Annotated in this window: 52 protein-coding genes and 1 tRNA gene; 9 read left to right on the forward strand and 44 right to left on the reverse strand. The window is 66.8% G+C overall.

What is annotated here, in order from left to right; all coding sequences use genetic code 11:
• Positions 1 to 9: 9 nt before the first annotated feature.
• The 5 genes from BLP96_RS20600 (at position 10) to BLP96_RS16195 (ending at position 2,701) form a co-directional block, all read left to right on the forward strand.
• Positions 10 to 168, forward strand: a complete 159-nt coding sequence (locus BLP96_RS20600) for a hypothetical protein (protein WP_422666827.1) — start codon at positions 10 to 12, stop codon at positions 166 to 168.
• A gap of 279 nt (positions 169 to 447) precedes the next feature.
• Complete coding sequence (locus BLP96_RS16180; protein WP_089688242.1) at positions 448 to 1,479, forward strand: reverse transcriptase/maturase family protein; 1,032 nt, start codon at positions 448 to 450, stop codon at positions 1,477 to 1,479.
• A 350-nt stretch (positions 1,480 to 1,829) separates the two neighbouring features.
• Positions 1,830 to 1,906 (forward strand) — tRNA-Arg (locus BLP96_RS16185).
• A 108-nt stretch (positions 1,907 to 2,014) separates the two neighbouring features.
• Positions 2,015 to 2,317 carry a type II toxin-antitoxin system HigB family toxin gene (locus tag BLP96_RS16190; RefSeq protein WP_089688243.1) on the forward strand — a complete coding sequence of 101 codons (303 nt, stop codon included), beginning with the start codon at positions 2,015 to 2,017 and terminating at the stop codon, positions 2,315 to 2,317.
• 3 nt (positions 2,318 to 2,320) lie between these two features.
• Positions 2,321 to 2,701, forward strand: a complete 381-nt coding sequence (locus tag BLP96_RS16195; RefSeq protein ID WP_089688245.1) for a helix-turn-helix domain-containing protein — start codon at positions 2,321 to 2,323, stop codon at positions 2,699 to 2,701.
• A 24-nt stretch (positions 2,702 to 2,725) separates the two neighbouring features.
• Here the strand turns inward: BLP96_RS16195 and fnr are convergent, their stop codons facing one another.
• The 11 genes from fnr to BLP96_RS16250 all read right to left on the reverse strand — a co-directional run bounded on the left by fnr (position 2,726) and on the right by BLP96_RS16250 (position 14,680).
• Positions 2,726 to 3,505 (reverse strand): fumarate/nitrate reduction transcriptional regulator Fnr, encoded by a 780-nt coding sequence (gene fnr, locus BLP96_RS16200; protein ID WP_340147979.1) that lies wholly within the window; start codon positions 3,503 to 3,505, stop codon positions 2,726 to 2,728.
• Between the two features lie 176 nt (positions 3,506 to 3,681).
• Entirely contained in the window at positions 3,682 to 4,779 is a 1,098-nt protein-coding gene (locus BLP96_RS16205) for a porin (RefSeq protein WP_089688249.1), read from the reverse strand.
• 662 nt (positions 4,780 to 5,441) lie between these two features.
• Positions 5,442 to 6,395: a ProQ/FINO family protein gene (locus BLP96_RS16210; RefSeq protein WP_245682290.1), complete on the reverse strand. Its 954-nt coding sequence runs from the start codon at positions 6,393 to 6,395 to the stop codon at positions 5,442 to 5,444.
• A 95-nt stretch (positions 6,396 to 6,490) separates the two neighbouring features.
• Positions 6,491 to 7,009, reverse strand: a complete 519-nt coding sequence (locus tag BLP96_RS16215) for a dihydrofolate reductase (RefSeq protein ID WP_089688253.1) — start codon at positions 7,007 to 7,009, stop codon at positions 6,491 to 6,493.
• Entirely contained in the window at positions 7,006 to 7,833 is an 828-nt protein-coding gene (locus BLP96_RS16220) for a thymidylate synthase (protein ID WP_089688255.1), read from the reverse strand. The genes BLP96_RS16215 and BLP96_RS16220 overlap by 4 nt, the downstream gene beginning before the upstream one ends.
• 181 nt (positions 7,834 to 8,014) lie before the next feature.
• Positions 8,015 to 8,794 carry a prolipoprotein diacylglyceryl transferase gene (gene lgt, locus BLP96_RS16225; RefSeq protein ID WP_089688257.1) on the reverse strand — a complete coding sequence of 260 codons (780 nt, stop codon included), beginning with the start codon at positions 8,792 to 8,794 and terminating at the stop codon, positions 8,015 to 8,017.
• A gap of 10 nt (positions 8,795 to 8,804) precedes the next feature.
• Positions 8,805 to 9,599: a sulfite exporter TauE/SafE family protein gene (locus tag BLP96_RS16230; RefSeq protein WP_089688259.1), complete on the reverse strand. Its 795-nt coding sequence runs from the start codon at positions 9,597 to 9,599 to the stop codon at positions 8,805 to 8,807.
• Positions 9,596 to 10,975 carry a response regulator gene (locus tag BLP96_RS16235; protein ID WP_176761547.1) on the reverse strand — a complete coding sequence of 460 codons (1,380 nt, stop codon included), beginning with the start codon at positions 10,973 to 10,975 and terminating at the stop codon, positions 9,596 to 9,598. Before BLP96_RS16235 ends, BLP96_RS16230 begins: the two co-directional genes overlap by 4 nt.
• A 57-nt stretch (positions 10,976 to 11,032) precedes the next feature.
• A complete protein-coding gene (locus BLP96_RS16240) occupies positions 11,033 to 11,818 on the reverse strand; it encodes an NRDE family protein (protein ID WP_089688263.1) in 786 nt (261 codons plus the stop codon).
• Between the two features lie 4 nt (positions 11,819 to 11,822).
• A complete protein-coding gene (gene ptsP / locus BLP96_RS16245) occupies positions 11,823 to 14,084 on the reverse strand; it encodes a phosphoenolpyruvate--protein phosphotransferase (RefSeq protein ID WP_089688409.1) in 2,262 nt (753 codons plus the stop codon).
• 104 nt (positions 14,085 to 14,188) lie between these two features.
• Complete coding sequence (locus BLP96_RS16250) at positions 14,189 to 14,680, reverse strand: RNA pyrophosphohydrolase (RefSeq protein ID WP_089688265.1); 492 nt, start codon at positions 14,678 to 14,680, stop codon at positions 14,189 to 14,191.
• 195 nt (positions 14,681 to 14,875) lie between these two features.
• Here BLP96_RS16250 and BLP96_RS16255 point away from each other — a divergent pair, with 195 nt between their 5' ends.
• Entirely contained in the window at positions 14,876 to 15,532 is a 657-nt protein-coding gene (locus BLP96_RS16255; protein ID WP_089688266.1) for a histidinol-phosphatase, read from the forward strand.
• Positions 15,533 to 15,693: 161 nt separating this feature from the next.
• Here the strand turns inward: BLP96_RS16255 and BLP96_RS16260 are convergent, their stop codons facing one another.
• The 6 genes from BLP96_RS16260 to BLP96_RS16285 all read right to left on the reverse strand — a co-directional run bounded on the left by BLP96_RS16260 (position 15,694) and on the right by BLP96_RS16285 (position 22,405).
• Positions 15,694 to 16,671, reverse strand: coding sequence for a malate dehydrogenase (locus tag BLP96_RS16260; RefSeq protein ID WP_089688269.1), 978 nt, complete (start codon positions 16,669 to 16,671; stop codon positions 15,694 to 15,696).
• A gap of 169 nt (positions 16,672 to 16,840) precedes the next feature.
• A complete protein-coding gene (rsd, locus tag BLP96_RS16265) occupies positions 16,841 to 17,335 on the reverse strand; it encodes a sigma D regulator (protein WP_089688271.1) in 495 nt (164 codons plus the stop codon).
• Between the two features lie 124 nt (positions 17,336 to 17,459).
• Complete coding sequence (locus BLP96_RS16270) at positions 17,460 to 17,978, reverse strand: disulfide bond formation protein B (RefSeq protein WP_089688273.1); 519 nt, start codon at positions 17,976 to 17,978, stop codon at positions 17,460 to 17,462.
• Positions 17,978 to 19,618 (reverse strand): glutamate--cysteine ligase, encoded by a 1,641-nt coding sequence (gshA, locus tag BLP96_RS16275; RefSeq protein ID WP_245682291.1) that lies wholly within the window; start codon positions 19,616 to 19,618, stop codon positions 17,978 to 17,980. The genes BLP96_RS16270 and gshA overlap by 1 nt, the downstream gene beginning before the upstream one ends.
• Before the next feature lie 106 nt (positions 19,619 to 19,724).
• Entirely contained in the window at positions 19,725 to 22,082 is a 2,358-nt protein-coding gene (locus tag BLP96_RS16280) for a Tex family protein (RefSeq protein ID WP_089688276.1), read from the reverse strand.
• 71 nt (positions 22,083 to 22,153) lie between these two features.
• Entirely contained in the window at positions 22,154 to 22,405 is a 252-nt protein-coding gene (locus tag BLP96_RS16285; protein WP_089688278.1) for a DUF1127 domain-containing protein, read from the reverse strand.
• A gap of 114 nt (positions 22,406 to 22,519) precedes the next feature.
• On the opposite strand from BLP96_RS16285, the gene BLP96_RS16290 reads away from it, so the two are divergent.
• Positions 22,520 to 23,371, forward strand: a complete 852-nt coding sequence (locus BLP96_RS16290) for a LysR substrate-binding domain-containing protein (protein ID WP_089688281.1) — start codon at positions 22,520 to 22,522, stop codon at positions 23,369 to 23,371.
• Here BLP96_RS16290 and msrB read toward each other — a convergent pair.
• The 5 genes from msrB to yrfG all read right to left on the reverse strand — a co-directional run bounded on the left by msrB (position 23,364) and on the right by yrfG (position 27,944).
• Positions 23,364 to 23,867: a peptide-methionine (R)-S-oxide reductase MsrB gene (gene msrB / locus BLP96_RS16295; RefSeq protein WP_089688283.1), complete on the reverse strand. Its 504-nt coding sequence runs from the start codon at positions 23,865 to 23,867 to the stop codon at positions 23,364 to 23,366. The genes BLP96_RS16290 and msrB overlap by 8 nt on opposite strands.
• Positions 23,868 to 23,990: 123 nt before the next feature.
• Positions 23,991 to 25,547, reverse strand: coding sequence for a phosphoenolpyruvate carboxykinase (locus tag BLP96_RS16300; protein ID WP_089688285.1), 1,557 nt, complete (start codon positions 25,545 to 25,547; stop codon positions 23,991 to 23,993).
• Between the two features lie 419 nt (positions 25,548 to 25,966).
• Positions 25,967 to 26,842, reverse strand: coding sequence for an Hsp33 family molecular chaperone HslO (gene hslO, locus BLP96_RS16305; protein WP_089688287.1), 876 nt, complete (start codon positions 26,840 to 26,842; stop codon positions 25,967 to 25,969).
• Between the two features lie 20 nt (positions 26,843 to 26,862).
• On the reverse strand, positions 26,863 to 27,255 hold the full coding sequence (gene hslR / locus BLP96_RS16310) for a ribosome-associated heat shock protein Hsp15 (protein WP_089688289.1): 393 nt from the start codon (positions 27,253 to 27,255) through the stop codon (positions 26,863 to 26,865).
• Entirely contained in the window at positions 27,252 to 27,944 is a 693-nt protein-coding gene (yrfG, locus tag BLP96_RS16315) for a GMP/IMP nucleotidase (RefSeq protein WP_089688291.1), read from the reverse strand. The genes hslR and yrfG overlap by 4 nt, the downstream gene beginning before the upstream one ends.
• A 78-nt stretch (positions 27,945 to 28,022) precedes the next feature.
• On the opposite strand from yrfG, the gene nudE reads away from it, so the two are divergent.
• Entirely contained in the window at positions 28,023 to 28,610 is a 588-nt protein-coding gene (gene nudE / locus BLP96_RS16320) for an ADP compounds hydrolase NudE (protein WP_089688293.1), read from the forward strand.
• 1 nt (position 28,611) lies between these two features.
• Here nudE and BLP96_RS16325 read toward each other — a convergent pair whose 3' ends face one another.
• The 11 genes from BLP96_RS16325 to nrdR all read right to left on the reverse strand — a co-directional run bounded on the left by BLP96_RS16325 (position 28,612) and on the right by nrdR (position 41,196).
• Positions 28,612 to 29,703 carry an oxidoreductase gene (locus tag BLP96_RS16325; RefSeq protein WP_089688295.1) on the reverse strand — a complete coding sequence of 364 codons (1,092 nt, stop codon included), beginning with the start codon at positions 29,701 to 29,703 and terminating at the stop codon, positions 28,612 to 28,614.
• 25 nt (positions 29,704 to 29,728) lie between these two features.
• Positions 29,729 to 31,573 carry a dihydroxy-acid dehydratase gene (gene ilvD / locus BLP96_RS16330; RefSeq protein ID WP_089688297.1) on the reverse strand — a complete coding sequence of 615 codons (1,845 nt, stop codon included), beginning with the start codon at positions 31,571 to 31,573 and terminating at the stop codon, positions 29,729 to 29,731.
• A 302-nt stretch (positions 31,574 to 31,875) separates the two neighbouring features.
• On the reverse strand, positions 31,876 to 34,314 hold the full coding sequence (lon, locus tag BLP96_RS16335) for an endopeptidase La (protein WP_089688299.1): 2,439 nt from the start codon (positions 34,312 to 34,314) through the stop codon (positions 31,876 to 31,878).
• Positions 34,315 to 34,393: 79 nt separating this feature from the next.
• Positions 34,394 to 35,632 (reverse strand): DUF945 family protein, encoded by a 1,239-nt coding sequence (locus tag BLP96_RS16340; RefSeq protein ID WP_089688302.1) that lies wholly within the window; start codon positions 35,630 to 35,632, stop codon positions 34,394 to 34,396.
• Between the two features lie 84 nt (positions 35,633 to 35,716).
• Positions 35,717 to 36,190: a phosphatidylglycerophosphatase A family protein gene (locus BLP96_RS16345; protein ID WP_089688304.1), complete on the reverse strand. Its 474-nt coding sequence runs from the start codon at positions 36,188 to 36,190 to the stop codon at positions 35,717 to 35,719.
• Positions 36,187 to 37,152, reverse strand: a complete 966-nt coding sequence (gene thiL, locus BLP96_RS16350; protein ID WP_089688306.1) for a thiamine-phosphate kinase — start codon at positions 37,150 to 37,152, stop codon at positions 36,187 to 36,189. The genes BLP96_RS16345 and thiL overlap by 4 nt, the downstream gene beginning before the upstream one ends.
• 10 nt (positions 37,153 to 37,162) lie before the next feature.
• Positions 37,163 to 37,669, reverse strand: coding sequence for a transcription antitermination factor NusB (gene nusB / locus BLP96_RS16355; RefSeq protein ID WP_089688308.1), 507 nt, complete (start codon positions 37,667 to 37,669; stop codon positions 37,163 to 37,165).
• Entirely contained in the window at positions 37,666 to 38,169 is a 504-nt protein-coding gene (ribH, locus tag BLP96_RS16360; RefSeq protein ID WP_089688310.1) for a 6,7-dimethyl-8-ribityllumazine synthase, read from the reverse strand. Before ribH ends, nusB begins: the two co-directional genes overlap by 4 nt.
• 79 nt (positions 38,170 to 38,248) lie before the next feature.
• On the reverse strand, positions 38,249 to 39,418 hold the full coding sequence (ribBA, locus tag BLP96_RS16365; RefSeq protein ID WP_089688312.1) for a bifunctional 3,4-dihydroxy-2-butanone-4-phosphate synthase/GTP cyclohydrolase II: 1,170 nt from the start codon (positions 39,416 to 39,418) through the stop codon (positions 38,249 to 38,251).
• A gap of 88 nt (positions 39,419 to 39,506) precedes the next feature.
• On the reverse strand, positions 39,507 to 40,664 hold the full coding sequence (gene ribD, locus BLP96_RS16370) for a bifunctional diaminohydroxyphosphoribosylaminopyrimidine deaminase/5-amino-6-(5-phosphoribosylamino)uracil reductase RibD (protein WP_089688314.1): 1,158 nt from the start codon (positions 40,662 to 40,664) through the stop codon (positions 39,507 to 39,509).
• 43 nt (positions 40,665 to 40,707) lie between these two features.
• Complete coding sequence (gene nrdR, locus BLP96_RS16375; protein ID WP_089688411.1) at positions 40,708 to 41,196, reverse strand: transcriptional regulator NrdR; 489 nt, start codon at positions 41,194 to 41,196, stop codon at positions 40,708 to 40,710.
• A gap of 94 nt (positions 41,197 to 41,290) precedes the next feature.
• Here nrdR and dsbG point away from each other — a divergent pair, with 94 nt between their 5' ends.
• Positions 41,291 to 42,049: a thiol:disulfide interchange protein DsbG gene (gene dsbG, locus BLP96_RS16380; RefSeq protein ID WP_089688316.1), complete on the forward strand. Its 759-nt coding sequence runs from the start codon at positions 41,291 to 41,293 to the stop codon at positions 42,047 to 42,049.
• 9 nt (positions 42,050 to 42,058) lie between these two features.
• Here the strand turns inward: dsbG and BLP96_RS16385 are convergent, their stop codons facing one another.
• The 11 genes from BLP96_RS16385 to BLP96_RS16435 form a co-directional block, all read right to left on the reverse strand.
• The gene (locus tag BLP96_RS16385) at positions 42,059 to 43,384 is read right to left on the reverse strand and encodes an ATP-binding protein (RefSeq protein ID WP_089688318.1); all 1,326 of its coding nucleotides are present in this window, start codon (positions 43,382 to 43,384) and stop codon (positions 42,059 to 42,061) included.
• The gene (locus tag BLP96_RS16390) at positions 43,381 to 44,079 is read right to left on the reverse strand and encodes a response regulator (RefSeq protein WP_089688321.1); all 699 of its coding nucleotides are present in this window, start codon (positions 44,077 to 44,079) and stop codon (positions 43,381 to 43,383) included. Before BLP96_RS16390 ends, BLP96_RS16385 begins: the two co-directional genes overlap by 4 nt.
• A 53-nt stretch (positions 44,080 to 44,132) precedes the next feature.
• The gene (locus tag BLP96_RS16395; RefSeq protein WP_089688323.1) at positions 44,133 to 47,237 is read right to left on the reverse strand and encodes a molybdopterin dinucleotide binding domain-containing protein; all 3,105 of its coding nucleotides are present in this window, start codon (positions 47,235 to 47,237) and stop codon (positions 44,133 to 44,135) included.
• Positions 47,230 to 48,411: an NrfD/PsrC family molybdoenzyme membrane anchor subunit gene (gene nrfD / locus BLP96_RS16400; RefSeq protein WP_089688325.1), complete on the reverse strand. Its 1,182-nt coding sequence runs from the start codon at positions 48,409 to 48,411 to the stop codon at positions 47,230 to 47,232. Before nrfD ends, BLP96_RS16395 begins: the two co-directional genes overlap by 8 nt.
• Complete coding sequence (gene dsrO, locus BLP96_RS16405) at positions 48,395 to 49,171, reverse strand: sulfate reduction electron transfer complex DsrMKJOP subunit DsrO (RefSeq protein WP_089688327.1); 777 nt, start codon at positions 49,169 to 49,171, stop codon at positions 48,395 to 48,397. The genes nrfD and dsrO overlap by 17 nt, the downstream gene beginning before the upstream one ends.
• A gap of 248 nt (positions 49,172 to 49,419) precedes the next feature.
• On the reverse strand, positions 49,420 to 49,614 hold the full coding sequence (locus BLP96_RS16410; RefSeq protein ID WP_089688329.1) for a YgaP family membrane protein: 195 nt from the start codon (positions 49,612 to 49,614) through the stop codon (positions 49,420 to 49,422).
• A 270-nt stretch (positions 49,615 to 49,884) separates the two neighbouring features.
• The gene (locus tag BLP96_RS16415; RefSeq protein ID WP_218118624.1) at positions 49,885 to 51,207 is read right to left on the reverse strand and encodes a DUF1302 family protein; all 1,323 of its coding nucleotides are present in this window, start codon (positions 51,205 to 51,207) and stop codon (positions 49,885 to 49,887) included.
• On the reverse strand, positions 51,207 to 52,016 hold the full coding sequence (locus tag BLP96_RS16420; RefSeq protein WP_089688333.1) for an outer membrane lipoprotein-sorting protein: 810 nt from the start codon (positions 52,014 to 52,016) through the stop codon (positions 51,207 to 51,209). The genes BLP96_RS16415 and BLP96_RS16420 overlap by 1 nt, the downstream gene beginning before the upstream one ends.
• A 1-nt stretch (position 52,017) precedes the next feature.
• Complete coding sequence (locus BLP96_RS16425) at positions 52,018 to 54,633, reverse strand: efflux RND transporter permease subunit (RefSeq protein WP_089688336.1); 2,616 nt, start codon at positions 54,631 to 54,633, stop codon at positions 52,018 to 52,020.
• A 32-nt stretch (positions 54,634 to 54,665) separates the two neighbouring features.
• Positions 54,666 to 55,034, reverse strand: a complete 369-nt coding sequence (locus BLP96_RS16430) for an ArsR/SmtB family transcription factor (RefSeq protein ID WP_089688338.1) — start codon at positions 55,032 to 55,034, stop codon at positions 54,666 to 54,668.
• A gap of 140 nt (positions 55,035 to 55,174) precedes the next feature.
• A complete protein-coding gene (locus tag BLP96_RS16435; protein ID WP_089688340.1) occupies positions 55,175 to 56,041 on the reverse strand; it encodes an MBL fold metallo-hydrolase in 867 nt (288 codons plus the stop codon).
• Positions 56,042 to 56,101 lie beyond the last annotated feature (60 nt).

Genomic DNA, 56,101 nt, shown 5'->3' on the forward strand with positions numbered 1-56,101 from the left:
CTCTTCGAGGTGGACGTCGAGCTCGAAGTGCTCAGGCACTTCGTGCGCCACGCCCATGCGCGGCGCTTCATCAGCGCCAAGCGCCTCAAGGTGGCCACCGAACACATCGCGGAGATCGGCCGCATCATCGGCGGGCTGATCAAGCGATTCAAAGGGTCAAGACCGTAGGCGGCAACTGGACGAACGGCGCCGAGGCCGGCGCCCGTTGCGTGAACCTGAACAACAATCCGTGGAATGTGAATAGCAACAATGGCGTCCGGGCCGTCTGCGACCCCTGGGGTTGGCACCGACAGCCGCTGATCAAGGTCACGGCTGCACGCGATCCATCAAGGAATCGGGGTCTTGATCCGCGTCAGGGAAGGCGAAAGATCCACCGCGCGGCGCGGCGAGTAGGCCAACGGCTGAAAGTGGCGCCGCCTCTCATTCAGCACCAGGCAGGGAGCCATCATGCCGAAAACGGCCAAGCACCTCTGGGAGGAGGTCATCAGCTGGGAGAACCTCATCGCGGCCTACCACGAGGCGCGCAAACGCAAGCGTTACAAGATCGACGTCATGCGCTTCCACCGCCGCTGGGAAGAGGAGCTCCTCAACATCCACAACCACCTGGTGTGGCAGAGCTGGCAACCCAGCCCCTTCTCCGCCTTCACCGTCTACGAGCCCAAGGTCCGGCTCATCGAGGCGCCCGCCTTCCGCGACCGCGTCGTCCACCACGCCCTGCATCGCGTCGTCGAACCCTACTTCGAAGCTCGCTTCATCCATCACAGCTACGCCTGCCGCCGCGGCTTTGGCGCACATCGCGCCTCGCAGCACGTGCAGCGTTGCCTAGCCCGCGCTCAGCAGCGTTGGGGCAAGGTATACGTTCTGCAGGGTGATATCTCCAAGTACTTCCCCAGCATCCACCGTGAGCGCCTCCTCGAGCAGCTCGATCGCACCATCCGCGATCCCAAGGTGATGGCGCTATGGTCGCGCATTGTCCATACAGACGATGCCGATCACGGCTTGCCGATCGGCGCGCTCACCAGCCAGCTGGCCGGAAATGCCTATCTCGATGTGCTTGACCACTGGGTACAGGATGACATGGGCTACACCGAGTACGCGCGCTATATGGATGATTGGGTTGTTCTCGGCCCCTGCAAGGAGCAGATGAAGCGCCTGCTAAGCACCCTCGAGCAGCGCCTCGGCGACGATCTCGATCTTCGTTTGTCCAAGGGCTTGGTCTACCCTGCGAGCCAAGGCGTGGACTTTGCCGGCTACCGCACCTGGGCGACCCATAAGCTGCCCAGGCGCAAGAATGTCGTCGCTGCCCGCCGGCGCCTAAAGGCTCTCGCGGCACGCTACGCGGCAGGCAATGCCAGCTACTACGAGCTGCGCCAATCCCTCTCATCTTTTCTGGGGCATATCCAGCACGCTGACGCCCACCGAGTGGCGGTCAGCGTGGTGGAGGAAGTGGCGGTTAAGGCCCGTCTAAATGCCCGTTAGGTGTGTCGCAAACCGCGTGGCGCCGCGTCGCAATCGTCGCGACGCGCTACACTCAGGGACTATTGATTGAGCCACAAGTCAGCGGATATGCCAAAGAAGCCGCAAGGCGATGAGGGGGAGGGGTCAGGCCGCCAGTGCCAAAGTAAGCGCGAGGCTGTGCCAAGTGCGGCGCGCGGTTACAGCATCCTGGCACGAGCAAAGAACGAAAGGCTATAAAGCAGCGCCAGTATACCGACCGCCCCCGCCTGCGCGAGAGGTCGAGTTAGCGGTGTGACAACGTTTCGCAGCAGTGCCAGCGGTTTCGCTCATCGCCCGCTTTCCTTATAATGCGCGTCGTTTCACGCCCGTTTGCCCTCTTAGCTCAGTCGGATAGAGCAGCCGCCTCCTAAGCGGCAGGTCGCAGGTTCAAATCCTGCAGAGGGCGCCACCGCTTTGCTCTTCCCTGCCGAGCCCCGGTTCGTATTCTTACTAGCGACCACGCTCGGATGAAACTTGTTGGCTTGCCATATGTCCCATTTTGGGACATGCTAAGCTTATGAGGATCATCGCTGTCAAGAATCTGAGAGACTTCTGGGAGCAATACCCCGATTCCCGAGCGCCGCTGGAAGCCTGGGTCGATGAGGTGAAGCACGCCACTTGGAAAGCGCCGCATGACATCAAGGCCAAGTACCGACACGCCAGCCTGGTCGGCAACAAGCGAGTCGTTTTCAACATCAAAGGCAATGACTATCGGCTGATCGTTTCGGTCGCCTATCGCTTCGGAGCGGTATACATCAAATTCATCGGCACGCATCGTCAGTATGACGCAATCGATGCCGAGACGGTGGAAATGGAGTGACCCATGCATATCCGACCCATTCGAACCCATGACGACTACAAGGCAGCCCTGCAGGAAGTGTCCGCCTACTTCGACGACGAGCCGGAGCCCAATAGCGAGGAAGGGGATCGCTTCGAGGTGCTGCTGACCCTGATCGAAGCCTACGAAGCGAAACACCACCCGATGGATCTTCCCGATCCCATCGAGGCCATCAAGTTCCGCATGGAACAGGAAGGGTTGAGCGCCAAGGATCTCGAGCCGGCCATCGGCCGTCGCAATCGCGTCTACGAAATCCTCAACGGCAAGCGACAGTTGACTCTGTCAATGGTCTGGAAACTCAACCGGATGTTCGGGATCCCGGCGGAAAGCCTGATCAAGCCACCCAAACCCCTCGACCCCGCCTGACGCGCCGAAAGCGGCACACCCTCTTCACGGCCCCGAATGGCGCCCCGCGCCCTCTTCGGCCAGGGCGACCAGGGAGACGTGGTCTTCGATGCACAGTTCGCGGCCGTCGACGCTGACCAGCCTCTGCTCCTGAAAGCGGGCCAGCACCCGGCTGACGGTTTCCAGCGCCAGGCCGAGATAACTGCCGATGTCCGAGCGCGACATGGAGAGATGAAAGCAGTAGGGCGAGCAGCCGCGGGAGCGGAAGCGCTCGGAAAGACCCAGCATGAAGCTGGCCAGGCGCTGGTCGGCGGTGCGACCGGAAAGCAGGCACATCATGCGCTGGTCGTTGCACAGCTCGCGACTCATGCAGCGGAAGAGCTCGCCGCGCAGCTCGGGCACCTGCTCGGCCAGATCGTCCAGCCGATGGAACGGCAGCTCGCAGACGAAGGTCGATTCCAGCGCCACCACGCTGCCGTAGCAGCGCGATTCGGCGATGCCGTCGAACCCGACCACTTCGCCGGGCAGATAGAAGTGGGTGACCTGGTCGCGCTGACCGGGCTGCTCCACCACCTGCTTGAGGCTGCCCGAACGCACCACGAAGAGGCTTTCGAAGGTCTGGCTCTGGTGCATCAAGCGCTGGCCGCGCTTGAGGGGGTGGGGATGTTCGATGATGGCATCGAAACTCGACAGCGCCTCGACTTCCAGCCCCAACGGCAGACAGCGCGCATACAGCGCACAGCGCTCGCAGCGCGTCTCGCGGGCTGGCCGCGACCGACTACCCGGCCCCGACCTGTCGCTTTTTCCCCTGACGATGGCAGTCACCGCTCTCCTCCTCGGCTCGCACTTCCAAGCCATTGCATAGCCCACGAGCGTACGCCTTCACCCTGGTCGGCGAGTTGATGCCGGTCAAGGCTTTTCGGGAGAACGTACCATGCACATGAAAAAAACCGGCCCCCGAAGGAGCCGGTTTCGTAGCGCTTTCCTGCTAAGCCAGGGGCTTAGAAGAAGTAGCGAGAACCGACGATGGCGTAGGTTTCGTCTTCGCCGTCAACTTCCTTGCGATCCTTGTCGTGGAATTCGGTGAAGATATCAAAGTTGTCGGCCACGCGGTAGTAGGCGCCGAAGGCCAGCTCGTCGCTGTCGTAGTCGAGCTCGTGGTCGCTGCCGCGATCCTTGCGGTAGTAGTCGGCGCTAAGGGTCAGCTGATCGCTGACGCTCAGCAGACCACCGATACCGTAGACCTTCTGTTCGTTGTCGTAGGTAGCTTGCTCGGTCGGATTCTGATCTTCGAAACCGACGCGCAGGGTGAACATGTCGTTGAAGGCGTAGATACCGCTGAGACCGGCATTGTAGCCCGCATCGAATTCGCCGTTGTTGGGGTCAACGACTTCTTCGTCGGACTCGGTCAGACCGGCAGCGAGACGCAGGCCGCCCACTTCGTAGCTGACAGTACCGGCGAACAGCACCTCGGAGCTGAGGTCGTTTGTAACACCATCCGATACATCAACTGTACCGGTAACTGGAGTACCGTCCGCGAGGCCATCGATATCGAAGTCGACTGAACGCTGCGGCTCGAGGTCAGACTGGCTGTAGTGCTTGGCCTGCAGGGCCGCCTGAAAACCGGAGAGGTTCGGCGTGATGTAGGCGATGGCGTCGCCGCGACCGTTGTCGCCCGGGGCATGGAAGCCGTAGCCGGCAGACATGGCGTAGTAGTCGAACGCCTGGAACACCTGAAGCTTGTAGATGTTGTCGAAGTTACCGGCCTGCAGGGTACCCCAGTTGGCGCTCTCGGCACCGATCCAGGCGTGACGCACTTCGTCGAAGCCGCTGTCAGTGTCGCGCTCGTCAGCATTGAAGCGCCACTCGACGTGACCGAAGAAACGCAGATCGTCGCTGACCTGGTTGGCCACATCCAGCTTCAGGCGCGAGCCGGCACTGACGAAGTCGCTGTTGCCTTCGTAGTCGGACTCAACGCCGACGCCAATACGACCGCTGATGTCGATGCTCTTGCCATCCTGATCGTACAGGGTAGCGGCCTGAGCGGCGGAGGCGACCATGGCGCCGGCAATGGCAGTCGCTAACAGTGTCTTTTTCATCGCGATGGTTCCTTTTTGACTAGCTTACTGTTTCGATCGTTGTGGCACCGCTGAACGGTACCGCCGGCTTGCCGGGCATGCGTCCCGCCTCTGGCGGCCTCGCTCCTTCTCAGGAGGCAGGCCGGGCCGGGCATGGCCGCAGCGAAGCCTTGTTATAGTCCAATGCTCGCAGGTAGAACTCTATACCGGGATTAGCAGGAACGCAACAAGAAAAAAACACTGTTTTCCTTCGCCGCGAACACTGTTCCTCGATATGTCTCTCTGAAACGGCGGAACGCGCCCGTTGCCCCGCGTGCCGCCGCCCCAGCCCGCCGCAGCGAGTACCTGGCAACGATGAGCAGGCACATGATGCCCAGCCACCGCGCCGCTGGCAAGCCATAGAGACATCAACGCAGGGCTATCGCAGTTAGCAAGCTCACTCGGTGCTGATCCGTCGACAGGTCTACGAGGAGGCGCTGTGAACCCCTCCCTGGGCGCTACTTTTGCCCTGCTTCGCTCTCGCATCCTGCTTCGCTTGCAGGACCGGGGCTGGCCATCCATGGCCAGCCCGTTCGAAGCAGTGCTCCTCACCCATGGCAAAAGACCTCCTCTTCGACCTGTCCCCGGCGCACCTCGCCTTGTTCGACTGCGATTGCCCTGGGACGAAAGTGCAAGTTCGAGCTTCAGCGCCGGCCGTTGTGCTTGGCCACCAGCGCCGAGAGTTTGGCTTCCATGCGTACCTCGGGGGAGGCGCGTTCGCCGGGGGGCGTGGCATCGGGAGCCGGTTCGGTACCCACCTTGGGGCGGGGCGAATCCGGCTGTGGGGCATGGCGGCGAGCCTTGGTGCGCTTGGCATCGTCACCCTTGCGCTTGGGCGCCCTGCCCTTGCCGCCGCGGCGCTGGCGTTCGGCCTGCAGGCGCTCCAGCTTGCGGTGGGCGTGCTCGGCGGCCTGGGCGTCCACCGTGCCCTGGGGCTGGCCGTCGAGGCCGATGCGCTCGGCACCTTCGCGCACCCCCTTGAGATAGCGCGGCAGATTGACGTAGCCGGCCAGAGCCCGGCGCACCAGTTTTTCCGGCCAGGGCTCACGGGCCGCGAGGTCGAGATGAATGCCCACCTTGAGCGGCCGGGTGTGGCCCTTGAAGAAGGTCCGAGGATAACGCTCGTACCACTGGGCCAGCAGAGCGTCGGGCGACGGGGCCTGCTCGATGGGCAGGCTGGCCTGGCGCTCGGCTGCGTCGCTTGATGCCTGGCTGTCGAGGCCATTACCGGCGCTGTCGGCAGTGCCTTCGTGGGAGTGGCTCTGCTCGGCCGGCGCCGCCGGAGATGGCGCCGCCGCTCGCGGGCGGTGGCCGATCAACGCCGAGAGGCCCTGGGCGGGCCGCGCCGAGGCGAAGGCGGGCGCCGGCTCGCCGCGCTGCAGGCGCTCGCGCAGCCGGGCGTTGTCTTCGTCGAGCTCGCGGTTCTGCTCGGTGAGTTCGCGGTTCTCTTCGCTGAGCTCCAGGCGCAGGGCCTCGAGCTCGCTGACGCGCTCCTTGAGCTCACGCAGTTCGCGGCGGCGCGCGGCCAGCTCGTCCAGAGCGGCGCCGGCACGGTCCTCCAGGGTGGCGAGCAGGCGGTGTGAACGTTCCTCGGTCAAACCGGTTTCCTCCAACTCGGGCGTAACGGCAGGCCCATCAAGAGTCAGTCTGTGCCAGAAGCCCGGCGGTGACAAATGTCGCGGCGAAGCGACGGCTACCGCCGCCGATAGGCCACGAAGGCGTAGGCCGGCTGGCCTTCGGCCGGCTCGCCGGATACGCGCTGCACCTCTTCCCATTCGGCGGGGTCGAGGGCGGGAAAGCGGGCGTCGCCTTCCACCTCGACGTCCACTTCGGTGAGGTAGAGCCGGCTGGCCAGAGGCAGCGCCTGGGCGTAGATCTCGCCGCCGCCCATCACCATGATCTCCTCCGCGGCATCGATGGTGGCCTGTCGGTCGGCCAGGGCCAGCGCCGATTCGATGTCGTGGCAGACGCGCACGCCATCGTGATGAAAGTCGTCGGCGCGAGTGACGACGATGTTGAGCCGCCCCGGCAGCGGCCGGCCGATGGACTGGAAGGTCTTGCGGCCCATCACCAGCGGCTTGCCCTGAGTCATGCGCTTGAAGAACTTGAGATCCTCGGGCAGGTACCAGGGCAATTGCCCTTCGACGCCGATCACGCCGTTGCGTGCCACGGCGGCGATCATGGCCACGGGAACCAGGGTTTCGTCGTTCATACGGCGACCTCGGCCTTGATGTGGGGGTGCGGGTCGTAGCCTTCGATGGCGATGTGCTCGAAGCGGAAGGCGAACAGGTCGCTCACGCCAGGGTCGAGCGCCAGGCGCGGCGCCGGGCGCGGCGTGCGGGTGAGCTGCAGCTCCGCCTGCTCCAGGTGATTCAGGTAGAGATGGGCATCGCCCAGGGTGTGGATGAACTCGCCGGGTGCCAGGCCGGTGACCTGGGCGATCATCCGGGTGAGCAGCGCATAGCTGGCGATGTTGAACGGCACGCCCAGGAAGATGTCGGCGCTGCGCTGATAGAGCTGGCAGGAGAGCCGCCCTTCGGCCACGTAGAACTGAAACAGGCAGTGGCACGGCGGCAGCTGCATCTCGTCGACCTGCGCAGGGTTCCAGGCCGAGACGATCAACCGCCGCGACTGGGGGTTCGTGCGGATCTGCTCGAGCACCTTGGCGATCTGGTCGACGTGGCCGCCGCGCGGGTCGGGCCAACTGCGCCACTGATAGCCGTAAACCGGGCCGAGATCGCCGTTCTCGTCGGCCCACTCGTCCCAGATGCGCACGCCGTTTTCCTTGAGGTAGGCGATGTTGGTGTCGCCGGCCAGGAACCACAGCAGTTCATGGACGATCGAGCGCAGGTGCAGCTTCTTGGTGGTGACCAGCGGAAAGCCGCGGGCGAGATCGAAGCGCATCTGGTGGCCGAACAGCGAACGCGTGCCCACGCCGGTGCGGTCGCTGCGCTCCACGCCGTGCTCGAGCACTTGGCGCATCAGATCGAGGTAGGGCTGTTCGAGAGGCGGTCTTGAATCGGTCACGGCGTTCATCCGGACTCATGAATGGGTTGGCCATTCTACAGGCTGGAAGCTGGAAGCTGGAAGGCAGCCTGTTGTCACCCAATCAGGTAGCAAGGTTTTTCTTCCAGCTTCCAGGCACGAAGTGCCGCTCTTAAAGCTTCGAGCTCCCGGACGCAGTCCGGGCTCTTCCAGCTCCCGGGCGAAGCCCGGGTCAGAGGATCGGCTGCTTGCGCGACCAGACGATCAGCGCCGCGCCGACGGCGATCATCGGCAGGGTGAGCAGCATGCCCATGGTCACCCAGCCGAAGGCGATGTAGCCGATGTGCGCATCGGGCAGGCGCACGAATTCCACGCCGAAGCGGAACACGCCGTAGAGCGTGAGGAACAGTCCGGAGACCAGACCGCGACGCCGCGGCGAGGCGGAGACGAACCACAGCACGGCGAACAGCACCGCCCCCTCCAGCGCGGCCTCGTAGAGCGAGGTGGGATGGCGCGGCTCCGGCCCCATGCCGGGAAAGGGCATGCCCCAGGGCAGTTCGGTCACGCGGCCGGGCAGCTCGCGGTTGATGAAGTTGCCGATGCGCCCGGCCCCCAGGCCGATGGGCACCAGCGGCGCCACGAAGTCGGTGAGGGTGAAGAAGGCCATGCCCTTCCTGCGCGCGAACCACAGCGCGGCGAGTAGCACGCCGGCCAGCCCGCCGTGGAAGCTCATGCCGCCATCCCACACGCGGACGATCCACAGCGGATCCTCGGCCCACTGGCCGAGGCCGTAGAAGAGCGCATAGCCCAGGCGACCGCCGAGCACCACGCCGAGGGCGGCGTAGAAGAGCATGTCGCCCACGTCGTCGGCGGTGAGGCCGAAGCGCGCGGCTCGCCGCCGCCCCAGCCACCAGGCGGCGACGAACCCGACCACGTACATCAGGCCGTACCAGTGCACCTGGAAGGGGCCGAGCGAAATGGCCACGGGGTCGATATCGGGGTAGTCGAGCATGGTCGGTCCTTCAGAGCAGAAAACGGATGCCCACCACCGCGAGCAGCGTGGCAAAGGCGAGGCGCAGCACGTGGGCCGGCAGCACGTGGGCCAGGCGCGCGCCGACGCGGGCGAAGGGAACGCTGGCGATGACGATGCCGAGGAAGGCGGGCCACATCACGAAACCCGTGGCGCCGGCGGGCAGCAGAGGATGGCCCCAGCCGACCACGACGAAGGTGACGGCCCCGAACAGCGCAATGGGCAGCCCGCAGGCCGCCGAGGTGCCCACGGCCTGGGTCATGCTGGCCCCGCAGCGCGACAGCCAGGGTACGGTGAGCGTGCCTCCGCCGATGCCGAACAAGGCCGAGATGCCGCCGATCGCCACGCCGGCCACGCCCATGGTCAGCTTGCCGGGCCGCGCAGCTCCCGCCTTGGGGGTCAGGCCCAGCGCCATCTTGACCGCTACCGCCAGCACGAAGAGGCCGAACAGCGTGCCGAGCAGCCCGCCGGAGAGGTTGCCCGCCACGAAGACACCGGCCACGGCGCCCAACATGAGGCCGGGCAGCAGAGCCATGAACCAGGGGCGATGGATGCTGCCCTTCTGGAAGTGCGCCCAGGCCGACGAGGCCCCCGTCACCACGATGGTGGCCAGCGACGTGCCCACCGCCAGGTGCATGGCGATGCCGGCATCGACGCCCTGCAAGCCGAAGGCGAACACCAGGGCGGGCACGATGATCAGCCCGCCGCCCACGCCGAACAGGCCGGCCATGGTGCCGGCGGCCGCGCCGAGGGCCAGGTAGCCGATTAGCGTCGCGATCAAGCTCATGTCGTCGTGGATTCCTTGAAGGCATCGGGGCGCCAGTGGCGCAGCATGGCAATCAGCGCATTGGGACGATAGGGCTTGGCCAGGTAGTCGTCCATGCCGGCGTCGCGAAAGCGCCGCTGGTCGCTCTCCGAGGCGTTGGCGGTGAGTGCGATCAGCACGCTGCGCGTCGCGCTGACCTCGTTCGCTTCCGCTTCGCGCCAGTGGCGCACGGTTTCCACGCCGTCCATGTCGGGCATGTAGATGTCCATGAAGACCAGATCGTAATGCTCGCGCCGCCGGCGCTCCAGTGCCTCGCGACCGCTGGCCACGCAATCCACCGCCACCCCCTGCCCTTCCAGCACCTGGGTGGCGAGCATGCGGTTGACGGGGCCGTCGTCGACGATCAGCACGTGCACGCCCTGGCGAGAGGTCACCGCGCGCGTGTCGAGCCCAGGCTGATGCTGCTCGTCGACCAGACTGTCGAGCAGCAGGCGGACGTCGGCAGCCCGCTCGCGCAGCTCGCCCCGGCGCTGCGCCTCGACACGGCCCAGAGCGCTGTCGAGCTCCCTGTCGAGATCGTCGAGCAGCGGCCCCAGCTCGCGATTGAGCAGCGCCAGGTAGCGGGATTTCAGCCGCGACTCCTCGCGGGCGCGCTCGCGGGCCGTGAGCAGCTCGTCGAGTTCGCGAAAACGGTCGCGTGGCTCGGCGAACAGCATCAGTTCGTAGCCGGGGGTGGCGAACCGTTCCACCTGACGGTGATGCCAGTGTCCCTTGGCATCGAGTATCTGCATCAGCTCGGGGCCTGTCTCGCCATTCCCCAGGCTGTGCAGGCGCGGCAGGGGATCCTGCCCCAGCAGCGCGTCGAGCGGTTCACCGAAAAGCTGCTCCATGGACCGGTTGATGGCCACGATTCGCCCGTGGAACAGCAGCACGCCGGGCCGCGGCGTGGCACTGAGCAGCCGCGGCAACGATGGTTGCTGCTGCCAGCCCGACTGCAGCGCCAGCAGCGCTTCGTTGAGGTTGCCCAACCGGGCGATCAGGGCGGACTCATCGCCGGCGGACAGGTCCGCTTCGTGCAACCAGGGCGGGAGCAGCGTGCCGAGTTCGTGGGTACGCCGCTCGAGCTGCTCCAGCCCGTGGTCGAGCTCCGACTGGCAAGCACGCAGACGATGGCGAAGCTGCAGAAGGAAGGCGGCGGTGGTGAAGGTCGTGCCCAGCAGCAGTGCCAGCAGCAGCCAGCCGACGGCCGTCCAGGATGCCGGCTCGGGCTGCCCCAGCCACAGGAAGAGCGCCACGGCCAGACACAGCAGCACGACCGCCAGCTGGGCCAGCAGCAAGGGCCACAGCAGCGGCCAGACGAGGCGAGTCCAGAAGCGATCCGTGCGCAGCGCGGGCATGGTCATCCCTGTGGCGAGTCGACGATGGCCTGAGTGTACGCGGCCGGACGAAGACTGTCATGACGGGGAACGCCGCAGCACGACGTCGAGTTCGTTTTCGCCAAGGGGCGCACCGTGGGGGCCGAAGCGACGCTCGCCGAGCCGGATGCGCTGCGCGTCGGCATCCCACTCAAGCCAGGTCGTGGCGCGGGTACCGTAGCGCTCGCCCAGGATGAACGGCGATGACAGCTGGCGCTCCCGTTCGAGACCCACGCCGGTGTCGGGCAACTGGGTATCATCGGCGGGCCGGGTATCGGCCAACGCCGCCAGCGCCTCAGAAGGCCACGCCCCGACCCGCTGGGCATGCTGCAACGCCTGACGGGCACGGATCAGCTTGGGCCAGGGGGTGTTCAGGCTGGCGTTGGAGAGCCCATGGATACCGGCAGCGACCGGTGCGAGCTGAAGGCGTTCGCGCCCGCGGTGCAAGTGCCACAGCCGCCGGCCATCGCCGGCCAGCAGGTTGAAGCCGGCGTAGCGCCACCCCTGCCCCGCCGCCAGGCGCTCGAGCCACTCCGCCAGGTCGTCGCACTCCAGGGCCTCGCGCACCAGTTGCCCACGGCTGGGCGCATCGGACGCCACCTTCAGCGCCGGGTCGCGCACGTTGGTGACGGCGGCAAAGCGTCCCCGGCGATGCACGGCCAGCCAGGTACCGCCGGCCTCGAGGTCGCGACCGCCGACGATGTCGGGCGCCTCTTCCCAGACTCCCAGCGCCGCCGCCGGGCGTGCGTGGAACTCATCGCGGTTGGCGACCAGCCGCAGCGGCACCGCGGTACCGGGGGCAAAGCGAAAGGCGATCAGGCACATGCCGTCAGTCCCGCGGCGGCAAGAGGTGGGCGAGCTGCCACTCTTCGGCCCAGTCGATCAAGTGGCTGCGCACGGCCTTGGGCGTGTTCAGAGACAGGGTTTCGTCCACCAGGCGCTTGGCGGCATCCAGTGGGACACGGCGAATGGCGGCGCGTACCCGCGGCAGGCTGGGCGCGTTCATGGACAGCGCATCGAACCCCATGCCCATCAGCAACAGCGCCCCGGCGGGGTCGCCGGCGAGTTCGCCGCACACCGAGCTCGGCTTGCCCAGGCGCCGGGCATCCCGGGCCAGGCGAGACAAGGCGGAAAGCACCGCCGGATGGCAGGCATCGTAGAGGCCGGCGACCCGCGGATTGTTGCGATCCACGGCCAGCAGGTACTGGGTGAGGTCGTTGCTGCCCACCGAGAAGAAGTCGGTGCGCTCGGCCAGGGCATCGAGCTGGTAGAGCGTGGCGGGCACCTCGATCATCACCCCCACCTTGGGGCGCTGCACGTCGGCGCCCTCCTCGCCCAGTTCGCGAATGGCGCGGTCGAGCATGCGCAGGGCATCGTCGACCTCGTCGACGTTGGTGACCATGGGCAAAAGGATGTGCAGGTTCTCGAGCCCCTGGGAGGCGCGCAGCATGGCGCGCAGCTGCACCATCAGCACTTCGGGGTGATCCAGCGTGACGCGGATGCCGCGCCAGCCGAGAAAGGGGTTGGCTTCCTCGATGGGAAAATAGGGCAGGTCCTTGTCGCCGCCGATGTCCAGGGTGCGCATCACCACCGGCAGCGGCGCGAAGCTCTCCAGCTGGTCGCGGTAGAGGCGCGTCTGCTCCTGCTCGCCGGGAAAGCGCTCGGTGATCATGAACGGCACTTCGGTGCGGTACAGGCCCACGCCGCTGACGCGCTTCTTGAGCGAGGCCACGGCATCGATGGCCAAGCCGGTATTGACCATCAGCGGCATGGCGTGGCCGTCCGGCGTCTCGCTGGGCAGGTCCTGCTCGTGCTCCAGCACCTCGGTGAGCGCCTGCTCCTCGGCGATGAGGCTCGCGTAGTGGTTCTGGAGCTCTTCGGAGGGGCGCACGAAGAGCCGGCCGCGATGGCCGTCGAGCACCACCGGAGCGCCGGAAAGACGCGGCAGCGGCAGATCGACCATCCCCAGCACCGTGGGAATGCCCATGGCCCGCGCCAGTATCGCCACGTGAGAGGTGCTCGAACCGCGCACCGATACCAGCCCCGCCAGCCGTTCGCGGGGCACCTCGCCCAGCATGGCGATGCTGATCTCGTCGCCCACCAGAATGGTGCTCTCGGGGAAGGTCTCCGGCGTCTGGGGGCTCTCCTCCTGCAGGTGAGCGAGCACGCGACGGCCCAGGTCGCGCACGTCGGCGGCCCGCTCGCGCAGGTAGTCGTCGTCGACCCGTTCCAGGTACTGCACGTGACGGCGCACCACGTCGGCCAGGGCACCGGGCGCCCACTGCCCTTCGCGAATGCGCTTCTCGACCTCCTGGGAGAGCGCCGCTTCGCCGAGCATCTGCTGATAGACCTCGAACAGCGCCAGCTCCTGGGCGGAAATGCGGTTGGCCAGACGCTCCCCGGCGGAGCGGATCTCTTCGCGGACCCGCTGGATGGCCTCCTTGAGGCGAGCGGTCTCGTAGTCGACGTCGGTGGGAATCAGGTCGGGGACGCTGTCGAGGTCGGCAGGCGGGGCGATCACCACCGCCTCGCCGATGGCCATCCCGGGCGAACCGGCCACCCCGGTGAACACCGCCTGGCCGCCGCTGAGACTGGGGCGGTTGAGGCTGCCGGTCGCCACGGCATGGGCCAGCACGCCGGCGAGCTGCGCGCCCATGGTGACCAGGAAGGCCTCGTCTTCCTCGTCGTAGCGGCGCTTGTCGCTCTGCTGCACCACCAGGACGCCGAGCATGCGGCGCTGATGGATGATCGGCACGCCGAGAAAGCTCGAATAGCGCTCCTCGCCGGTCGCGGCGAAGTAGCGGAACTTGGGATGGGCCGTGGCATCTTCCAGGTTCAGCGGCTCCTCGCGCTCGGCCACGAGCCCCACCAGGCCCTCGCCCACGCGCAGGCTGACGCGCCCCACCGCCTGACTGTGCAGGCCGATGGTTTCCATCAGCACCAGCTCGTCGATATCGGCATCGTACAGGTAGAAGGAGCAGACATCGGTGCGCATCGCCTTGCGGATGCGGCGCACCATGGTGGCCAGGGCCGCATCCAGGTTGCGTGCCCCGTTGACCTCCTGAATGACCCGGCGCAGAACCTCGAGCATCGGCGTCTTACGTTCCATGATTCTTTTCTCCCGCTGCACAAGCCGTGACGCGCCAGGCGCATCGTTCGCCCCGGGACCGGGCCTTCCCGACCCGGTGAGTGGTATCAGCTTCCCTCCAGGGCGAGGCGCTGGGCGCGGGGAGAAAGCTCCCGCAACGCCCGGCGATAGACCTCGCGCTTGAAGGGCACCACCTGGCCCAGGGGATACCAGTAACTGACCCAGCGCCAGCCGTCGAACTCAGGCTTGGCCGTGCCATCCATGCAGATGCGGCTTTCCTGGCAGCGAATGCGAAGAAGGAACCACTTCTGTTTCTGGCCGATGCACACCGGCCGGGAATTCGTGCGAATCATGCGTCGCGGCAGGCGATAGCGCAGCCATCCTCGGGTACAGGTCAGCACTTCGACGTCGTCGGCGGTGAGGCCGATCTCCTCTTCCAGCTCGCGATACAGAGCTTGCCTGGGTGTCTCGGTTGCCTTGATGCCTCCCTGGGGAAACTGCCACGCATTCTGTCCTACCCGACGCGCCCAAAGCAGCTGCCCCTGAGCGTTGGCGATGATGATGCCAACGTTGGGGCGAAAGCCGTCAGCGTCGATCACGGACGTCACCTTGTTAAAACATCATTGAATCCATTCTTCCACAAGGGGACAAAGCGCATCAATACGCAGTGCACGGCAACGGTGCAGGGACGGCCCGCTTTTCGCTCGGCACGCCGATCTGCCATAATCGCCGGCTTTGTGCCGTCTGACGCATCGGACCGGCCGCTTCAACGCTACGACACAGAGAGGTAAGCCGTGAGCCTGGCCATCTTCGACCTGGACAACACCCTGCTGTCCATCGACAGCGATCATGCCTGGGGCGAGTTTCTGCTGGAGCAGGGGGCGGTGGATCCCCAAGCGTATCGTGAGGCCAACGACCGGTTCCTGGCCGACTACGAAGCCGGCACCCTGGACATCCACGCCTTTCTCGAGGTGGCGCTGGAACCGCTGGCCGAGAACAGCCCCGAGCAACTGGCCGCCTGGCATCAGCAGTTCATGGCCAGCCGGATCGAGCCGCACATCCTGCCCCGCGGCGAGGAGCTGCTGGCCCGTCACCGCAGCCGCGGCGACACCCTGCTGATCGTCACCGCCACCAACCGCTTCATCACCGGCCCCATCGCCCAACGTCTGGGCGTCGACGACCTGATCGCCACGGAGCCGGAAGCGATCGACGGCCGCTACACCGGCCGCGTGAGCGGTACGCCGAGCTACCGGGACGGCAAGGTGACACGCCTCCACGAGTGGCTGGCCGACAAGGACCTGACCCTCGACGACGCCTGGTTCTACAGCGATTCGCACAACGACCTGCCGTTGCTCGAGCTGGTCGAGCATCCGGTGGCCGTGGACCCCGACCCCTCGCTGCGCGAGGTGGCCGAAGCGCGCGGCTGGAAGATCATCAGTTTGCGGGACTGAGCGGGCTGCGGGCTGCGGGCTGCGGGCTGCGGGCTGCGGGCTGGTAGATTTCAGTTGGGATTGACGGCCGCCGCAACGAATCGCCCCGCCAGGCAATGCCTGGCGGGGCGATTTCAGCTCGAGGCTCGAAGCTCGAAGCTCGTCACTTCACCCGAGTGTGATCAGCCGAGCAGATGCTCCACGGCAGCGCGCTCTTCGCGCAGCTCGTCTTCGGTGGCCTTCATCTTCTGCTTGCTGAAGTCGTCGAGGTCGAGGCCCTGGACGATCTGGTACTGGCCGCCCTGGCAGGTCACCGGGTAGGAGTAGATGATGCCCTTCTCCACGCCGTAGCTGCCGTCGGCGGGAATCGCCATGCTGACGATCTTGCCGTCGGTGCCCAGCGCCCAGTCGCGCATGTGGTCGATCGCGGACGAGGCTGCAGAAGCCGCGGAAGAGGCGCCGCGGGCCTTGATGATGGCGGCGCCGCGCTGCTGCACGGTGGGAATGAAGTCGTTCTCGTACCAGTCGCGCTCGACCAGCTCCGGCGCGGGCTTGCCGGCCACCTTGCAGTGAGCGATGTCGGGATACTGGGTGGCGCTGTGGTTGCCCCAGATGATCATGCCTTCGACGTCGGTGACGTGCTTGCCGGTCTTCTGGGCCAGCTGGGTCAGCGCGCGATTGTGGTCCAGGCGGGTCATGGCGGTGAACTGACCCGGGTCGAGATCCGGCGCGTTGCAGGAGGCGATCAGCGCATTGGTGTTGGCCGGGTTGCCCACCACCAGCACCTTGACGTCACGGCTGGCATTGTCGTTGAGCGCCTTGCCCTGCACGGAGAAGATCGCCGCGTTGGCTTCCAGCAGATCCTTGCGTTCCATGCCCGGACCGCGCGGACGAGCCCCAACCAGCAGCGCGTAGTCGGCATCCTTGAAGGCGACGTTGGCATCGTCGGTGGCGACGATGTCCTGCACCAGCGGGAAGGCGCAATCGTTGAGCTCCATCACCACGCCGCTGAGGGCGTCCATGGCCGGCGGAATCTCGAGCAGCTGCAGGATGACCGGCTGGTCCTTGCCCAGCATGTCGCCGGAGGCGATGCGGAACGCCAGCGAGTAGCTGATCTGGCCGGCAGCGCCGGTAATGGCAATACGGACGGGATCTTTCATGGTGGCTCCTTCGGTTGTCGCCGTGAGGATGGGCCGGGCCGGCAGGTCACCGTCTCGGCCGGAAATCGAACCGCCAAGATGGTATGCCTGCGGTGCACAAAACTCAATGCGACCTGCGGCTAGGCCGGCGCGAAGGAGCCGAACGGCCGGCCTTGAGAAAGGGGGAGCCTCAGCCTTGGGTGGCCTGCGCCGCCGCCTTCGGCGTGTGGGCGGCATGCAACCGGGCGATCAGTTGATCCTCCAGGGCGAAACGCTCGGTGAGACCACGCGCGAGGCGGTCGAGCCAGGCAGGCAGACGAGGCAGATAGTGGCGGCAGCGCACCGGTGTGGCGTAATCGGCCTCGAAGGCGAGCATCAGTTCGGTGGACATGTCGAGTCGTTCGAGCAGCTTCTCGGCAATGGCCAGCGCCTGGTCGTCGTCGAAGGCGCTAGCCTCTTCGCGAAGTTGCGGATAGATCTCGAAGTGGCCGGCGCTGATGTAGTCCATCAGCAGTTCGCTGAAACGGTCGATCTGCAACTTTTCGACCGCTTCCAGCTCGGCGTCACAGGCCTCCTTGAGGTCCACGAAGCACACCAGCAGCTCGCGTCGCTCGTCGAGCCAGCGATCGATGAGGCGATGGACCCCTCCCCAGCGTTCCTGGGCGTTCTTGCAATCCTCGAGCATGGCCACCTCCCTTGCGACGCGTCACCGGAACCCGATCGGGCCGACACGGTACGGCCCGTCTGGCCGACCTCGCTCAGACTCGCTCGCGGCCATGGTCGCTGTCAATCCCGATGCGTCGGTGCCATCACCGGCGTTCAACGATCCAGGAACGATATAGCAGCCCCAGCGGCGCCAGCGCCAGCACCAGAAAGCCCACGAGCGTCCAGCCCGGCAGCGAGACGCCGAGAAACAGGAAGTCGATGTTGGCACACTCGCCGGAGCCGGACAGCACCATGGAAACCACTTCCTGCAGGGGCAGGATGTCCATCATGTAATCCAGACTGGGGCCGCAGCTGGGTACTTCGTCGGGCGGCAGCGACTGCAGCCAGAGGTGGCGCCAGGCCACGCCGACGCCGCCCAGCACGGCCGCCAGCGACAGAGCACCGTAGACGCCGGCACCGAGCCGTCCCGCCGGGTCGTGCAGCGCCGCCACGAGAAACACTGCCGCCGCCGAGAGCACGGCAACGCGCTGGAAGATGCACAGCGGACAGGGCGCCAGCCCCACCACGTGTTCGAGAAACAACGCCACGGCCATCATCAGCACGCAGAAAGCCAGGCCGGCCAGGCTCCACTGGCGCACGCGCCAGCGACGAAGAGAGGTCATCACGAGGCGTCTCCGGCACGCTGCATGGCGGGTGAGTGCCCGGCCGCCGCCATGCGAGGCTCACGGGCACGGGCGAAGTACTGGTCGAGAAAGACTTCGAAAGTCTCGCGTTCGGCCGCCTCGATGTCCCGCTGCTGACGATGCGAAGTGGCTGCCAGGTCGGCGAACAATGCCTCGCGGGCGGGGTCCAGCGACTCGGCGCGCAGTTGAGCGGCCTGCTCGCGCGCCAGCGCCAGCATGGCATCGACGAACTCTTCGCCGGTCTCATCGAGGCGTGCCAGCAGGCGGCCGGAGGGCGTCAATGCGGGATCGCGAAGACTCGGCTCGAGCCGTTCCAGGGCATCGGCATGCGGCGTTCCCTCCACCGAGGCATCGAGAAGCTCGGCGACCTGGGCGAGTTCGGTGAAGATCTCGCCGCCCCACTCCGCCACCGAACGGCGCCGCCCATCGTGCTCCAGGCGCATCTCGGGGTCGCGACCGCGCTCCACCACCCGCTGGCGATTGTCGTCCAGGCGGTCGCACTCGTCGTCGGGGATCCACGGGCTCTCGGAAAGCAGACACCACATCAGGAAGACGTCGAGAAAGTGCATGCGCGCTTCGTCGATGCCCAGCGCATTGAAGGGGTCGAGGTCGAGACAGCGCACTTCGATGTACTCCACGCCGCGCGCCTCGAGCGCCTGGCTCGGCGTCTCGTCGTGGCGTGCCACCCGCTTGGGGCGAATGTCGCTGTAATACTCGTTCTCGATCTGCAGGATGTTGGCATTGAGCTGGTGCCACCGGCCGTCTTCGCGGACGCCCAGTGCCTGGTAGGTCGGCCACGGCGTGCTGATGGCGTGACGCAGGGTGCCCACGTAGTTGGACAGCGAGTTGAAGCAGATCTTGAGCTGCGCCTGCACCTTGTTCTGGTAGCCGAGGTCCGACATGCGCAGGCTGGTCGCGTAGCGCGAGATCAGGGTATCGCGACCGTGGGGCTCCAGCTTGTCGGGGACACGGCCGTCCGGCAGGAAGCTACGATCGAGCGCCGGCGAGGCTCCGAACAGATAGAGCAGCAGCCAGCTGTGGCGCCGGAAGTTGCGAATCAGCCCGAAGTAGCGCGCCGAACGGTAGTCGTCCAGCGGCGTGTCCGCAGCGCCATCCATGTCGCGCAGCGCCGTCCACAGCTCGTCGGGCAGCGAGAAGTTGTAGTGCACGCCGGCGATGGCCTGCATGATGCGCCCGTAGCGCACGTCCAGCCCGCGGCGATAGACGTGCTTCATCATCCCGACGTTGGAGGTGCCGTAGTCGGCGATGGTCACGCTGTCGTTGCCGTCGAGGCGCGCCGGCATGCTACCCGGCCAGATCAGCTCGTCGCCCAGATGGCGATAGCTGAAGCGGTGCAGGTCGGCGAGAAAGGCCACGGCATCCGCCGGACGGCAATAGACCGGAGTGATGTACTCCAGCAGTGCCTCGGAGTAGTCGGTGGTGATGTGCGGATGCGTCAGCTTGGAACCCAGCGCCGAGGGATGAGGCGTCCGAGCGATACGCCCCTCTTGATCGACGCGCAGCCCCTCCTTCTCGACACCACGCCGGAGAGAGCCGAAGCGTCGCTGGCGAGCCAAGGTCGAGAGACGCGAAACGGTGGCGGTCAGTGAATCGGCCAAGACTGAAATCCCATCTGTTGGCTGCCCCAGCAGCCTGTCGAAACGAATCGGCCGAACTCAGCGGCCGAATGCCATGGTGCCCAGTATGACGGCGCGCTCGCCGGGTTCAAGACTTGCCGCGCTGCGCCTGGCGTAGCGCCTCGCCGAGCGCCCCCAGCGAGCCGCCGGCGTCGCCCTGCCGCTCCTCGCGCCGGGCCCCCTTGCGCGGCGGCTTGCCGCCCTTGGCGTTGCGCCCTTCGCCGCCACGGCGGGACTTGCCGCCCTCCTCGCCCGGCTGGTCGTCGAGACGCATGCTCAGGCCGATGCGTGCGCGCTCGAGATCCACGCTCATGACCTTCACCTTGACGATGTCGCCGGCCTTGACCACCGAGCGCGGATCCTCGACGAAGCGCTCGGAGAGCGCCGAGATGTGCACCAGACCATCCTGGTGGACGCCGATGTCGACGAAGGCACCGAAGTGGGTCACGTTGGTGACGCTGCCCTCGAGGATCATCCCCGGCTCCAGGTCCTTGAGGGTCTCCACTCCCTCGCGGAACTCGGCGGCCTTGAACTCGGGGCGCGGGTCTCGGCCGGGCTTGTCGAGTTCGGCGAGGATGTCGGTCACCGTGGGCACGCCGAAGCGTTCGTCGGCGAAGTCGGCGGGCTTTACCGCCTTGAGGGTGGCGCTGTCGCCGATCAGCCCGGCCAACGGTCTGCCGCTGCGCTCGGCAATGCGCTCCACCAGCGGATAGGCCTCCGGGTGCACGGCGCTGGCGTCCAGCGGATTGTCGCCATTCATGATGCGCAGGAAGCCCGCACACTGCTCGAAGGTCTTGGGCCCCAGGCGGCTGACGTCGAGCAGTTGCTGGCGGCTGGTGAACGCGCCTTCGGCGTTGCGTCGCGCCACGATGGCCTCGGCCAGCGCCGGGCTGAGGCCGGCCACCCGGGAGAGCAGCGCGCTCGAGGCGGTGTTGAGATCGACCCCCACGCCGTTCACGCAATCCTCGATCACCGCCTCGAGGCTCTTCGACAGCTGCAGTTGGGAGACGTCGTGCTGGTACTGGCCCACGCCGATGGACTTGGGCTCGATCTTGACCAGCTCGGCCAGCGGGTCCTGCAGCCGCCGGGCGATGGAGACGGCACCGCGAATGGTGACGTCGAGATCCGGCAGTTCGCGGGCCGCGTACTCGGAGGCGGAGTAGACCGAGGCGCCGGCCTCGCTGACCATCACCTTCGACAATGCCCTTTTTCCGGCGAACAGCTTGACCAGATCACCGGCCAGCTTGTCGGTCTCGCGGCTCGCCGTGCCGTTGCCCACGGCGATCAGCGTCACGTCGTGCTTGTCCACCAGCTTGGCCAGCTCGGCGAGCGAGGCGTCCCAGGCGTTGCGCGGGGCATGAGGGTAGATGGTGGCGTGTTCGAGGAACTGCCCCGTGGCGTCGACCACCGCCACCTTGCAGCCGGTGCGCAGGCCGGGGTCGATGGCCAGCGTCGCCTTCTGCCCCGCCGGGGCGGCGAGCAGCAGATCCTTGAGGTTGGCGGCGAACACGTCGATGGCTTCCAGTTCGGCGCGCTCGCGCAGCCGGCCCAGCAGCTCGGTCTCCAGGTGGGTGTAGAGCTTGACCCGCCAGGTCCAGCGCACCACGTCGCGCAGCCACTTGTCGGCGGGCCGTCCTTCGTCGCGGATGTCGAAGTGCCTGGCGATGGCGACCTGGGCGGGGTGAATGGGCGCCTCGTCCTCGCCGGGCAGACGGATGGCGAGCGTCAGCACCCCTTCGTTGCGGCCGCGGAACATCGCCAGAGCACGGTGCGAAGGCACCTTGGCGAGTTTTTCGTCGTGCTCGAAGTAGTCGGAGAACTTGGCGCCCTCGCGCTCCTTGCCCTCGAGCAGGCGCGCACTGAGTTCGCCCTCGCTCCACAGCCGCTCGCGCAGCGCGCCGACCAGTTCGGGATCCTCGGCGAAGCGCTCCATGAGGATCTGCCTGGCCCCATCCAAGGCGGACTTGGCATCCTCGATGGCAGGAATGTCGCCGTCGGCAGCGCGCAGGTACTTCGCCGCCTCGGCTTCGGGGTCGAGGCTGGGGTCGGCCAGCAGCGCCTCGGCCAGCGGCTCGAGGCCCGCCTCGCGGGCGATCTGGGCCTTGGTGCGACGCTTCTTCTTGTAGGGAAGATAGAGATCTTCCAGGCGCTGCTTGGTGTCGGCGGCTTGGATCAGCCGCTCGAGTTCAGTCGTGAGCTTGCCCTGCTCGTCGATCGCCGCGAGCACCGCCTCTCGGCGCTCCTCGAGTTCACGCAGGTAGCGCAGGCGCTCGTCCAGCTGGCGCAGTTGGGTGTCGTCGAGCCCGCCGGTGACCTCCTTGCGGTAGCGGGCGACGAAGGGCACGGTGGCGCCGCCGTCGAGCAGCTCCACAGTGGCCGACACCTGCTGCGGGCGAACGGCGAGCTCCTCGGCGAGGCGCGAAATGATCCGGGTCGTGGCGTCCATGACTTCCTTGGTATTGCGACAACGAAAGATCGCGCCAAGGTACCACAAACGCCACGCCGTCGCCGCCGCGATCAGCGACGCCAGCCGCTGACGTCCCACGGGTAGCGGCGCGCCTCGCGAGCCACGTCGCGGCGAGTCAGTCCGATATCGCGCAGTTGGTGATCGCTGAGCTCCAGCAGTTGGTTACGTTCGCGGCGCAACTGCATCAGGTGGCTCAAGCGGCGCATCCACTTCCACGGCAACGAGATGAAGCGCTGAGCGCTCTCAACGCAACCAGACGCATCGCAGGATGAAGCATCGTAGCAGCGATTGGGGGCCCTCATGTCTGGTTTCCTCCGGGTCATGTCGAGTGATGGAGAAAGTCTCGCTGAGCCGATAAAATCAATCCAACAAATACTTCTAATGCCATGCATCAGCAGAAATGATGGAAACCAATCATGCTCCACACCATCGATCATGAGCTGCTACGCACCTTCGTCGCCATCGTCGACCATGGCGGCTTCACCCGCGCGGCCCAGGCGGTCAACCGCACCCAGTCGGCGGTCAGCATGCAGATCAAGCGGCTCGAGGAGGACGTGATCCAGCGCCCGTTGTTCGAACGCCAGGGACGCCAGATGCACCTGACCAGCGAGGGCACCACGCTGCTCGGCTATGCCCGCCGCATCCTCGACCTGCAGGGCGAGGCGCTCAACAAGCTGCGCAAGCCGGAGATGATCGGTCGGGTGCGGATCGGCGTGCCCGATGACTTCGTCATGCGCTTTCTGCCGGGCATCCTCAAGTCCTTTTCCCAGAGCTGGCCGCTGGTCGACGTCGAGGTGCAGTGCGCCCCTTCATCGGAGCTGCTCGGACGTCAGCAGGGCAGTCTCGACCTGAGCATCGTGACCTGCGAGGTAGGCCAGGAGATCGGCACCATCCTGCGTCGCGAGGAGACCGTGTGGGTGGTGGCGGAGAGCCATGCCGTACATCGCCAGTCGCCATTGCCGCTGGCGCTGTTCGAGGAGCCCTGCTTCTGCCGGCGCCACGCCTGCAACGCCCTGACCCGCGCCGGACGCCAGTATCGCATCGCCTACTCGAGCCCCAGCCTCGCCACCCTGCAGGCCGTGGTTGGCGCCGGGCTTGCCGTTTCCGCACTGATGAAGAGCCTGGTCACCCCGGGCATGCGCATAGTCGGCGAGGCCGACGATTTTCCCTCGCTGCCAGAGGGCTCCATCGTGCTGCTGCGCTCGCCCGAGGCCAACTCACCCGCCGTGGATGGCCTGGCGCGGCATATCGTGGAGGGATTCAGGTAGCCGCCGGCACGAAGGTCAGCGCCAACCCGTTGTTGCACCAGCGCAGCCCGGTGGGGTCGGGGCCGTCGTCGAAGACGTGGCCCTGGTGGCCGCCGCAGCGCGCGCAGTGATACTCGGTGCGAGGCAGCAGCATGCTGAAATCGAGCTGGCTGAGCAGATGCCCTTCCACGTGCTCGAAGAAACTCGGCCAGCCGGTGCCGGAGTCGTACTTCATGGCACTGGTGAACAGCAGCAGGTCGCACCCGGCGCAGCGATATTCGCCCTCGCGCGTCTCCGCATCCAGTGGGCTGGAGAACGGCTCTTCGGTGCCGTGATCGCGCAGTATCCAGAACTCATCGCGGGTGAGTCGCTCGCGCCACTCGGCTTCGGAGAGCTCGAGCGGCTCGATGTCCTCGGCGCGCTCCAGGTTCAGGCGGACGAAGCCCAGGCTCACGCCGGGAATCAGCGTGGCCGCACCGGTCACGCCGATCAGCCCCAGGAAATGGCGACGTTGCATGATCTGCCTCCTGCGGGGTGACGGCCACCCCGGATGGCATGGATTCCAACGCAGACGGGGAAGGGCCTGCGCCCTTCCCCGTTATGACCGCGATCGTCCGCGGCGGTTCGGCCCCAAGAAGCTTCAGACGAGACTCGGCCCCGCCTTGACGATGGCCTCGCTGACGCCGTCGAACTTCTTGAAGTTGTCGACGAACTTGGCGGCCAGGTCGTCCCGCTTGCGATCGTAGGCGGCCTTGTCCTCCCAGGTCTCGCGCGGGTCGAGCAAGCGCGTATCGACGCCCGGTACCGCGGTGGGCACGTCGAGATTGAGCCCAGCGATGCGCTGGGTCTCGACCTCGCGCAGCACGCCGGACTGGATGGCGCTGATGATGGCACGCGTGGTGGGAATGGAGAAGCGCGAACCGCCCTCGCCGTAGGCACCGCCGGTCCAGCCGGTGTTGACCAGGTAGACCTGAGCGTCCTTCTCGGCCACGCGCTTGATCAGCAGATCGGCATACTCGCGGGCCGGACGCGGAAAGAAAGGCGCGCCGAAGCAGGTGGAAAAGGTGGCTTCGAGGCCGCTGGAAGAGCCCATCTCGGTGGACCCCACCTTGGCGGTGTAACCGGAAAGGAAGTGATACGCCGCCGCTTCCTTGGACAGCACCGACACCGGCGGCAGCACTCCGCTCATGTCGCAAGTGAGGAAGATGATGGCGTTGGGCTCGCCGGCGCGGTTCTCGGGAACGCGCTTGTCGACGTGCTCCAGCGGATAGGCCGCCCGCGAGTTCTGGGTCAGACTGTCGTCGGCGAAGTCGGGCTCGCGACGATCGTCGAGAACCACGTTCTCCAGCACGGTGCCGAACTTGATGGCGTTCCAGATCACCGGCTCGTTCTTTTCGGAGAGGTCGATGCACTTGGCATAGCAACCGCCTTCGATGTTGAACACGGTGCCGGGGCCCCAGCCGTGCTCGTCGTCACCGATCAAATAGCGTGCCGGGTCGGCGGAAAGCGTGGTCTTGCCGGTGCCGGAAAGACCGAAGAACAGCGTGGTCTCGCCGTCTTCGCCGACGTTGGCGCTGCAGTGCATGGGCAGCACGTCGGAAGACGGCAGCAGGAAATTCTGCACCGAGAACATGGCCTTCTTCATCTCGCCGGCGTAGCGCATGCCGGCGATCAGCACCTTGCGCTGGGCGAAGTTGATGATCACGGTGCCGTTGGAGTTGGTGCCGTCGCGAGCCGGATCGCATTCGAAGAATGGCGCGTTGAGGATCGCCCACTCACTCTTGGTGGCAGGATTGTAGGCGGTGGGCCGCACGAACATGGTACGCCCGAACAGGTTGTGCCAGGCGGTCTCGGTAGTCACCCGAACCGGCAGATAGTGCTGCGGGTCGCTGCCCACGTGAAGCTCGGACACGAAATGCTCGTCGCTGCTCAGGTAGTCTTCCACGCGCCCCCACAGGGCATCGAACTTGTCGGCATCGAAGGGGCGGTTGACGCTGCCCCAGTCGATCTGGGCGCTGGTGGAGGGCTCATCGACGATATAGCGATCCTTGGGCGAGCGACCGGTGCGCTCGCCGGTGTTCACCACCAGGGCGCCATTGGCGGCCAGGCGGCCTTCGCCGCGCAACACCGCTCGTTCGATGAGTTCGGCGCTGCTGAGGTTGGCGTGGGCTTGGGGGGCGACTCGAGGTTTGGTCATGTCGGTTCCTGGGCCTTGCGGCCGGTTCTCTCGTGGGCCTGGCGCTGAGCACGCCATTTGCTAAGGGGTTTCCGATCGCTCCCGAGGGGGTCACCGTACTTGTCGCTGTTATATGAGCAGGGCAATCGGCCGAAAAGCGGGCGCCATTATGGCAAAAAGCGAGGCCATGGGGAACGCTGCCGTTGGCCGAAGTTCTTGTAGTTTTACTACTACATCGGGACCACTTCGCGGCAGATTGTCGCACGAGCCATGCTGCTGTGCAGCGTTGCTGCGGGTTGCGGGTTGCGGGTTGCGGGTTGCGGGTTGCGGGTTGCGGGTTGCGGGTTGCGGGTTGCGGGTTGCGGGTTGCGGGTTGCGGGTTGCGGGCCATAGCCTAACTCGCCCCTCGAAACCCGAAACCCGTATCTCGAAGCGGCCCTTCAGTGCAACGTCGGCGGCGTGGCGTCGTCGCCCTGCAGCAGCGCTTCGACCTCGGCGACGCCGAAGCGGTAGCAGGTGTGGCAGAAGTGACACTGGGTCTCGACGACCCCCTGTTCGGCGAGGATGTCGCGAACCTCCTCGGCACCCAGCGTCAGCAGCGCCTGGGCGATCCGCTCGCGCGAGCAGGTGCAACCGAAATGCAGCGCCTTGGGTTCGAACACGCGCACCGTCTCTTCGTGATAAAGGCGATGCAGCAGCTCGTGCTGGGGCAGGCCCAGCAGCTCATCCTCGCTCAGCGTCTCTGCCAGATGAACGGTTCGCGCCCAGGCATCGTCATCCTGATTGAGCGACTCGTCCGGCAGGCGCTGCAGCAGTAGCCCGCCGGCGCTCACCCCGTCGGCAGCCAGCCACAGCCGGGTGGGCAGCTGTTCGGACTGGGCGAAATAGGCTTCCAGACAACCCGCCAGGCTGTCGTGGTCGAGCGCCACGATGCCCTGATAGCGATTGCCTTCGCGCGGGTCCAGGGTGATCACGATCTGGCCGTCGCCCACCAGATCGCGAAAAGCCGCGTCGCCTGCCGGCAGCTCGGTCTCCTCGCTCAGGCGGGCGATGGCGCGCATCTCACCGCCGGGATTGGACTCGGCCATCAGCAGCGAGAGTGCGCCCTGGCCGCGCACTTCGAGGCTCAGAATGCCATCGAGCTTGACGGTATCGGTGAGCAGGGCTGCCGCCGCCAGCAGCTCGCCGAGCAGCCGGTTGACGGCAGCGGGGTAGGCATGACGCTCGAGCACGTCGGCGTAGGCGCGTTCGAGGGTGACGATCTCGCCACGCACGTTGGTGCGCTCGAACAGGAAGCGTTGGATCTGGTCGGTCATGGTCTCTCGAATCTCTCGGGCTAGTCGTCTTCGCCCTGGCGGCGTTGGAAACGCTTGATCTCGCGTCGCTGCTTCTTGTCGGGGCGTTTGAGCGGATGCTGCATGGCCTGGTTGGTGAGGCGCCGCGCCTCGGCTTCGCGAGCGCGCCGCTCGACGCTTTCCGGCGTCTCGCGGTAGAGTTCGCGCGCCTCGGGGGCACCGCGGCGCTGGTCGGAGAGCGCCAGCACTTCCACTTCCCAGACGTCCCAGCCCTGGGGCACCCGGATCAGGGCTCCCACCTCGACGGTCTTGCTGGTCTTGGCGCGCCCGCCGTCGTAATGCACCTTGCCCCCTTCGATGGCCTTCTTGGCCAGCTGGCGCGTCTTGAAGAAGCGCGCCGCCCACAGCCACTTGTCGAGCCGCACGCCGCTCACGCTTCCCCCTCGGCATCGCGGCGCGCCTCGCGCGGCAGTTCCCGGGGCAGAATGGTGGCGAAGCGATCCAGGGCGATGAACTCCTCGAGCTCCTTCTCCGGACGCGTGCTGTCGGGCTGCTTGATGCCGAGCAGATGGCGGATGCCGAACTCCCGGGCGCTTTCCAACACGCTAACGTTGTCGTCGATGAACAGCGTGCGCGCCGGATCGAAGGGCTCGACCTCCTGCAGGGCGAACCAGAACGCCTGGGCCTCCTTGGGCACGCCCAGATCCGCCGAGGAGACGATGGCGTCCAGATAGGCTTCCAGCCCGGTCAACGGCAGCTTGAGCGCCAGGCTCTCGCGGTCGGCATTGGTGGCCAGAACCACTCGCGGATGGGCGCTCTTGAGCCATTTGAGGAAATCCAGGGCATCGCTGCGCAGGCCGATCAGATGCTGCACCTCACGCTTGAGCGTCAGCACGTCGACGCCCAGCTCACGGCTCCAGTAGGCCAGGCTGTACCAGTTCAGCGTGCCCTTCTCGCGGATGATGCGCGCACGCACACGCTCCTGGGTGGCGTCGTCCAGGCGGTGCAGCTCCACGTAGCGACGCGGCAGGTGCTCGAGCCAGAAATGGCTGTCGAAGTGCAGGTCCAGCAGGGTGCCGTCCATGTCCAGCAGGACGGTATCGATGGCGCGCCAGTCGATCATCGCGGCTCCAGGTGGCGTGCGGTCAGGGGCAAGCGTGGTAGTGTATCAGCCAGACTTCATGACAGAAACGGAGTTCCCATGTCAGAGACCCCCTGGCCCCGCAAGCCACAGGTGCTGTCGTGCCAATCGGTGGCGAAGAGCCGGCTGTTTCACGTCGAGTCGCTCGAGCTGCGCTTCGCCAACGGCGCCGAGCGCACCTTCGAACGCCTGACCGGCAGCGACCAGGGTGCGGTGATGATCGTCGCCATGCCCGACCCCGACCACGTGCTGCTGATCCGCGAGTACGCCGCCGGTTTCGAAGACTACGTGCTGACCCTGCCCAAGGGGCTGGTCGACCCCGGCGAAGACGTGATCAGCGCGGCCAATCGCGAGCTGATGGAAGAGTGCGGCTTCGGGGCGGAGCACATCGAGCCGCTGGTGGAACTATCCTTGGCACCCAACTACATGCGCCACCGCATGCAGGTGCTGCTGGCCACCGACCTCTACCCCAGGCGCCTGCCCGGCGACGAACCCGAGCCGCTGATCGTCGAGACCCACGCGCTGGAGGAACTTCCGGCGCTGCTGTTGCGCGAGGACTTCCACGAGGCGCGTGCCATCGCCGCACTGTACATCGCCCGCGACGCCCTGCGTCAGCGCCAGTCGAACGAATCGCCGCTGAGCTGGTAGCTCAACGCCCCAGGCCGTTCAGATGGCGCGGCCCGCCCTCTTCGCGCAGGCGAATCCAGCGCCCCTGGCGGTAGCTGTCGAGTCCGGCTTCGATCAGCGTCATCACCGCCAGGGCCTGATCGACGCTCACCGGCGGCGCAGCCTCACCGGCCAGGGCGTCGACGATGCCGGCGTAGAACGCGGGGTAGTCGCCGGGTACCGCGGGGTGCGCCTGACGCACCAGCGACACCTCGCCTTCCTCTCCCTGGTCGAGCAGCAACTCGCCGGGCTGCGGGTCTTCCCCCCAGGCCGGGGCGGGCAAGCGCCCTTCCCGCAGCCAGCGCTCCTGAGGGTCGGCTCCGTACTTGACGAAGCTGCCCCGCGTGCCGTGCACCGCCAGTCGCGGCGTGGTCTCGGCCACCAGCGAGCTCGCCTGAAGCGTCACGCGCATGTCTTCGTAGTCGAGCAGCGCCAGGAATTCATCGTCGACCTCGGCCTTGTCCCGGGCAGCCGCCAGCTCCAGGAAAATGGCCTTGGGCATGCCGAACAAGACATGCGCCTGGTCGAGCAGGTGCGCACCCAGGTCGTACCAGATACCGCTGCCCGGCTTGTGGTGATCGCGCCAGCGGTCCACCACCTGGGGGCGGAAACGGTCGAAGCGCAGCTCCAGCGATACCGGCCGGCCCAGGGTTTGCGCCTCGAGCAGTTTCTGGAGCGTCAGGAAATCGCTGTCCCAGCGCCGATTGTGGAAGACGCTGAGCATCCGCTCGGCCTTCTCCGCCTGGGCCTTGAGCAACCGCGCCTCCGAAACCGACACCGTCAGCGGCTTGTCGATCACCAGATGCTTGCCCGCCGCCAGGGCGGCCTTGCCCAGCGGGAAGTGGGTTTCGTTGGGGGTGGCGATCACCACCAGGTCGATATCGCGCCGCGCGAACAGCGCGGCTGCCTTGGGCACCGCCTCGACGCCGGGCAGCGCCTCCTGGACGGCATCCGCACGACTGCTGGCGACCGCCAGCAGCTCGAGCCCAGGCGTGGCCTGGATCAGTGGAGCGTGAAAGTGGCGGCCGGCGACACCGAAACCGACGAGGCCGACGCCATAGGTCTGCTGCTTCATGTAACTGCTTCCTTGCCAGCGTGTCTCAGTCGAGCTTGGTGAGGTCGCGCACCGCACCCTTGTCGGCGGAGGTGGCCAGCAAGGCATAGGCCTTGAGTGCCGCCGAAACCTTGCGATCACGCTGGATGACTGGCTTCCAGGCGTCGCTCCCCTTCGCCTCCATCGACTCGCGCCGTGCGGCCAGCTCGTCGTCGGAGAGCGTGACGTCGATGCGGCGATTGGGGATGTCGATACGGATGACGTCGCCGCTCTCGACCAGGCCGATGGCGCCGCCCGCCGCCGCTTCCGGCGAAACGTGGCCGATGGAGAGACCGGAGGTGCCGCCGGAGAAGCGCCCGTCGGTGAGCAGTGCGCACGCCTTGCCCAGCCCCTTGGACTTGAGGTACGAGGTCGGGTAGAGCATCTCCTGCATGCCGGGGCCGCCCTTGGGCCCTTCGTAGCGGATGACGACCACCTCGCCTTCCTTCACCAAGCCACCGAGGATGTGCTCCACGGCCTGATCCTGGGACTCGACCACGTGAGCCGGGCCCTCGAACACGAGGATGGAGTCGTCGACGCCGGCGGTCTTCACCACGCAGCCGTCGCGCGCGATGTTGCCGTAGAGTACGGCCAGGCCCCCTTCCCGGGAGAAGGCGTGCTCCAGGTCTCGCACGCAGCCGGTGGCGCGGTCGCCGTCGAGGCTCGGCCAGCGGGCGCTCTGCGAGAAGGCCGTCTGGGTGGGAACGCCGCCGGGGCCGGCCTTGAAGAACTCCACCACCTCGGGGCTCGGCGAGCGCATGATGTCCCATTCTTCCAGCGCCGCCTTCAGGGTGTCGCCGTAAACGGTGGGCACCCGGGTATCCAGCACGCCGGCACGGTCCAGCTCGCCGAGGATCGCCATGATGCCGCCGGCGCGGTGCACGTCCTCGATGTGGTACTGCTGGGTGTTGGGCGCGACCTTGCACAGCTGCGGCACCTCCCGCGACAGGCGGTCGATGTCGGCCATGGTGAAATCGATCTCCGCCTCCTGGGCGGCGGCCAGCAGGTGCAGGATGGTGTTGGTGGACCCGCCCATGGCGATGTCGAGCGTCATGGCATTCTTGAACGCCGCCTGGGAGCCGATGGCACGGGGCAGCAGGTGCGCTTCGTCGCCTTCGTAGACGCGCTTGGCCAGCTCGACGATGCGATGGCCGGCGCTCTCGAACAGCCGGCGGCGGTCGGCATGGGTGGCGAGCATGGTGCCATTGCCCGGCAGCGCCAGGCCCAGCGCCTCGGTGAGGCAGTTCATGGAATTGGCGGTGAACATGCCCGAGCAGCTGCCGCAGGTGGGGCAGGCGCTGCGCTCCACCTCGGCCAGGGTGGCGTCGTCGACGCTGTCGTCGGCGGCCATCACCATGGCGTCCACCAGGTCGAGGCCGTGGTCGAGCAGCTTGGTCTTGCCCGCCTCCATGGGGCCGCCGGAGACGAAGATGGTCGGCACGTTGAGGCGCATGGCCGCCATCAGCATCCCCGGGGTGATCTTGTCGCAGTTGGAGATGCACACCAGGGCGTCGGCACAGTGGGCGTTGACCATGTACTCGACGCTGTCGGCGATGATGTCGCGGCTGGGTAGCGAATAGAGCATGCCGTCGTGGCCCATGGCGATGCCGTCGTCCACCGCGATGGTGTTGAACTCCTTGGCCACCCCGCCGGCCTTCTCGATCTCGCGGGCCACCAGTTGCCCCATGTCCTTCAGGTGTACGTGGCCGGGCACGAACTGGGTGAAGGAGTTGGCCACGGCGACGATCGGCTTGTGAAAGTCGTCGTCCTTCATGCCGGTGGCGCGCCACAGGGCGCGGGCGCCGGCCATGTTGCGGCCGGCGGTGGTGGTGCGGGAACGATACTCGGGCATGGTGTCCTCTCGTGCTCAGTCACGCCGTCTCGGGCCATTCATGAATGACCTAACGGTCTAGTGTCCAGTCGGACCACCGATTCTGTCACGAGCGGCCCAGCCTTGCCACAAGGACGGGCTGCGGGCTGCGGGCTGCGGGCTGCGGGCTGCGGGCTGCGGGCTGCGGGCTGCGGGCTGCGGGCTGCGGGCTGCGGGCTGCGGGCGATAGCCTAACTCGCCCCCCGAACCCCACAACCCGAAACCCTTATCTCGTGTCTCGCGCTCGTGGCCCGTGTCCCGAGGCTCGCTGCTCGCCGCCGAACTTAGCCGAACACCACCTTGGCCACGTCCCGATAACGCTTGGCGAAGTGCACCGTCATGCCCTCCTTGAGGTAGTCGGGCAGCTCATCGTAGTCGCGGCGATTGGCGTCGGGCAAAATCACCTCGAAGATCTCGCTGCGCCGGGCGGCGATGACCTTCTCGCGGATGCCGCCCACCGGCAACACCTGGCCGGTCAGGGTCAGCTCGCCGGTCATCGCCAGCGACCGATCGATGGCCTGGTGACGAGCCAGCGACAGCAGTGCCGTGGTCATGGTGACCCCGGCCGAGGGGCCGTCCTTGGGTGTGGCGCCCTCCGGCACGTGCAAGTGCACGAAGGCGGAATCGAAGAAATCGGCATCGGCCCCGTAATCGGTCAGGTGCCCCAGCACGTAGCTGTAGGCGATGTTGGCGGACTCCTTCATGACGTCGCCGAGCTGGCCGGTGAGCTTGAAACCGCGGTCCAGGCCGTGGACCTTGCCCGCTTCCACGGGCAGGGTGGCCCCGCCCATGGCCGTCCAGGCCAGCCCCGTGACCACGCCCTCGCCCTCGAGCACCCGCTCCTTGCGGAACAGCGGCGCACCGAGAAAGGTCTCCAGGTTGTTCACCGAGACCCGTACCGATTGCTGGTCGTGCTCCAGCAGCTTGACCGCCGCCTTGCGCACGATGCGGTGCAGCTGTTTCTCGAGCTGACGCACCCCGGCCTCGCGGGCATAGCCTTCGATCACCTGTCGCAGAGCGGCATCGGTGAGGTTGATGCGCTTCTTCGGCATGTTGTCGCGCTTGAGCAGCTTGGGCCACAGGTGGTGCTTGGCGATGGCCATCTTCTCTTCGGCGATGTAGCCGGAGAGGCGGATCTGCTCCATGCGATCGAGCAATGGGCCGGGGATCGAGTCCAGGGTGTTGGCGGTGCACACGAAGAGCACCTTGGAGAGATCCAGGCGCACGTCCAGGTAGTGGTCGAGGAAGTCGACGTTCTGCTCCGGGTCGAGCACCTCGAGCAACGCCGAGGCCGGGTCGCCCTGGAACGACTGGCCGAGCTTGTCGACCTCGTCGAGCATGATCACCGGGTTCTCGACCTCGACCTCCTTGAGCGCCTGGACGAGCTTGCCGGGCATGGCACCGATGTAGGTGCGCCGATGCCCCTTGATCTCCGCCTCGTCGCGCATGCCGCCCACCGAGAAGCGATAGAACTCGCGGCCCAGGGCCTCGGCGATGGAACGGCCCACCGAGGTCTTGCCCACCCCGGGCGGACCGACGAGCAGCAGGATGGAGCCGCCCACGTCGCCCTTGAAGGTGCCTTCGGCAAGAAACTCGATGATGCGCTCCTTGACGTCCTTGAGGCCGTCATGATCGCGGTCGAGCACCGTTCTTGCCTGAGCCAGATCGAGCTTGTCTTCGCTGCGCACGCCCCACGGCATGCTCGTCAGCCAGTCGAGGTAGTTGCGCGTGGTGCCGTACTCGGGCGATCCGGTTTCCAGCACCGCGAGCTTGTCGAGCTCCTCCTCGATGCGCGTCAACACCTTGGGCGGTACCGTGAGCCCCTCGAGGCGGTCGCGGAAAGTGTCGACGTCGTTTTCGCGGTCGTCCTTGGAGATGCCCAGCTCGCGCTGGATCACCTTGAGCTGTTCGCGCAGGAAGAACTCGCGCTGGCGCTCCTGCATCTGGGCGTTGACCTGCTCGCTGATCTCCGTCTGCAGGTGGGCGACGTCGATCTCCTTGCGCAGCAGCGGCAGCACGCGCTCCATGCGCGCCTGCACCGGCAGGGTGTCGAGCACGGCCTGCAGCTCGTATCCCTTGGCCGAGGTGATGGCGGCGGCGAAGTCGGTGAGCGGACCCGGCTCGTGGGGGCTGAAGCGGTTGAGATAGTGCTTGAGCTCCTCGCCATACAACGGATTGATCGGCAGCAGCTCCTTGATGCCGTTGATGATCGCCATGGCGTAGGCGCGCGTTTCGTCATCCTCGGCGTCCACCGGCTCGCGGGGATAGGTCACCTCGACGAGATAGGGCGGCTCCTTGGAGAGCCAACGCTGGATGCGGAAGCGGCGCAGGCCCTGGGCAATGAACTGCAGCTGCTGGTCTTCTCCGTGCAGCTTGTGCATCTTGACGGCGGTACCGATCTGCGGAAAGGCGCCGTGGCCGAGCTCTTCCGGCTCGATGTCGCCCACGAAGGCCACGCCGAGAATGTGATGTGGCGTGTTGCCGACCCGCCGCACGGTCTCTTCCCAGCGCTCCCGGTTGATCACCAGCGGCTGCACCTGGGCGGGAAAGAAGGGGCGGTTGTGGATGGGCAGCAGGTAGATGCGCTCCGGCAAGGTCTCGCTGGCCGGCACTACCGCCTGGCCGGCGGACTCTTCCCGTTCGCCATCGGAACGCGCCAGCGTCTCGTCGTTCACCTCACGTGCCTGTTGCCATTCCTGGTCGTCCCGATCGTGCTCGCTCATGGAATCCTCGTCCTGAAGCCGATTAGCTATTGCCCTGTGGAATGCGGGCAGAGAGCGCCGACTTCAAGTCGTGAAGCGACTAACGACGCAAGGGTGGCAGCGGCCGCCCGTTCACTCTCACCTGGCCGCGGGCGACGTCGATCTGCAGCGTGCGGGTATCCAGTGGCAGTCCGAGCCATAGCGCCACCACGGTGGGCAGCTCGTGCCACACGAAATCGCCGTCGAGGCGACGGCGCCACCGCGCCCGAGTCGCGGGATCGTCCAGCCCCACCAGGCTCAGCTCGTCGAGGTCGCTGCCATCGAAGAACAGCGCCCCGTCCACCTGGGCGGAAAGCTTCATCATCGGGCTGTCGAGATCGAGTTCGAGCAGGTCGAGGCGCGGCGAATCCTGAAGGCTGGCCAGCAGCAGCGGTTCCAGTTCGACAAGCAGGGCCTGGCCGTCGAGGGCCTGGTCACCGCTGGCGGCCAGGCTGCGCAGACGCTGCATGGTCCGGCGCAGAGAATCGCCGTGCAGGCGTGACAGCTCGGCATCCACGGCACCAGTGAGCAATACCTGATCGGCGGTCAACACCTCGCCCAGGTCGAGGTCGATACGCAGGCGCAGCTCGCGGTCGTCCAGAATCATGCGGTTGACCAGAACCAGATCGTGCGCATCCAGATCGAGGCCGGGCTGGTGCCAGGTGAGCGAGGCGATCTCCAGGCGGTCCTGCTGGGTGAAGGCCTCGGCACCCTCGGTGTAGGCATACTGGCTGTCGAGCACCATGGGCCCCGAGGCCAGCCACGTATCGCCATCGGAGAGCCGCCACTCGTCCAGCCGCCCCTGCAGCCGCCAATCGCCATAGACGCCGCTGAAATGGAACTGGCCGCCGCCGAAGTTCAGCTCGCGATCCTCCTGGGTGATACGAAACGGTTCCAGCCGAATCCCACCTTCCAGTATGCCGCTGAGCGTGCGGTAGCTGGCCTGCCAGCGCGGCGCGGCGGCCGGCAGGGAATCGCCGAACAGCCGCGTGCCGTCGGTGCCGTAGCGGATGACGGCCTTGCCCGAGACCTCGGTGCTGAGCACGCCATGGTGCGCCTCATAGCCGAGCTCGAGCTGCCAGGCATCCCCCAGCAGCGGCGCGAGGCGAATGCGGCCGGAGGAAGACCACCAGCCCCGCTCCACGTCGTGGCGCTCCACCGACAACTCGCCGCGGGCGGCAAGGTCGTCCAGGGTACGCGCCATTCCGCGCTCGAAGAGCAGGCTGGAAATGCCCTGCCCCGCCAGCCAGGCCAGCAACAGCACGACCAGCACGGGCACGATGAGACGTTCCTTGCGCATGGGGCCTCCTTGTCGCCTCACCCGGCAATCCTCATGGTGAGTGTAGCCACCGCCGTTCTCGGCGCTCTCACGCTGGAGGCGCGCTCAGTGAAGCCACAGCCACAGGTGCATGGTGCTCCAGGCATATATCCCGGCCAGGATGTCGTCGATCATGATGCCGAAGCCACCGGCGACGCGGCGGTCCGCCCAGCGAATCGGCCAGGGCTTGAAGACGTCGAAGACGCGGAACAGCACGAACCCCCACAGGGCCGCCTCCCAGGAGAAAGGCACCGCGGCCATGGTGAACCAGTAGCCGACGAACTCGTCCCACACGATCCCCGAGTGATCGTGCACGCCGAGATCCCGAGACGTCTTGTCGCACAGCCAGATGCCCCAGAAGAAGGTCACCATCACGATGCCCAGATACCAGCCCAGGGGCAGTTCGGACATCAGCCAATAGAAGGGAATGGCCGCCAGGGTGCCCACCGTTCCTGGCGCCCAGGGCAGGGCTCCGCTGCCCAGCCCGAAAGCCAGGAAGTGCACGGGGCGATGCCACACGCTGGCCGGTGCGCGGTTCATGGGCGCCTCCTCGGAGTACGCGCCCCGAAATGCTGCCAGCCACGCACGCTCGAGGCGTCGACGCCGGCGATTCCCGGCGCCTCGTTCACTTCGCCGATGACGCTCAGCGCCAATCCGACATCGGCGAGTCGCTGCCGGGCCGTGGTCAATCGCGCCGCTGGCAGCGTGACCAGCAGCTCGTAGTCGTCGCCGCCGGCGAGCGCCGCCCGGCAGGCCGCGTCGTCACCCAGCGCCGCGACGAGCCCCTCGGCCAGCGGCAGGGCCGACGGCTCGAGACGCGCGCCGACGCCGGAGGCTTCCAGCACGTGCTCCAGATCGGCGAGCAGACCGTCGGAGATGTCGATGGCGGCCGTGGCCAGGCCGCGCAGCGCCAGGCCGGCCGCCAACCGCGGCTGGGGTCGCAGGTAACGCGCCAGCAGCGGATGGGCCAGGTCGCGCTCGCCGCGCTGCCACAGCGCCAGGCCGCCGGCCCCCCCGCCCAGCGCGCCGGTCACGGCGATCAGCTCGCCGGCGCTCGCGCCGCTACGCGTCAGGGCCAGCTCCGGCGGCACCTCGCCCATCACGGTGACGCCGATGGCGAGCTCACCGCCGGTGACGTCGCCGCCCACCAGCGCCGTGCCGGTGGCCGCACAGAGAGCGTGAAAGCCTCGCGCGAAGTCGGCGAGCCACGCCTCGTCGGGCTCGGCCATGGACAACGCCATCAGGCACCAGCGCGTCTCGGCGCCCACGGCCGCCAGATCGGAGAGACTCACCGCCAGGGCGCGATGGCCGACCGCCTCGGCCGGCGCCGCAGCGGGAAAATGCACCTCGGCCACCGAGGTGTCGACGCTCACCGCCAGGCGCTGACCGGGCCGTGGAGCGAGGAGTGCGCAATCGTCACCCACGCCGAGCGCCACGCCGGCCTCGGGAGGCAGCGTGGCAGGGGTGAAGTGGCGGGCAATGAGGTCGAATTCGCTGGCCACCAGGGCACCCTCAGCGACGACGCGCGCTGACCTCGGCGCTGCGCAGGCGACTGGCCAGCTTGTCGAGAATGCCGTTGACGTACTTGTGGCCATCGGTGGCGCCGAACGACTTGGCCAGCTCGACGCCCTCGTTGATCACTGCCCGATAGGGCACTTCGAGGCGTCGCGAGAGCTCGTAGGTTCCCAGACGCAGGATGGCCAGCTCGATGGGGTCGAGGTCGACCAGGCGACGATCCAGCAGCGGCGAGATGGCCGCATCGAGCTCCTCGCGGAAGCGAATCACGTTGTGCAGCAACTCGTGGAACAGCGCCTGGTCGGCGATTTCCATCACCTTCAGCCAGTTCTCGTGCGCCTCGAGATCGTCATCGGGCAGCAGGCTGCGAAACTCGGCCTCTACGTCGGTGACCGGCTTGCCGGTCATCTGCCACTGATAGAGGCCCTGCACGGCCAGCTCGCGGGCGGCGTGGCGCGCCTGCTGACCCGCCGAGGGCGTGCGCGGGGTGCGCTGGGCACTCATGTCGACTCTCCCTCGCTTGGCGTATCGTCGCCGAAGCCGCGCAGCAGCGAGACCATCTCCATGGCTGCCATGGCCGCCTCGGCGCCCTTGTTGCCGGCCTTGGTGCCGGCCCGCTCGATGGCCTGCTCGATGGAGTTCACGGTGAGCACCCCGTTGGCGACGGGGGTGTCGAACTCGAGCTGCAGATTGCCCAGCGCCGTGTTGCAGCCGCCGGCCACGTACTCGAAATGCGGCGTGCCGCCGCGAATCACGGCACCCAGGGCGATCACCGCCTCGGGGCGGACCACCTGCAGAACACGCTTGACCGCCAGCGGCAGCTCCCAGGCGCCGGGAACGTGGACGATGTCGATGCCGTCGGCATCCACCCCGTGGCGAACCAGGCTGTCCACGGCCCCTTCCACCAGGCTATCGACCACATGGTGATTGAAACGCCCCACCACGATCACGTAGCGGCCGTCGACGTCGACGAAATTGCCTTCCAACTGAGAGAGGGTATGCATCCGGTTATCCTGCTGACGATGGTGCTGCTGAAAACGATGGTGTAGTGCCGGTATCCGTCGGACCCGCGTCGCCGCCCGCTCAGGGCTCGGCCGACGACGTGGCCGCCCGCCCCGCTTCGCCCGGGCCCACGAGCTCGACCACTTCGAGGTCGAAGCCGGAAAGCGCCGAGAACTTCCACGGCGAACTGAGCAGACGCATGCGACCCACGCCCAGGTGGCGCAGGATCTGCGAGCCGGTGCCGATGGTCAGGTAGTTGCCCGCGCCGTCGGAGTCGCTGGTGCGCGGTGCACGCTTGCGCTCCAGGAACACCTCCAGATGCCCGAGCAGATCCTGGCGAGGCCGGCCGTCGTCGAGCAGTACGAAGACGCCCTGCTCGGCGCCGGCGATCTCGTTCAGTGCGCTGTGGGCCGTCCAACTGCCGCCCTCGCCCTTCTGCAGGGCGAGCAGGTCGCGCATCACGTCGGCCAGGTGCACGCGCACCGTGGTCAGGCTGTCGGGGTGCGGCCGACCCTTGACCAGGGCCAGGTGGTGGGCGTTCTGGATGCTGTCACGGAAGACGTGCAGGGTCAGTTCGCCGAAAGCGGTGCTGACCGGCGTGGCCTCCAGATGCTCCACCGTCTGTTCGTTGTGGATGCGATAGTGGATCAGGTCGGCGATGGTGCCCATCTTCAGGCCGTGCTCGGCGGCGAAGCGCTCGAGTTCGGGGCGCCGTGCCATGCTCCCGTCGTCGTTCATCACTTCGCAGATCACGCCGCTCGGGTCGAGACCGGCCAAGGCCGCCAGGTCGCAGGCCGCTTCGGTGTGCCCGGCACGGCGCAGCACGCCACCGGGCTCGGCCATCAGCGGAAAGATGTGGCCAGGCTGGACGATGTCCTCGGGCTTGGCGTCGCGCGCCACCGCGGCCTGCACGGTGCGGGCGCGATCGGCCGCGGAGATGCCGGTGGTCACGCCTTCGGCAGCTTCGATGGAGAGCGTGAACTTGGTACCGAAGCCGGAGCCGTTGTCGCTCACCATCAGCGGCAGCTTGAGGCGCTCGCAGCGACTGCGTGTCATCGGCAGGCAGATCAGACCACGGGCGTAGCGGGCCATGAAGTTGATGTGCTCCGCCTCGACCTTCTCGGCGGCCATGATGATGTCGCCTTCGTTCTCGCGATCCTCGTCATCCATGAGGATCACCATCTTGCCTTGGCGGATGTCCTCGATCAGCGCTTCGACGGGAGCGAGGCCCCCCGGGGCGGATTGCACCATGGAATCTCCGACTGGTTCTGCGTGACGGGGTGTCACCGGGCGGCAACGTCGGCGTCGCCGAGGGTCGACGCCCCGCCGTGAATGGGCGTCAGGGTACCTTGGCGAGGCCTTCAGCGCCAGTGGCAACCGGCCGCGCCGTGATCCGCCAGTCGCGGCCCACGGCACGAACGTCGAGGATCTCCAATGGGCGCTGCTGGGCCATGCGTTCGAGCCCGGGCAGGGCGAACAGCGGTCGCGCCTCGCCGCCCAACAGGGTCGGGGCCACGAACAGCTGCATCTCGTCCACCAGGCCGGCATCGAGCATGGCTCCGGCGAGCGTGGCGCCGGTTTCCAGCAGCACCTCATTGGCCTGCTCGTGCTCGGCCAGGTGGCACAGCAACGCCGCCAGATCGACTCGGCCGTCCTCGCCGGCCGGGAAGACGACCACCTCGGCACCGGCCGCCTCCAGGCGCTCGCGGCGTTCGGCATCGTGGCCGGACACGGTGGCCACCAGGGTGCGCCCCGGCTCGCGCAGGCAGGCCGCCGCCACGGGCAACCGCAGCCGGGTATCCACCACCACGCGCAGCGGCTGGCGGGCCGCAATGGCCTCGGCATCGTCGAGATCGAGCTGGGACGCCCGCACGGTCAGCCGCGAGTTGTCGAAGATCACCGACTCCACGCCGGTGACGATCGCGCTGGACTGGGCGCGCAGGCGTTGTACCGCGGTGCGTGCCGGCGGACCGGTGATCCACTGCGACTCCCCCGAAGCCATGGCGGTACGGCCGTCCAGACTCATGGCCATCTTCAGGCGCACGAAGGGACGACCGCGCGCCATGCGCGAGACGAACCCGGGATTGAGCGCACGCGCCTCGCTTTCCAGCAGGCCGACCTCGACCTCGATACCGGCCTGGCGCAGCATGCCGATGCCCCGTCCGGCCACCACCGGGTTGGGGTCCTGCATGGCGACCACCACCTTGGCCACGCCGGCCTCGGCGAGCGCCACGGCACAGGGGCCGGTGCGACCGTGGTGGGAGCAGGGTTCGAGCGTGACGTAGGCGGTAGCGCCCCGCGCGGCCTCGCCCGCCGCACGCAGGGCGTGAATCTCGGCATGCGGCTCGCCGGCCCGCACGTGCCAGCCCTCCCCCACGCAACGCCCCCGGTCGACCAGCACGCAGCCGACGCGGGGATTGGGGGCGGTGGTGTAGTGGCCGCGACGGGCCAGCGTCAGCGCCCGGGCCATCCAGGCAGCGGGGTCGGTCTCGGTCATGTCGCTTCCCGGTTCAGTCAGCGCAACGGGGTGCAACGCCGCCTCAGCGGCGCGGCTCGCCATCGGTCGTGTCGGCATGCGGCTCTTCGGCGAGCCGGTCGATCTCGGCGCGGAACTCGTCGATGTCCTGGAAACGACGATAGACCGAGGCGAAGCGGATGTAAGCCACTTGGTCGAGCTGCTCGAGCGAGCGCATCACCGCCTCGCCGATGTCGCGGGCCTCGATCTCGCGTTCGCCGCGTGCGCGCAACTGCTGGCGAATCCGCTCGATGGCGGCTTCGATGGCCTCGGCGCTGACCGGCCGCTTCTCCAGTGCCCGCAGCATGCCGGCGCGCAACTTGCGCTCGTCGAAACTCTCCCGCGAACCGTCGGCCTTGACCACCCGCGGCATGACGAGCTCGGCCGTTTCGTAGGTCGTGAACCGCTCGCCGCAGGCGCTGCATTGGCGACGACGACGCACCTGGTCGCCGTCGGCCACCAGTCTCGAGTCGGTCACGCGCGTATCCTGGGTGCCACAGAAGGGGCAATGCATGACGAGGTCCATCCACATGGACGACGGCCGCCGATCCAGCCATCATCCGGTTGACGATCCCGACATTGTACCGGTTACGACAAGGATTTTCCCCATGCCCCGATTTCCGCTGTGGTGCGCCAGCACCTGCCTGCTCCTCGGCGCCTTCCCCGTTTTCGCCGTGGAAGACTGGCCGGCACCGGTACAGGCTCTCACCGAGCAGGGACTGACCATTCACGGCCGCTTCGACGCCCCCGACGGCCTGACCGGTTTCGCGGCGAGCTATCAAGGCGGCGAAGTGGCGATCTACCTGACCCGCGACGGCGAACACGCCATCGTCGGCACGCTGGTCGACGCCCAGGGCAATGACCTGTCGAAGGCGGCACTCGACGAGTGGGTGCGCGTTCCCCAGGAAGCCGCACTGTGGGAGAAACTGGACGCCAGCCATTGGATCGTCGACGGCGATGCCGATGCCGAGCGCGTGCTGTATACCTTCACCGACCCCAACTGTCCCTATTGCAAGCAGTTCTGGGACGATACCCGGCCCTGGGTGGCCGCCGGCGAAGTGCAGCTGCGCCACATCATGGTCGGCATTCTCGAACCCGACAGCCCCGCCAAGGCCGCCAGCCTGCTGGGCGCCGACGACCCCGCCGCCGCACTGGCCGCCCACAGCGAGGGCGACGCCCCCATCGAGGCCGCCGCCCAGCCGCGCGACATCGAGGACCGCATCTATCGCAACAACCAGCTGTTCGACGAACTCGACCTGCTGGCCACACCCACCACCTTCTACCGAGACGGCGACCGAGTCAGGCGTCTGGAGGGCGTGCCCGACGAGGACGACATGGTGGAAGCGATGGGAGGCGCGCAGCCGTGATGCATGCGGCTAGCCAGCAGCCCCTTCTTCCCGGATCAACGGCAGCGTCAGCCGGGCCTCCAGCCCGCCCTCGTCCGCACGTGCGAACCGCACCCGACCACCGAAGCGTTCGGCAATGGCCGCTACCACGGCGAGCCCCAGGCCACTGCCCTGCTGCTGACTGGCGCGCCAGAACCGTTGGGTGAGCTGCCGACACTCCGCTTCGGACACCCCCTCGCCATGGTCACGCACGACCAGCGTGATACGCCCTTCGCACTCGGACCGAGCCTCGAGCGCGACCGGTTCGGCACCGTGGCGCAGCGCATTCTCGATCAGGTTGCGCAGCGCCGTCGCAGCCAGCGACCGCGGCAGCGCCAGCCGATGCGGCGGCCAGCGCCCCGGCGAGACGATATGCGCCCGCCCCGCTGGATCGACATCGCGGCAGGCCAGGTTCACTACCTCGGCCAGCTCGCAGCCCGCTTCGTCATCGACATCCAGGCGACCCTCGACCCGCGCCAGCATCAACAGCTGATCCAGAGTACGCGACAGTCGCCCCACGCCCTCCTCGGCATGCGCCATGGCGCGCTGGGAAGCAGCGCCGTCAACGCGCCGGGCGACCTGCAGGTGCGTCTTGATGGCAGTCAGTGGCGTGCGCAACTCGTGAGCCGCATCGTCGGTGAAGCGCTGCTCGCGTTGGAGTGCCCCGCGCACGCGAACCAGCAGCGCATTGAGCGCATCGACAAAGGGGCGGATCTCGGCGGGCACGCCGCGCTCGGCGACCGGTTCCAGGGCTTCCGAGTGACGTTGCATCAGCGCTGCCCGCAGCCGCTCGAGCGGCGCCAATCCACGCACGACCCCCGCCCACACTGCCGCCAGGCTGCCCAGCAACGCCACGATGAAAGGCACCACGGCCACGCGCACGACTTCATCGAGCAGTTGGTTGCGCTCATCCATGCGATCGGCGGTGGTGATCACCAGGCCGCCGCGCTCGTAAGTGAACACCCGCCAGGTGACGCCATCGGCCTCACGGTAGGCATGGCCGCGCTCGCCGGCGGACAGAATCGTCTCCAGGTCGGTATGGGTGCGTGCCACGATCTCGCCGCGTGGCGAGTGCACCTGGCACGCCAGTCCCTCGATGGGCGGAATCGACAGCGCCCGCCGATCCGCCTGCTGCCACACGTCTATCGGCAGCTGTGCCATGAGCCCTGCCACCATGCGTGCCGACTGAGCCAGACGCTGATCCAGGGTCGCCACCACCTCCTCGTGCAGGTCGCGCATCATCCAGGCAGCCGCCACGCCCCACAGCAGCAGCAAGGTCAGCCCAAGCGTGAGCAGCAAGCGCAGGCGCAGGCTCATGACGAGCGGCCTGCACGCCGGTTCGCATCGCCGATCCGCTCGGGCACGCCCAGGCGAAAACCCAGCCCCCTCACCGTCTCGATCACCTCGTTGCCCAGCTTGCGACGCAGGTGATGGATGTGGACGTTGAGTGCATTGCTCTCGACCTCTTCCAAGCCATAGAGGCTGTCCTTGAGCCGTTCGGCGCTGAGCACGGCCCGCGGTTCATTGAGGAAGGCTTCCAGCAACATCAGCTCACGCCGCGGCAGCGACACCGGCCGGCCATCGAGAGTCACTTCGCGGGTGACTGGGTCCAGCGACAGGCCACCGTGGACCAGGCACGGCCTAGCGCGCCCACGGGCACGGCGCAGCAGCGCATGCAGGCGCGCCACCAGTTCGTCGAGGTCGAACGGCTTGACCAGGTAGTCGTCCGCTCCGCCTTCGAGGCCATCGATGCGTTCGCTGACGGCATCCCGTGCCGTGAGCACCAGCACCGGCACGTCGCACCCCGCCTCGCGCCACGCTTCCAGCAGGGTCAAACCATCGCCATCGGGCAGGCCACGGTCGAGAATCACCACATCGCTGCGCACGGTTTCCAGGGCACGGCGCGCCGCAGCCATGGAGTCGACGCAGTCGACCGCGAAATCGTGCACGGCCAGGCCGGCCTGGATGCCGGACGCCACGAGGGCATCGTCTTCGATGAGCAGTACGTGCATGACGATTTCCTCCAGCAAGGGCGGGTGAACGGCATCGCCCCTGCCGGCGAGCCTCAGGCGGCGAGGCGAGTCACCCGGATCGGCAGGCCCTGGCGCACGCTGGCTCCGCTGATCGGCTCCAGCCAGGTACCCGCCACGCTACGGGTCGGATCCTCGAATCCCAGATCGTTGATGTTGATGCCGGCGCGCAGCCATTCGAGATCGGGTTGGGACTCGCCGTCGATCACGTGAGGCGTGGCGCCCAGGTCGCGATGGCCATAGCCGTGCTCGATGCCCAGCGCGCCCGGCATCACGCCCTCACCGACCAGCGCCAGGGCGACCACGCTCCCGCCGGGGCTCTCGATGCGGATGGTATCACCGTGAGCGATACCGAAGCGCTCGGCATCCTGGCGGTGCATCATCACCGGGTTGTAGGGCTTGATCATGCGCAGCCGCTCGAGGCCGATGGCGTAGGAGTTCATCAGGTTCGACTTGAACGAGAACGCCAGCAGCGGCCACTCCTCTTCGCTGAATACTCCGCGCATGTCACGGCCGTCGGCCAGCTTGGGCAGGCTGTGACAGGGCACGCCGCGATTGCGCTGGCCGTTCTGGGTGTTGATGCTGGTACCGACCCGCTCATTGTAGACGCACAGGGTGCGCTTCCAGGCACTGGTGAGATTCTCGCCGTCGAAGTGCGCCTCGAAGTCCTCATAGCGCCCGCCACGGGCATAGAGATAGGCGACCGGGCCACGCTCCTCGGGCTTCAGGGTGCGCTCCAGCTTCGGCAACAGCGGTGCCAGCCCGGCGTGGGCGATATCGCTCTCATCGGCAGCCGGCAGCGGCTCGCCCTGCATGGCCACGTTGGCCGCAGCACGCAGGTAGAAGTCCTCGGCGCGGTCGAGCGGGTGCAGGTTGCCCTCGGCATCGGGAATCGCCTCGTCGCCGAAGCCCGGCAGACCCAGGCGTTTGGCCACGGCAATGAAGAAGCTGTCCATGGAGACCGGTTCGCCTTCCTGCGTCTTCTGCTGGCGGGGTTCGACCACCGGCCAGCAGGCGGTGGTCATCTTGCCCAGCGCGCCCCGCCAGGCACCGGTGAACCCCCATACCTCGTACATCACCGAATCCGGCACGATGTAGTCGGCGTAGCGGTTGGTCTCGTTGAGGAAGCCGTCGATGGCCACGAACAGCCCCAGCCGCCGGGGATCCGCGAGCTTGTCGGCGACCAGCGCCTCGAGGCCCGCCTGGCCGTAGAGCGGGTTGGCCATGCAGCCGATCACCGCCTTGATGGGATAGGGATAGCCATCCAGCGCCGAGGGTAGATGCTCGGTCAGCGTCGGCGGCGCCAGCGAGCGCCATGGCGCCCGTGCCGGATAGGGATTCTCTCCGGCGGCCACCTTGCGCTGGTATTCGGAGGACTTCTCGTACGGGAACCGCGAGCGTGACAGAAAGATGCCCTGGGGCCCGCGCTTGCCGGGAAAGTCGGCCAGGTCGTAGCGCGGCCCGCTGCCGGTGCCGTTGAACTGGCCGCCGCCCGGTGCGCTGCCGCCCTTGCGGTTGTGATTGCCGGCCAGCAGGTTGAGCATCTGCACGGCGAAGGCCGCATAGAAACCGTTGCCGGACATCATGCCGCCATGGCAGTTCACCGCCGCGCGGCGGCCGTGGCTGGCGTAGCGCCGGGCCAACTCGACGATGGTGGCCTCGGGAATGCCGCAGTGCGCCGCATACTCGGCCAGCGTGTGCTCGTGGGCCGCCTCGCGCAGCAGGGTCATGCTGCTCTTCACGCGCACGCGCGCTCCGTCCGCCAGCGACACCTCACGGTCGACGAACAGCGCGGCGCGCATCACGCTCTCGCTGTCGACCAGTTCGCCACTCTCGCTCATCACCATCGGTACGTCGCCATCGCTACCCGCTTCGGCACGCCCCAGGTCGCTGACCCGCAGGAAATGGCCGCGACGCGAATGCCCCTCACTGTCGATCACCAGATGCGTGGCGTTGGAGTGGGTCACCTCGCCCGCCGACTCGGCAGCCGCCTGCCCCGGCAATTCGAGAAAGTCCTCGGCATAGCCCTCGTTGTCCAGCAGCCACTGGATCAGCGCCATAGCGAAGGCACTGTCGGAGCCCGGGCGGATCGGTACCCAGCGATTGTGGTCGGCAGCGTGCGATGCCGAGGCATTGAGCGCCGGGTCCACCACCACGTAGTCCAAGGTGCCGGCAGCACGAGCCTGGGCAATCAGCCGACCCTGGCGCTTGAACGGATTGCCGGCCTGACTGGGAGCACTACCGATGTACATCAAAAAGCGCGCGTTCTGGATGTCCGGCTTGACGTGAGCGAATTTCTGCATGTCGTTCATCACCGCACCGGAGCCCATGCGAAAGGCCAGGCCGCAATAGGAGCCGTGATGGCCGTAATTGCGAGTACCGAAGGCATTGAAAGCGAAGCGCTTGAGCAGCGCCGAACGACCATAGTCGGTGGCCTCCATGACCATCAGCTGGTTGGCCTTCGGACCGTACTCGGGGTTTTCCGGATCGATGGGCGTCGCGACGTCATGGATGGCGCGCAGCCCCTCCACCTCGCCCTCGCCGAACAGGTCGCCCCCCTCGCAGACCTCCTCGATCAGTTGCTCGAAAGAGATCTTCTGCCACTCGCGATCACCGCGCGCCCCTACCCGCTTGAGACAGTGGGTGACGCGGAAGGGGCTGTCGATCTGCGCCATCATGGCGTTGCCGCGAGCGCAAGCGGTGGAGCGGTTATGCTGGCCCTGGTCACCATGGGCACTCAGCCCGCGCAGGGCCTCGGCCACCGGGGTACGCATGGGCAGGTGCTCGTCGGCGGAGAGCGGGTTGTAGGGGTTGCCGGCGACGCGCAGCACTCGATCGGTGGCGTTGTCCACCCGCACCCGCACGCCGCACTTGGTGGTGCAGCCGTAGCAGACGGTAAAGGCCACGCGCTGGTCGGGGTTGAGGGTCAGCTCGCCGCTCTCGGGGTCGACGGAGTACTCCGGTGTCAGTGAGTTGCCGTGGATGCGATGCTCGGGCTTCTCGCCGGCACTGCCGGAAAGGCCTTTGCCCATCTTGAGCAGCGGATCGGAGTAGCCGGCGGCGAAGGTGGCAGCCCCACCCGCGGCAACGGCACCTTTCATGAAACGACGGCGTGACGGATCGACACGAGATTCAGCCATGGCTGGGAGCTCCTTCAACGTCGAATGAAGCGGGTTCGGTAAGAGAGATGTCGGCGGCAGCGCCACCCTGGCGGGCCTGGCGCCACGGCAGGAAGAGGTCGACCAGCAGGATGGCAGCCAGCCACAGACCGAAAGTGCCGACGATGCCGAGGATGCCGGAAGACCCGGCGGGAATGCCGTAGTGGTGGAAACCGGCGCTGTGGCGAGCCACGGTCTGCACGTCCATCAGCACCACCCAGCGGAACATCCAGCCCACGTGCAGTGCCACCAGGCCCAACGTCCAAGCCCAGGCGTAGAGTGCCGGGCGGCGAGAGACGGGGCGGGTGAGCAGGTAGAGCACGGCGCCGAACAAGACCACGCCGGTGAGGCCGCCCCATAGGGCGGTGCTGCGCCACTCGGCGCTGCCGCGTACGGATTCAATGGCCGCGGCCACCGAGCCGACGTTGGCATTGACGCCGTCGAGGAACCAACTGCCGGCGACCAGACCAGCCACCAGACAGGCACCCAGCATCACTTTGAGCACCTGGCCGGTCACGATGCTGTCGCGCCTCCCTCCGATCCGGTCGAGCACCAGGATCAGGCCGCAGGCGGCAATGAAACCGGTGGCCACGAACATCGGCGGCAGCCACACCGTGTTCCACAGCGGGCGCCCCTTGACGATGGCGACTTCGGCGCCGGTATAGAGCATGATGCCGGTGGAAAGCGCCAGGGTGCCCAACCCCACCAGAGCGACCAGGACGCGTGGCGTGGGCCCATCCCCCAGCGACAGCCAGCGGGCGAGCAAGCCGGCAACGCCGGGCAACTGGCGACTGGCCTGCAGCGCCGGGCGCCACGCCAGCCAGGCCAGCACGATCACTCCCGCCACGTAGAGCGGCAGCACCAGACTGCCGATGGACATCCAGGAGTGGCTGTTGGCGAAGGCGTAGAAGTGCCAGAAGCGCAGCGGCTGGTGCAGGTCGGCGAGCAGTGCCACCGGTGCCACCAGGGTGGTGGTGAGGCAGGCGAGCAGCGCCAGGCGTGCGGTGGGCAGCCAGCGTTGCTTGCCGAACACCAGCGCCGGGGCGGCCAGCCACAGGGTGGCGTAGGAGAGCGCGATCAGAAAGAAATACTGCACCGCCCAGGGGTACCAGGCGATGTCGTAGCGCGGGGCGAGCAGCTCAATGGCGGAATTCATAGCCCATCTCCTTGCCGTGGGGGTCGAGGACTTCCAGGGCGACCGGCTCGGCGTCGGGGCGAGTGACGAAGCGCTCGTCCATGCCGAGGTAGAAGACCTGGGGCAGGGTGTTCTTCTCGGGCTGCAGCACCATCAGCTCGTCGCGGTACTCATCGAGCATGCGGCTGATCTGGCTCTCGGGGTCGCGCATGTCACCGATGATTCGCGCCCCTCCCACGCAGCTCTCCACGCAGGCCGGCAGCAGCCCCGCTTCCAGGCGATGGGCACAGAAGGTGCACTTGTCGGCGGTCTGGGTACGCTCGTTGATGAAGCGCGCGTCATAGGGGCAGGCGTTGACGCAGTACGCGCAACCTACGCAGCGGTCGCTGTCCACCACCACGATGCCGTCCTGGCGCTGGAAGGTGGCCTCCACCGGACAGACCGGAATGCAGGGCGGATTCTCGCAGTGGTTGCACAGCCGCGGCAGCATGAAGGTGGCGACCTCGCCGCTCTCCTGGTGCTGCACCTCGTACTGGGAAACGGTGGTCCGAAAGCTGCCCAGCGGGGCGGCGTTTTCGATATGGCACGCCACCGTGCACGCCTGGCAGCCGATGCACTGGCGCAGATCGATGAGCATGCCGTAACGCTTGCTCGAGTCGCCTTCACGGCGTGGCGGCTGATCGTTGATGCCGGCACTGGCGAGGCTGGCGATCGGTACTAGCGCAGCTCCAGCGCTCAGGCGGGCCAGCTGGCCGAGAAGGGAGCGGCGGATGGAATCCATGGCGCCTCCGGTAGACGATGAGAAGTCGGCGCGGCGCGATGCCGGCGCGACCGGTACCGGTAGACTAGTCTCGACCAAGGTCGATGAGCTTGATATGAATCAACTAATCATTAGCAAGCTCTTAATATTGGCGTAATGTTTCAATAAGCCATTGATAACAAGGATGTTCGAAGAACATTTTTTTCCAGAAAAAAGCCCCCGCATTCGCAGGGGCAATGGGAGGTAGTGGTAGTGCGACAGGCGTCGGGTCAACGTGCCTCGCGCAGACCGGCCTTGCGCAGAATCGTCATCATCGGGCACCAGCGGGTGAAGGCGGACTGCATCAGGTTCAGCGCCACGAAACCGGTGAACAGGAACCAGCCGGGGTGGACGAAATAGCCAAGCAGCACGGAGAGCAGCACGAAGGTGCCGGCGATCAGGCGAAGGGCTTCATCGATGGTCATGGTCGATCTCCTTGGATGGTCTTACCAGCAGTGGCTTATCTCGAGGCTGATCCGTCGACATGTCTACGAGGGGGCGCTGTGAACCCCTCCCTGGGCGCTACATTTGCCCTGCGGCGCTCTTGCATCCTGCTCCGCTTGCAGGGCCGGTGCTGGCCATCCATGGCCAGCCCGTTCGGAGCAGTGCTCCTCACCCCTGGCAAATGCCCCCCTCTTCGACCTGTCCCCGGCGCCTCTCGTCGGGTGGACTGCACCAGCGTAGGGCGTGGCGCCCTAAAAGCTGTAGCGGGCGCGCAGAAAGACGTTGCTATTCTCCTCGAACTGCCCGTAGAAGGTGCTGTCGCGGTCGCCGGTGAACAGATTGGCCCCGGCGTCGAAGCGCAGGTTGTCGCTGTAGCGCCAGCCGACCGCAGGACGAATGAAGGCGTCGTCGTCGCTCGGCGAGTAGAAGTTCATGAGCCCGAGAGTGAGGTCGTCGCGCAGCATCCGATAGGTCAGACGCAGAGTGACCACGTGACGGAATTCGTCCCGCCGGTCTTCGGTCGCGAAGGGATAGCTCGCCACGTAGTCGTCATGGTCCTGCAGCCACTCCAGGTAGTACTGGGTCCCCACCGTGAAATTGGTGGCCATCTCGCGCTCGTAGCCGCCCAGCAAGCGCAGCTCGCTGTTGGGCACGTTGGGGTCGCTGCCATGACGGTCGTCCGCGGAGTCGTACCAGGCCGTCTCGAGATTGTAGATCCCGCCTTTGAGCGGCCCGCGCAGGCTCGCCCCCAGACTGTTGAGCCGGGCGAAGGTGGCCACCCCGCGTTCGGGGTCGAAGGCCGTGGGCTGGCCGAAGAAGCCGCGATAGCCGTAGATCGCCCACTCCTGACTGCCGGCCAGACCGTAGAGTCGCAGCGCCAGTTCGGCATTGTCGGCGGAATGGGAAGGCTCGTCGGCGTCGAGCTCGGGCGGAGCGCCGACGATCACACCGCGCGCCGGGTCGTAGTAGCTGAGCCGCGAGCCGTCCACGTAGCGGTCGGGCTCGAAGCGCGGCGTCACCACCGCCTCCAGATTGACCGCCTCGCCGAACCAGCTGATCCGCGCGGCGTCGCTGGGTGCCTTGAGATAGTCGTCGTCGCGGCCACTCAGAAACGACTGCCAGTCCTTGGGGAATAGATCGTTGAGAAACAACAGGTCGCCGGTGCCCCAGGTCAGCACCTGGCGCCCCAGGCGCACGTCGATGCGCTCGCCGGGGGAAAAGCTCACCATCGCTTCGCGTACCTCACCGGTCAGCTCGTCCTCGACGCCGTCGGCCACGCCATCCGCCTTGAGGCTGAGGGTGCCCCAGTCGGCCAGATACTCGCCTTCGAGCTGCAAGCGCAACTCCTCGAGGGTCATGTCGTCATCGATGGCGGAGTCGCTCTGCGTGCGCCAACCGCTCGCCCCCTCGACGAAGCCGTACCAGGAGAAGGGCGAGGCCTCCTCGCCCCAGGGATCGTCGCCCCAATCATCGTCTCCGCCCTCTTCTTGGGCGGCCAACGGAGCGGCGGCGAGCAGCAGAATCATCGCCAACGCCACACGGCTGCGCGCTCTCACCTCGGACCAGCCTCCCATCACTGCCGCTCCAGCCATTCTCGCGGCGGGTTGCGCAGCGAGCGCTCGGTGAACACCGACTCGGGAATGCCCAGGTCGTAGGCACTGAAGCGGAATTCCACCAGGGTGTGGCCGCCGGAATCGAGATCCTCCATGCGCATGCGCGTACCGGTGGGATAGCCGTCGATCTCCTCCACCGCCTCGATGGTCATGCGCCGATAGACATCGCCGCCGCCGTCGACGTACTCGCTGCGCATGGGCAGCCAGGTATCGCGGTCGATCCAGGTAGTGAAGTGGGCGAACTCGACGCTGCCGGGATTCTTCGGAGTGCTCTTCACCACGTAGTGCTCGTCGGTGGTCTCCACCAGTTCATGGCGGTCGTCCTGCAGGTGGCGGCCGGAGACATCCTCGTAGAAGACGTGCGAGCCGACGAAGCTGGTGCGCTTGTCGCCCGGAGCGATGCGCCGCACCAGATCGAGCCCCGGCAGGTAGAGCCAGCGGTCGTCATCGGCGCCGGGGTGCTTGTGCACCAGGAACACCGTGCCGCGTACGTCGGCGGGCCGGCTGAAGGCCACCAGGTAGCGCTGGTTTCCAGCCTCGCCGTCGCGGCGCAGCAGGGCGAACTGGCGCACCTGCTCGCGACCGCTGCCGTCGACGATGCGCATGCGCGCTTCGCTGCGGCCGTCGTCACCGGCATAGAAGGAGGCCTGGTTGGCGCGCTCGACGATCTCGTTGACGTCGGTGGACTGGGCATCGGCCGCCGAGGTCAGCGCGCTCAAGCCCAGCGCGGCAGCGGCCAGCAGGGTTCGATATGGGCGGATGGAGTTCATCTCACACCTCCTTGGGGGTATCGACCGGCGCATCGGACAAGGCGTGCGTCGGCTCGGCGAAGAAGCGATGCGGCCAGGTGGATACCACCGCAGGCAGCATCAGCAGGGTCACCACGGCGGACACGGCCATGATGCTGGCCAGGAAGAGGCCAACGGTGACGTAGGGCATCAACGGCGCCACCAGCAGCGGCGTGAAGCCCAGCGCGATGACGATGGCATTGCGGGTGATGGCACGGGCCGGCTCCTGGAAGACGAGCGCCAGGCCCTCGCGCCAGTTGCCGCACTCGGCCACGGCCTCGCGCAGCCGCTGGAGGAAGTGAATGGCGAAGTCGACCGACAGTCCCAGACTCAGCGCCGAGAGCACCGCCACCGGCATGTCGTAGTCCTTGCCGACCAGCCCCATCACGCCGTAGATCAACGCCACGGTGAGGGTCAGCGGCAGCATGGCGAGCAGGCCCAGCCACAGCGAGCGGAACAGCACCACCATCATCACCAGCACCACGGCGAAAGCGGAGAGCAGCGCCAGCAGCATCCCCTCGACCATCTCGCCCTGCCACACTAGGTTGATGTAGGTGCTGCCCGCCCATTCGAACGCCAGGCCCTCGGGCAGCGGATGGTCGGCCACGTAGGCCTCGACGGCATCGAGCACGCGCTGCATGTCCTGGTTGTCGCCGCTGGGCAGCTGCAGCCAGACGTTAGCGGAGCGATAGTCGTCGGCCACGAAGTGCCACAGGTCCCCCGGCCGATGCGACGATTGGTAGCTCAGAATCGTCTGTGCCACGCCGGCGGTACTGTCGGGAATGCGAAAGTCCTCGGGCTGGCCGCTGACCAGTTCGCGATTCACCGTGCGTACCAGGTCGGCCAACGAGTTGGCCTTGCCGACATGGTCGCCCTCCTCCAGATACGCCTGCAGGTCGGCCAGGTAGCGCAGGATCTCGGGATCCTGGAAGGTCAGCGCCTCGCTGCGCACCGCCTCGGCGGCGTCGAGCAACCGCTCCCACCAGCGGGCCTCTTGGCCACTCACCTCGAAAAGGCGATCGTCGATGGCGAACATCAGCGCGTCCAGCGTGGCCTGGGCATCCTTGCCGCGACTCGCTTCCAGCAGGCTCTGCCAATCCTCCCTCAGGTTCACGCCGGCTTCGCGCGCCTCGACGAGAATCGGTTCGGCCCGCTCGGCGAGCAGCGACTCCAGGTCGCCCCCCTCGCGTTGCTCCACCACCAGGTAGGCTTCGTAAGTGCCGGCGAAGTGCTCGTTGAGCACCCGGTCGGCGACGCGGATCTCGTGGTCGGCCTTGAACCAGCGCGTGGGGTTGTCGTTGATCTGGATCTGGGTGATGCCGTAGACGGCAACGCCGAGCAGCCCCAGGAAGAGCACCAGCAGCACTCGCCCGCGACGCGTCGCCAGACGGCCGGCGCTGGCGACGAAACGGCACAACCGGCAGTCGCCCCCCGTGCCCTCGCGCTCGTGGCGATGCACCCGCGCCCTCATCGCCTCGATGGTGCGTATCGGCAACGCCGCCACGTAGGCCGGCAGGAAGGTCAGGGTCAGCACCATGGCCAACAGCACGCCGAAGGCCACGAAAGCGCCGAACACCTGCACCGGCGGTATCGGCGACAGCATCAGCGAGGCGAAACCGACGCTGGTGGTCAGCGAGGTGAAGACGATCGGCTTGTACAACTCCCGGATCACCTCGGTCATCACCTGCCGCGGATCGCTGCCCGGCCGGCAGCGGTCGGAAAAATCCGACATCACGTGCACCGAATCCACCACCGCGATGGGCATCAGAAAGATGGGGATCATCGAGCTCATGATGTGCACGGTGTAGCCAAGCCCGATCAGCAGGCCCATGGTGGCGATCACCGTGGCCATGGCCAGCAGCATGGGCGCCACCACCAGCGGCACGCTGCGAAAGAAATAGACCATCACCACGAAGATCAGCAGACCGGCGAGCGGCGCCGAGATGGCCATCTGCTGGAACATCTGCACGCCGAAGGTATCCTGGGCCACCGGCTGGCCGGTGATGTGCACCGCGTCCTCGATGCCGAGCTCGTCGACCGCCGCCTCGATCTCGCCGGCGATGCGGTGACTCTCGTTCTTGTCTTCGATGGGAACGAAGATGCCGGCGGCACGGCCGTCCTCAGAGACCAGCGAGCCCGAAAACATCGGCAGGCGCTCCACCGCTTCGCGCAGTTCGGCGGCGGCCTCGGGCGTCGCCGGGGGGACATCCATCAGCCAGTCGAAGCTGATGGTGCCGGGCGAGATCTGCTCGACGTCATCGACGGTGGCCAGCGACATCACCTCGTCGGCTACCACCCCTTCCATTTCCTGTACCGCACGGGTCAGGGCGTGCAGGTCGGCCAGCGACTCGGGCCGGTAAATGCCCGCCTCGTCGCGCTCGCTGACCAGGCCTACCACGATGGTGTCATAAAGATCGAAACGTTCGTCGATGCGGGCGTCGTAGACGCGATCCGCCTGGTCGCTGGCCAGCATGTTTTCCGGATCGGTGTCGATGGCGATGCGCGGAATCAAGGCCCCCAGCGCCACCACCAGCGCCAGCACCGCCGCGAACACCCAGCGATAGTGCCGCATGCTGAACCTTGCAAGGGTGTCACCCATGGCTCGTAGATCTCCGAAGAACGAGGAAAGGATCAGTCGCTGGCGGTCGTGGATGACTCGGTCGCGGCTGGACTGCCGGACGGCGTCGCCCCGGCACAGAACTGCGTATAGAGCACCTGCAGCACGCTGAGCACCTTGTCATCGGCGATGCGGTAGAAGATGTGCTTGCCCTCGCGGCGCGTGGCCACCAGCCCCTGCTTGCGCAGCACCCCGAGCTGCTGGGAGAGGCTCGGCTGGTGGATGTCCAGGCGCGCCTCCAGATCGCTGACGCACAGCTCCTCCTGGCTCAACTGGCACAGCAGCAGCAGGCGGTCCTCATGGGCCAGAGCCCGCAGCAGAGCGGTCGCCTCAGTGGCGGCATCGCGCATGTCGTTCACATCGAGCATCGAGGTATCGGGCATCGTTCGGGGCTCCGCAGTTTCTCGGCAGGGTCATCGCCTACAATATATCCATATACATTATATATTCAAGTATATTGTTTGATGCAACGGCACTTTTCTCGACAGCGCCCGAAGGGCCGCCCAGGCCGGGACGATGGCCTCTAGAAACGGTTGAGCGGGACCTTTAGATACACCTGCCCGTCGTCCTCCGCCGGTGGCATCTCCCCCGCGCGCATGTTCACCTGCACCGAGGGAATGATCAGCCGCGGCATGCCCAGGGTGGCATCGCGTTCGGTACGCATCTCGACGAAGGCATCCTCGGAAATGCCGTCGTGAACGTGCACGTTGTGGGCACGCTGCTGCGCCACCGTGGTTTCGTGCTGGTAGGTCTCGCGCCCCGGCGCCTGATAGTCGTGACACAGGAAGAGCCGCGTCTCATCCGGCAGTGCGAGCACCTTCCGGATGGAGCGGAACAGCGTACGCGCGTCGCCCCCCGGGAAGTCGCAGCGCGCGGTGCCGTAGTCGGGCATGAACAGGGTGTCGCCAACGAAGGCGGCATCGCCGATCACGTAGGTCAGGCAAGCGGGCGTATGACCGGGGGTGTGCAACACCCGGCCTTCCAGCTTGCCGATGGCGAACGTGTCGCCTTCCTCGAAGAGGCGGTCGAACTGGCTGCCGTCACGCGCGAACTCGGTGCCGGCATTGAAAACCTTGCCGAAGATCTCCTGCACTTCGACGATCCTGGCGCCGATGCCCGTCTTGCCACCCAGCTTGTCTTGCAGGTAAGGCGCTGCCGAGAGATGGTCGGCATGAACGTGGGTCTCGAGGATCCACTCGACGCGCAATCCTTCACGCTCGATGAAGTCGATGATCGCATCGGCCGAGCGCACGTCGGTACGCCCCGCCGCATAGTCGAAGTCGAGCACCGAGTCGAGAATCGCACAGGTCCGACTGTCGGGATCGCGAACGACGTAGCTGAAGGTATTGGTGGGCTCATCGAAGAAGTGGGTGACCACGGGGCGCGACATGGTGTGCCTCCTTGGTTTTTGCATACCCAATGGAAAAGACGATGTCAGCAGCGCGCTCGT

Source organism: Billgrantia gudaonensis (assembly GCF_900100195.1).
In the GTDB taxonomy this organism is placed as follows: Bacteria; Pseudomonadota; Gammaproteobacteria; order Pseudomonadales; family Halomonadaceae; genus Halomonas; species Halomonas gudaonensis.

What these genes read in the sequence shown, in the direction of transcription:
- BLP96_RS16240 (WP_089688263.1), bottom strand. Translation starts at nt 11,818, where the DNA reads ATGTGCCTGATCGCCTTTCGCTTTGCCCCCGGTACCGCGGTGCCGCTG.
- nrfD (WP_089688325.1), bottom strand. Translation starts at nt 48,411, where the DNA reads ATGAATTCCGCCATTGAGCTGCTCGCCCCGCGCTACGACATCGCCTGG.
- lgt (WP_089688257.1), bottom strand. Translation starts at nt 8,794, where the DNA reads ATGCTCGACTACCCCGATATCGACCCCGTGGCCATTTCGCTCGGCCCC.
- BLP96_RS16190 (WP_089688243.1), top strand. Translation starts at nt 2,015, where the DNA reads ATGAGGATCATCGCTGTCAAGAATCTGAGAGACTTCTGGGAGCAATAC.
- BLP96_RS16340 (WP_089688302.1), bottom strand. Translation starts at nt 35,632, where the DNA reads ATGCGCAAGGAACGTCTCATCGTGCCCGTGCTGGTCGTGCTGTTGCTG.
- BLP96_RS16435 (WP_089688340.1), bottom strand. Translation starts at nt 56,041, where the DNA reads ATGTCGCGCCCCGTGGTCACCCACTTCTTCGATGAGCCCACCAATACC.
- BLP96_RS16215 (WP_089688253.1), bottom strand. Translation starts at nt 7,009, where the DNA reads ATGAACGACGAAACCCTGGTTCCCGTGGCCATGATCGCCGCCGTGGCA.
- ribBA (WP_089688312.1), bottom strand. Translation starts at nt 39,418, where the DNA reads ATGGTGCAATCCGCCCCGGGGGGCCTCGCTCCCGTCGAAGCGCTGATC.
- BLP96_RS16195 (WP_089688245.1), top strand. Translation starts at nt 2,321, where the DNA reads ATGCATATCCGACCCATTCGAACCCATGACGACTACAAGGCAGCCCTG.
- BLP96_RS16300 (WP_089688285.1), bottom strand. Translation starts at nt 25,547, where the DNA reads ATGACCAAACCTCGAGTCGCCCCCCAAGCCCACGCCAACCTCAGCAGC.
- BLP96_RS16395 (WP_089688323.1), bottom strand. Translation starts at nt 47,237, where the DNA reads ATGGCTGAATCTCGTGTCGATCCGTCACGCCGTCGTTTCATGAAAGGT.
- BLP96_RS16410 (WP_089688329.1), bottom strand. Translation starts at nt 49,614, where the DNA reads ATGACCATCGATGAAGCCCTTCGCCTGATCGCCGGCACCTTCGTGCTG.
- dsbG (WP_089688316.1), top strand. Translation starts at nt 41,291, where the DNA reads ATGCCCCGATTTCCGCTGTGGTGCGCCAGCACCTGCCTGCTCCTCGGC.
- nrdR (WP_089688411.1), bottom strand. Translation starts at nt 41,196, where the DNA reads ATGCATTGCCCCTTCTGTGGCACCCAGGATACGCGCGTGACCGACTCG.
- ribH (WP_089688310.1), bottom strand. Translation starts at nt 38,169, where the DNA reads ATGCATACCCTCTCTCAGTTGGAAGGCAATTTCGTCGACGTCGACGGC.
- yrfG (WP_089688291.1), bottom strand. Translation starts at nt 27,944, where the DNA reads ATGATCGACTGGCGCGCCATCGATACCGTCCTGCTGGACATGGACGGC.
- BLP96_RS16260 (WP_089688269.1), bottom strand. Translation starts at nt 16,671, where the DNA reads ATGAAAGATCCCGTCCGTATTGCCATTACCGGCGCTGCCGGCCAGATC.
- BLP96_RS16235 (WP_176761547.1), bottom strand. Translation starts at nt 10,975, where the DNA reads ATGCCCGCGCTGCGCACGGATCGCTTCTGGACTCGCCTCGTCTGGCCG.
- rsd (WP_089688271.1), bottom strand. Translation starts at nt 17,335, where the DNA reads ATGCTCGAGGATTGCAAGAACGCCCAGGAACGCTGGGGAGGGGTCCAT.
- nudE (WP_089688293.1), top strand. Translation starts at nt 28,023, where the DNA reads ATGTCAGAGACCCCCTGGCCCCGCAAGCCACAGGTGCTGTCGTGCCAA.
- ilvD (WP_089688297.1), bottom strand. Translation starts at nt 31,573, where the DNA reads ATGCCCGAGTATCGTTCCCGCACCACCACCGCCGGCCGCAACATGGCC.
- BLP96_RS16280 (WP_089688276.1), bottom strand. Translation starts at nt 22,082, where the DNA reads ATGGACGCCACGACCCGGATCATTTCGCGCCTCGCCGAGGAGCTCGCC.
- ribD (WP_089688314.1), bottom strand. Translation starts at nt 40,664, where the DNA reads ATGACCGAGACCGACCCCGCTGCCTGGATGGCCCGGGCGCTGACGCTG.
- hslO (WP_089688287.1), bottom strand. Translation starts at nt 26,842, where the DNA reads ATGACCGACCAGATCCAACGCTTCCTGTTCGAGCGCACCAACGTGCGT.
- msrB (WP_089688283.1), bottom strand. Translation starts at nt 23,867, where the DNA reads ATGCAACGTCGCCATTTCCTGGGGCTGATCGGCGTGACCGGTGCGGCC.
- BLP96_RS16430 (WP_089688338.1), bottom strand. Translation starts at nt 55,034, where the DNA reads ATGCCCGATACCTCGATGCTCGATGTGAACGACATGCGCGATGCCGCC.
- nusB (WP_089688308.1), bottom strand. Translation starts at nt 37,669, where the DNA reads ATGAGTGCCCAGCGCACCCCGCGCACGCCCTCGGCGGGTCAGCAGGCG.
- BLP96_RS16345 (WP_089688304.1), bottom strand. Translation starts at nt 36,190, where the DNA reads ATGAACCGCGCACCGGCCAGCGTGTGGCATCGCCCCGTGCACTTCCTG.
- BLP96_RS16420 (WP_089688333.1), bottom strand. Translation starts at nt 52,016, where the DNA reads ATGAACTCCATCCGCCCATATCGAACCCTGCTGGCCGCTGCCGCGCTG.
- BLP96_RS16415 (WP_218118624.1), bottom strand. Translation starts at nt 51,207, where the DNA reads ATGGGAGGCTGGTCCGAGGTGAGAGCGCGCAGCCGTGTGGCGTTGGCG.
- BLP96_RS16290 (WP_089688281.1), top strand. Translation starts at nt 22,520, where the DNA reads ATGCTCCACACCATCGATCATGAGCTGCTACGCACCTTCGTCGCCATC.
- BLP96_RS16285 (WP_089688278.1), bottom strand. Translation starts at nt 22,405, where the DNA reads ATGAGGGCCCCCAATCGCTGCTACGATGCTTCATCCTGCGATGCGTCT.
- BLP96_RS16425 (WP_089688336.1), bottom strand. Translation starts at nt 54,633, where the DNA reads ATGGGTGACACCCTTGCAAGGTTCAGCATGCGGCACTATCGCTGGGTG.
- BLP96_RS16205 (WP_089688249.1), bottom strand. Translation starts at nt 4,779, where the DNA reads ATGAAAAAGACACTGTTAGCGACTGCCATTGCCGGCGCCATGGTCGCC.
- BLP96_RS16385 (WP_089688318.1), bottom strand. Translation starts at nt 43,384, where the DNA reads ATGAGCCTGCGCCTGCGCTTGCTGCTCACGCTTGGGCTGACCTTGCTG.
- BLP96_RS16230 (WP_089688259.1), bottom strand. Translation starts at nt 9,599, where the DNA reads ATGAGCTTGATCGCGACGCTAATCGGCTACCTGGCCCTCGGCGCGGCC.
- BLP96_RS16325 (WP_089688295.1), bottom strand. Translation starts at nt 29,703, where the DNA reads ATGAAGCAGCAGACCTATGGCGTCGGCCTCGTCGGTTTCGGTGTCGCC.
- lon (WP_089688299.1), bottom strand. Translation starts at nt 34,314, where the DNA reads ATGAGCGAGCACGATCGGGACGACCAGGAATGGCAACAGGCACGTGAG.
- BLP96_RS16390 (WP_089688321.1), bottom strand. Translation starts at nt 44,079, where the DNA reads ATGCACGTACTGCTCATCGAAGACGATGCCCTCGTGGCGTCCGGCATC.
- ptsP (WP_089688409.1), bottom strand. Translation starts at nt 14,084, where the DNA reads ATGCTCGAGGTTCTGCGCCGGGTCATTCAGGAGGTCAACGGGGCACGC.
- BLP96_RS16270 (WP_089688273.1), bottom strand. Translation starts at nt 17,978, where the DNA reads ATGACCTCTCTTCGTCGCTGGCGCGTGCGCCAGTGGAGCCTGGCCGGC.
- BLP96_RS16220 (WP_089688255.1), bottom strand. Translation starts at nt 7,833, where the DNA reads ATGAACGCCGTGACCGATTCAAGACCGCCTCTCGAACAGCCCTACCTC.
- BLP96_RS16180 (WP_089688242.1), top strand. Translation starts at nt 448, where the DNA reads ATGCCGAAAACGGCCAAGCACCTCTGGGAGGAGGTCATCAGCTGGGAG.
- dsrO (WP_089688327.1), bottom strand. Translation starts at nt 49,171, where the DNA reads ATGGATTCCATCCGCCGCTCCCTTCTCGGCCAGCTGGCCCGCCTGAGC.